The following is a 55,611-nucleotide window of genomic DNA, read 5'->3' as shown; positions in this document are numbered from 1 at the left end:
TGCCGGTACGCAGCTTGGGCAGACGCGCGAACACGCTGGCACGGCCGCCCGGATCGTCGTGGCTGACGATTTCGCCGGAGGGCTTGTGATACAGGATCACGCGCGGGGGCTTCTTGGTGTTGGTCCGCATGATGGGCTTGCCATTGACGCGGACCTGGTCGTTCGGGGCCACGCGCTGGCCGATATGGGCGGGCTCGCCATTGACCGATACGCGGCCGGCAACGATCAGCTCTTCCATTTCGCGGCGCGAGCCGATGCCGGCGTCGGCCAGCACCTTGTGCAGCTTGGGCATGACCACGTCGCTGTTCAGGTACTTGCCCAGCCGCTGCTCCATGCGGTCGGCGGTATCCAGGTACGACAACGCCTGCTCGGCTTCCTGCTCGCCGCCACGGGTATCGGCCGTATCGGCGACGCTGGCCGCGGGGGCCTGCGCATCGGCAGCGGCGGGCGCCTGCTCGGCGGCAGGGGCATCGCCACGACGGCGGCGAAACGGCGTGCGCAGCTTGCGGCCACGGCCGCGGGCTTCGCCTTCGGCGGCCGGCTCGCGGGTGGCGGAGGCGTCCGGCTGACCGTTGGAAACGGCGTCATCCGGACGGGGATTGTCGTCCTGCATTGCTGTATTCGTTGTCACTGGGACAGCTCCGAATTTCAAACTTGGGTAGGCCTGCCGGTGGCAGGCGCATCATCATCTGGGGACGCCGGTTCGCGCTCAGCCTCGGGCTGATCGGAATCCGGCTCGGCAGGCTCCGCCGTGGCGGAGCCGGTATCAGGCTCGAACGCGTCGGCGCCAGGCGCCAGGGGTTCGGCCTTGTCTATCGGTTCGGTCGGTTTCGCGCTTTCCGCGTGGTCGACAAGCTCATTCTCGGCGCCTGAGTCGGCAGCCGCGTTGGAACTGTCAGTATCAGCAGGATTTTCGGACAACCCGCCATGCGCCTCTTGGGCGGCATCCACGCCCGGCGCCTCGGCTTGATCGAAGCGCCCGGCATCCTCGATGCCCACGGATGGCGCATCGGGCAAGCTTTCGGCTTGCGCCCGGACGGTGGAATCGTCTGCGGGAATCGCGTTTTCTTCTGGGCGCGAAAGCGGGGATTCTACGCTATCGCCCGTGCCTGTGGTTGCATCGTCGTCCGAAACAGACAATTCCGCAACCGGGATACTCCCTTGTGCGTCGGTATCGACCGCGTCGCCCCCTGCCGCCGCTTCGCCTTCCACGGCAGCCATTTCACCCTGCGCCTCGGCCTCGGCGGCTTCAGCCAATTGCTGCACTTCGCCCAGGTCCAGGCCGGCCAGGGCCGCCGCCGCATGGGCGGACTCCAGCGCAGGCAGTTCATCCAGGGCGCGCAGGCCCAGATCATCGAGAAATTGTCGGGTGGTGCCGAACAAAGCCGGCCGGCCCGGCGCGTCGCGATGGCCGATCACTTCGATCCAGCCACGGTCTTCCAGCGCCTTGACGATGTTGGACGACACCGTGACGCCGCGAATGTCTTCGATGTCGCCGCGGGTGACCGGCTGGCGCCAGGCCACGATGGCCAGCGTTTCCATCACCGCGCGTGAATACTTGGGCGGCTTTTCAGGATTCAGCCGTTCCAGGTAGCGCTGCATGTGCGGACGGCTCTGGAACCGCCAGCCCGTGGCCAGCTGCACGAGTTCCAGGCCGCCATCGGCCCAATTGGCCTGCAGGGTTTCCAGCAACGTGCGCAGCGCACTGTTGTCGAATTGTTCATCGTCACCGAACAGCTTGCGCATTTCGGACAGTTGCATCGGCTGCACCGCGCATAGCAGCGCGGTTTCCAGCACGAGTATCGCCTCGCTATCGTTCATCGACATTCAAATTCAATAAAAAGGGGCTAACTTGCGTTAGGGTGAAAATAAGGTTAATATTCTTTTCTCAGACGCGGGGTGGAGCAGTCTGGCAGCTCGTCGGGCTCATAACCCGAAGGTCGTAGGTTCAAATCCTGCCCCCGCAACCAAATTGATCAAGGCCTGGCGATTGCGCCGGGCCTTTTTCATTTGTGCTTGCGCCAAATTCAAATTCGCGACGTCCGATACTCGCAACGTCCAATACGCGGACTCGCGCAGCCGCCCGAACCAACCGATGGGCGGTACGGCAACAGACTGCGCTGGTTTGCGAATTTCTCACGAGAATCCTGTGTTTACTGACAACCGCCGCGGGCTCGGGCCGCAGGGTTCGCACCATGCAAGATGGGCTGCACGCCTACCCCGGCAATCCGCGGGGCAATGTTTTAAGCACAATCCGGAAAAGCTGGCATAGCAAGCCAACAAGCCTGCGAACCGCGCCGTATCTGGCACTATTTCCGAGGCAATCGATATTGCGGCAATCGAGATCAAGGACCTGAATCGTCAGGCACCGGATGTCGGCGCGGCATATTGGCCGCCGCCTGCCGAAGACCCGGGTGCGCCTCCCCTCGTGCATCCGGAGCCCCTGCCCCACGATGCCGCGGCCTGTTAAGCCGGAATTACGATTCTTAGATGTTTTTCTAAGACTACATGCTTGCGGCGATTGGCAAAAGCCCTGCAGTTCAGCGCCCTGCCGACCGGGAAAGCACCCAAATTATACCGTTATATACCCGCCCCTCAACCGGCAGCGCCTGCAAGAACGCCCCACCCAACGCACCCAAGCCCCGGCCCACCCCGCGCGCTACGGCGTATCCCAGGGCGTGGACTCCAGCCGTTCGACCAGGAAATCCAGCATCGAACGCAGGATCAGCGGCATCTGGCGACGCGACACATAGACCCCATAGATCCCCAGCTCCTGCGGCTTGGCGTGGGGCAGAATGACCTTCAGCCGGCCTTCGGCCACATATTCGGTGGCGTAGTACGTGGGCAACATGGCCACCCCCGCCCCCTCCAGCGCCGCCTGCACCAACACGGAAACCTCGTTGGCGCTGATATTGCCGCTGACCGGCACATCCACCGGCACGCCGTCGCGCTCGAAGCGCCACAGGCTTTTGCCGAAGTAGGAGTGGGTCAGGCAGTTGCGCAGGGACAGGTCTTCGATCCGGGCGGGTTCGCCCTCGCGCTGCAGGTATTCGGGCGACGCGCACACCACCGAGCGGCACACCGCCAGCTTGCGGGCAATCAGGTTGGGGTCCAGGTCATTGGTGATGCGCACGGCCAGGTCGACCCGTTCCTCGACCAGATTGACGGCGCGATCGACCAGCATCAGATCGACCGAGGTGCCCGGGTGCAACTTGACGTATTCGGTGATGAGGCGGGCGAGATGGCGGGAGCCGAACGACATGCTGGTGGTCATGCGCAACAGACCGCGCGGCGTGTCTTCGGGCGTGGACACGGCACTGCGCAGATCGCCCACCATGTCGAGCATCTGCCGACAGCGCGGCAGGGTTTCGGCGCCGGCCGGCGTCAGGCTCAGGCGCCGGGTCGTGCGATGCAACAGGCGCACCCCGACCCATTGTTCCATTTCTGCCAGGTAGCGCGACACCATGGCCCGGGACATATCCAGATGAACCGCCGCCGCCGACAAACTCCCCCTGTCGGCGACCTCCACGAACACCTGCATCGCTTTCAAACGGTCCATGATTGTCTCGATTTTTGCACCAGACTTTACGGGTTATACCGTATTTCCGTGCATTTTCAGCATCTGAAATGACACCAAGGGTGGGGGCGAGCCGCCCCGGACCTGAGATCGAAACGTTCGCTAGGCAGGGAACTGGCCCAAAGCGGCGCACGCCGCCGCCCGCACGTCGGCGGGATCCGCCCCCCTGACGATATAGACCAATTGCGACAACCGATCATCGTCCGGCCACTGGACCAAGGGACGGATGGGATACAGCTCGCCATGCACGCCATGCACCTCGCAAGGCAGGGCATCGCCCTCGAAACAGACCAGGCCCTTCATCCGCAGCAGCGCGGGCCCGAACCGCTCTTGCACACGAGAGACGCCCGCCAGGAAGGCGGCGCGACCGATCGGGACGACCAGCGTGATGGAAAAACTGGCGACCTGCGCATGCCGCGCCGCCATCGGCTTTGAAAACGCGCGCAACCAACCTGCCAGTTCGACGCCGTCGCGCCGCGATTGCGGATCCGGGCCTTCCAGCAGTGCCCCCACCAAGGGCGCGTCGCCCCGCTGCACACAGCGCCGGGCGCCAGGATTGATCTGGGCCACGGCCCGCTCCACCTCGCGCAGTTGCGCCGCATCGGCCAGGTCGGATTTGCTGAACACCACCGTGTCGGCCAGCGCCAATTGACGCAGCGCTTCCGGCTGCGACTCCAACTGCTGCGGACCATGTCGCACGTCCACCACCACCAGGGCGCCCTGATACACATAGCGCTCGGCAAGAAAGCGGTCATGCTTGAGCGTGAAAAGCACCGGTGCCGGGTCTGCCAACCCGCTGGTCTCGATCAGCACCCGCCGAAACGGCTTGATGCGCCGGCTGAGCGCCAGCATGAAAAGCTCGCGCAGGGTATCGGCAACCGCCCCGCTTACCACGCAGCACAGGCAGCCGCCTTCGATCAATACGATATTGTCCGGCGCCAGGCGCACCAGATGATGGTCCACGCCGATATCGCCGTACTCGTTGACGATGACGACCGCATCGGCATAGGCCGGCTCGCGCAGCAGGCGGTTGAGCAAGGTGGTCTTGCCACTGCCCAGGAAGCCCGAAATTACCGTTACGCCAATGCGTTTGTCGTCTTGCGCGCCCATCACTTCGCGAGGCCCTGCCCCGCCCTCCCTAATGCGCCGCACCCCAGACGGGGAACGGATCAGGGATCGTAGCCAATTCCGTCGCCGGCCGGGTCATTTCTTCCTGCGTCATCAGGCACGCCGTCAACCGCGCGCGCAAGGCAGGTTCGTCCATGCCGATGCCGATCAGCACCAATTCCTGGCAACGGTCACCGTAGACGGGATCCCACTCGGCGACGATGCGCGCGCGCGATTCGGCGTCTTCGGGCCAACGCTCGGCCGGCAGCGCCGCCCACCAATAGCCGGCCGCACCATAACGCGTCGCCGGCCCGGCTTGCGACCACGACGCGGCGATCGCCGGGCGCGTCGCCAGCCAGAAATAGCCCTTGGATCGCACCACGCCCGGCCATTCTTCGTGCATCCAATCCCATAGCCGCTGCGGATGAAACGGCCGGCGGGCGCGAAACACGAAACTGCCGATGCCGTATTCCTCGCTTTCGGACACGTGCTCGCCGCGCAGCGCCGTGAGCCAGGCGGGCGCCTGCGCCGCCGCGTGGAAATCGAAGCGTCCGGTGTCGAGCACGCGCGACAGGGGCACACGGCCGAATTCGCCGCGCACGATATCGGCGCGCGGGTTCAGTTTGCGCAGGATGGCTTCAAGCCGCGCCAGGTCGGGCGCGCCCACCAGGTCGGTCTTGTTCAGCACCATGACGTCGCAGAATTCCACCTGCTCGATCAGCAGGTCGACCACCGTGCGCCCATCATCCTCACCCAGCGCCTGCCCTCGCGCGGCCAGATCGTCACGACTCGCGTAGTCACGCAGGAAGTTGAACGCATCCACGACCGTCACCATCGTATCCAGCCGGGCGACATCGGACAGGCTGACCCCATCTTCATCGCGAAACGTGAAGGTCTCGGCAACCGGTAGCGGCTCGGAGATACCGGTGGACTCGATCAGCAGATAGTCGAAGCGCCCTTCCGCGGCGAGCCTCCGTATTTCGATCAGCAGGTCTTCCCGCAACGTACAGCAGATGCAGCCATTGCTCATTTCAACCAGCTTCTCGTCGGCCCGCGACAGCGCGGCACCGCCGTCGCGCACCAGCCTGGCGTCAATGTTGACCTCGGACATGTCGTTGACGATGACCGCAACGCGCCGCCCCTCGCGATTGTTCAGGACATGATTGAGCAAGGTGGTCTTGCCGGCGCCCAGGAATCCGGACAACACCGTCACGGGCAAGCGCCCGTCTTGCGGCCGCGCCGCGCTGATCAACTGGCCTGCTGTCTGGCCTTCCGCCTGGCGCTTTGTCTGCATGATGACCCACCCGATGAAAAATAGAATGTTATTACATAACACAAAACTTTCACCAGGCTGCCAAAATCCGAACCGAAAACCCAAACCAAAAGGGCCATTCACTTACGTGAATGGCCCTGAATTCTTTGGCTCCCCGAGCTGGGCTCGAACCAGCGACCTGCGGATTAACAGTCCGTCGCTCTACCGACTGAGCTATCGGGGAACTGCTAAGAAACGAGATTATGAACGAAAATTTTGAAGTGTGCAAATCGTGAAGTTTTTGTGGAAACTTTCGCAGCAAGTTTCCCATCACCAAAAAACTCTGATATGATTTCGGTCTTTCCAGATCAGGCCCCATAAAAAGGCGCTGAATTGGGAAGAAAAAGATGTTTTGCTTGTCTCTTCTGGCTTGTCCGGAAACGAAGCAAATGGTCTTGCCGGCATAGCTCAGTTGGTAGAGCAGCGCATTCGTAATGCGAAGGTCGTAGGTTCGACTCCTATTGCCGGCACCAGCATTCAAAAAGCAGCCCTTTCGGGCTGCTTTTTTCATTTCCGCTCACCGCAGACCCCGCGCATCGACGTCACCGGGGAACTCCCGCCCCGCCCTACGCATCCAACCTGCTGGAACCTCCCTCAGGCTGGAACAACCATGCGCATCCTTCTTGTCGAAGACGACATCATGATCGGTGAAAGCGTGTTGGATTGCCTGCGCGCCGAGCATTACGCCGTCGACTGGGTCAAGGACGGCCACTCCGCCGAACTGGCGCTGCGCACCGACCCCTATGACCTCGTCCTGCTGGACCTCGGCCTGCCCAAGCGCGATGGCCTGGCCCTGCTGCGCGACCTGCGCGGCCGCAAGGACCGCACCCCCGTCCTGATCGCCACCGCGCGCGATGCCGTCAGCGACCGCATCGCGGGCCTGGACGCCGGTGCCGATGACTACATCGTCAAGCCTTACGACGTCGATGAACTGCTGGCCCGCATGCGCGCGCTGATCCGCCGCAGCGCGGGGCGCGCCGAACCGATCTTCGAGCACGATGGCGTCACCATCGACCCGCAATCGCATGCCGCAACGGTCAATGGCATGCCGGTGCCGCTGACCGCGCGCGAATGGGCCGTGCTGGAACCGCTGATCGCCCGCCCCGGCATGATCTTTTCGCGCGCCCAGCTGGAAGAGAAGCTCTACAGCTGGAAGGACAGCGTGAGCAGCAACGCGGTTGAGGTTTATATTCATGGCCTGCGCAAGAAACTGGGTCAGGACCTGATCCAGAACGTCAGGGGCGTCGGCTATGTCATTCCCAAAACATGAGCATTCCGCTTAGCTATTCGCTGCGGGCCCGCTTGCTGTTCTTCCTGCTCGCCGCCATTGCGGTGGGCGCGCTGGTGCAAGGCGCCATCGCCTATCGCAGCACGTTGCAGCAGGCCGACGACATCTTCGATTCGCTGCTGCAGCGCACCGCGCTGTCGCTGGGCACCGGCGACGGGCTGCTGCGGATGGGCCCGGCCCACGCCCAAGGCACCGCCACGCCCATGGCCGATGACCTGATCATCCAGATCTGGACGCCGGACGGCGTGCGCGTCTTCAATTCGCGTTCGCGCCGCCCCCTGCCCGACCAGATCGTCCTGGGCTTTGCCGATGCCCAGGTCGAAGGCACCACCTACCGCGTCTATTCGCTGGCCACGCCTTTCCAGGTCATCCAGGTGGCGCAGGACATGAATGTGCGCAAACGCATGGCCGGCGCCCTGGCCTGGCGCACCATCGCGCCGATTGCGGCGGCCGCGCCGCTGCTGATGCTGATCGTGTGGTGCGTGGTCAGCTGGTCGCTGCGGCCGGTCAAGCGCGCACGCGCCCAGGTCGCCGACCGGCGCCCGGAAGACCTGTCGCCCATCGACGTGCCCGACTTGCCCGACGAGATCCGGCCCTTGATGCAGGAACTGAATCTGCTGCTGGAACGCATGCGCGGGGCGTTCGCGCTGCAAAAGCAGTTTGTCGGCGACGCGGCGCACGAGTTGCGCTCGCCCCTGGCAGCGTTGAACTTGCAACTGCAGTCCCTGCGCCGCGCGAGCGACGAAGACAGCCGGCGCGTGGCCGAACAGCGCCTGGCAGCCGGCATCGAACGCGCCACGCGGCTGGTGGAGCAATTGCTGTCCATGGCGCGCCACGAAGACACGGCCGAGCAGCCGCCCGTCGCCGCGGTGGACCTGGGCGAAGTGCTGCGCCTGGCCTTGTCCGAGACCCTGGCGGCCGCCAATGCCAAACGGATCGAGGTGGACCGGCAAGGCGCCCCCGAAGCCTGGGTCACCGGTCATCGTGACGCGCTGGTCCTGCTGGCGCGCAATCTGCTGGACAACGCCATCAAGTACACGCCCGCCGGCGGCCACATCGACATTCGCCTGGATGCGCAGGATGGCCGCGCCGTGCTGGCGATCGACGACAACGGCCCCGGCCTCGCGCCCGAGGAACGCGAACGCGTGTTCGACCGCTTCTATCGCGTGCAAGGCAATACCCAGCACGGCAGCGGCCTGGGCCTGGCGATTGCGCGCGCCATCGCCGACCGCCACGGCGCCGCCATTACCCTGGAGCAAGCCCCTGGCGGCCAGGGCTTGCGAGCCAAGGTCGATTTTCCGCAGGGCAATCCGCCCGCTTAAGTTTCACCTAAGTGTCAGGCCCGAAGATAGCGCCATGTCCTCAAACATGAACGCAGGAGCCGACATGAAAACCTCGCAATTGAACCCCTCGCGCCTGGTGCTGGCGCTGCTGGCTGCCGGCGCGATTGGCGGCGCGGGCGCCACCGCCGCGTTTGGCGGCATTTCGATGGCCGCCAATGCGCCGTCGCCCGTGGCCGCTGCCGCCCCCGCGATCAGCCCGACCGGCGCCCCCAACTTCGTCCAGATCACGCATGATTACGGCCCCGCCGTCGTCAACATCAGCATCAGCGGCACGCGCAAGGTGTCCGATGACGACGACGATCCCTTCGCGCAGTTCTTCGGCCAGATTCCAGGCGCACGCGGCGGCATGCCGTCGCGTGAGGTGCCGATCCGCGGCGAGGGCTCCGGCTTCATCGTCAGCAGCGACGGCATCATCCTGACCAATGCCCACGTCGTGCAAGGCGCCAAGGAAGTGACCGTCAAGCTGACCGACCGCCGCGAGTACCGCGCCAAGGTGCTGGGCGCCGACACGCAGACCGATGTGGCCGTCATCAAGATCGACGCCAAGAACCTGCCGGTGGTGAAGGTGGGCGACGTGAACCAGCTGCAGGTCGGCGAATGGGTGCTGGCCATCGGCTCGCCCTACGGCCTGGAAAACACCGCCACGGCCGGCATCGTCAGCGCCAAGGGCCGTTCGCTGCCGGACGACACCTCGGTGCCGTTCATCCAGACCGACGTGGCCGTGAACCCCGGCAACTCCGGCGGACCGCTGTTCAATGACCGCGGCGAAGTGGTCGGCATCAACTCGCAGATCTACAGCCGCACCGGCGGTTTCCAGGGCCTGTCGTTCTCGATTCCCATCGACGTGGCCTACAAGATCAAGGACCAGATCCTGGAGCATGGCAAGGTGCAGCATGCGCGCCTGGGCGTGACGGTGCAGGAAGTGAACCAGGACCTGGCCAATTCCTTCAAGCTGGATACGCCGTCCGGTGCGCTGGTGTCCAGCGTGGAAAAAGGCAGCGCCGCCGAAAAAGCCGGCCTGCAACCGGGCGACGTGGTGCGCAAGATCAACGGCAAGACCATCGTGTCGTCCGGCGACCTGGCCTCGCTGATCACGCTGGCCACGCCGGGCGAAAAGATCACGCTGGACCTGTGGCGCAACGGCAGCGCCAAGGAAGTGGTGGCCACCCTGGGCGGCATTCCCAAGGACCGCGCGCAGGCGTCCGGCGAAAGCCGCGACGTCCAGAAGGGTCAGCTTGGCCTGGCACTGCGCCCGCTGTCACCGCAAGAGCAGCAAGCGTCGGGCACGCAAGGGCTGTTGATCGAGCAATCCGCCGGGCCCGCCGCCAAGGCAGGCATCCAGCCGGGTGACGTACTGCTGTCGTTGAACGGCGTGCCGGTGCACAACGTCGCCCAGGTCAAGGACGCCCTGTCCAAGGCCGGCAAGACCGTCGCGCTGCTGGTGCAGCGCGGAGAAGACAAGATCTTCGTACCGGTGCAATTGGGCTGAACCGCGGGCTGAACGGCGCGACCACACCGACCGGCCGGGACCTCACAGGAGGGCCCGGCCGGCTCGGCATCATTCTGCGTCGGGCTGCTTGCCCGGCGCGGCCGCATCGAAGGCGGCCAATTCGCGGCAGGCGGCGTCGATGCGCACGACCGTGGGCATGGCGCTCAGGTCGCATTCCAGGCGGCGCGCATTGGCCACCTGCGGCACCAGGCAAAGATCGGCGATGGTGGGCGTGTCGCCATGGCAGAACTTGCCGGTGGCCCTCGAGCCGGTCAATTGCGCCTCCAGGGCTTGCAGGCCCTGGTCGACCCAGTGCCGATACCAGGCATTCTTGGCGGCTTCGTCCACCCCCAGCGTGTGCTTCAGGTACTTCAGCACGCGCAGGTTGTTCAAGGGGTGCGTGTCGCAGGCAATGCCCAGCGCCAGGTCGCGCACCCGGGCGCGGCCGATCGGGTCGGCCGGCAGCAGCGGCACCTGCGGATGGGTTTCTTCCAGGTACTCGATGATGGCGAGCGACTGGCCGATGACGGCATCGCCATCGATCAGCGTGGGCACCAGGCCTGTCGGATTGACCTTGCGGTAATCGGGCGACAGCTGCTGCCCGCCATCTTTCAAGAGATGCACAGCCAGGTATTCGTACGGCAGGCCTTTCAGGTTCAGGGCGATGCGCACCCGGTACGCGGCCGAGCTGCGGAAATAGCTGTACAACTGCATGAAGTCTCCTTGGATGTTGTCGCGCGCACCGCCCGCCGGGCGCTGCGCCTATTGCGGGGCGCCGGAACGCCGCGCGCCTATTCCAGCGATTCGGTCTGCGCAGCCTTGCGCGAGAGGCCCTTGGGCAGCGGGAACGCCACGTTCTCTTCCAGACCCGGCATGGTGCGCACCGACACCGCGCCCAATTCCTTGACCCGCGCGATCACCTGCTGCACCAGGATCTCGGGCGCCGAGGCGCCGGCGGTGACGCCGATGCGCTTGCGGCCGACCAGCCAGGCCGGGTCGATGGATTGCGCGCCGTCGATCAGGTACGAGGCCACGCCCATGCGGTCGGCGACTTCGCGCAGACGGTTGGAATTGGAGCTGTTGGGGCTGCCCACCACCAGCACCAGATCGCACTCGGGCGACAGCATCTTGACCGCGTCCTGGCGATTCTGCGTGGCGTAGCAGATGTCGCTTTTCTTGGGCTCGACAATGCTCGGAAAGCGCGCCTTGAGCGCCTTGGACACCGCCGCAGCGTCGTCCACCGACAGCGTCGTCTGGGTCACGTAGGCGAGGTTGTCGGGGTTGGTGACCTCCAGGCCGGCGACGTCCTCGACGGTTTCGACCAGGTACATGCCGCCCTGGGCCTGGCCCAGCGTGCCCTCGACTTCCGGGTGGCCCTTGTGGCCGATCATGATGATCTCGCGGCCGGCGGCGCGCATGCGGGCGACCTCGATGTGGACCTTGGTGACCAGCGGGCAGGTGGCATCGAACACCTGCAGGCCGCGGGCCTCGGCCTCGGCCCGGACCGCCTTGGACACGCCATGGGCCGAAAACACGACGATGGCGCCGGTAGGCGCATCATCGAGTTCGTCGATGAAGATGGCCCCTTTGGCGCGCAGGTCTTCGACCACATAGCGGTTATGGACGATCTCGTGGCGCACGTAGATGGGCGCGCCGTGCAGTTCGAGTGCGCGCTCGACGATGTCGATGGCGCGATCGACGCCGGCACAGAAGCCGCGCGGCTGCGCCAGCAGGACTTCGGCGTCGGCGGCGGTGACAACCTGGCTCATCAGAGAACTCCCAGCAGCGCCACGTCGACCCGCAACCGGACGCCCGCAAGCGGGTGATTGAAATCGAACAGCGCCGATTCCTCGTTGATTTCCTTGAGCACGCCCGAATAGCGTCCGCCATTGGGCGCGGCGAATTCGACCAGGTCGCCCGGTTCGAAGGTGGCGTCGGCGCCCGCATGTTCGGCCAGCATCTTGCGGGTGACGCGCTGGATCAGTTCGGGGTTGCGGTCGCCGTAGGCGTCGGCGGGCTCGATGGTGACGCTGAAGCGGTCGCCCTCGGCCTTGCCCAGCAAGGCGTTTTCCAGGCCGGGGGCCCATTGGCCGCTGCCCATCTGCAACGTGGCCGGACGGCCGTCGAAGGTGTCGGTGAACACCGAATCCTGGCCCGGCCCGGAGGCCAGCGTGATGCGGTAGTGCAGCGTCAGGTAGGAGTCCGGACGGACCAAAACGTTCACTTCATTAGAGGCGATGCTCACGATCTGCCACCGTGTTTAAACAGTAAGTAAACCCTGATTTTAGAGCCTCTTATGAAATTGTCTGTGCGGGTGTCCAAACACGAGCGTCCCCGAGAGCGCCTGCTGCGTCATGGCGCGGCCGCGTTACAAAATGCCGAATTGCTCGCCATCGGCCTGCGCACCGGGGTGCCCGGCCTGAACGTGCTGGACCTGTCCGGCCGGCTGCTGGAACGATTTTCCGGGCTGCGGGGGCTGTTGGGGGCCACCCCGGAGGAGCTGCTGGCGGTGCCGGGCCTGGGCATCGCCAAGGCGTGCCTGCTGGCCGCGATACTGGAACTGGCCAAGCGCGCCGTCGAGGAAGAACTCACCCGCGACAGCACGCTGGACCATCCCGCCCGGGTGAAACAGTATTGCAAGGTCACGCTGGCGCACCGCCGGGTGGAACATTGCATCGCCCTGTACCTGGACAGCCAGTTGCGGCTGATCGCCAGCGGCGAATTGGCACGCGGCACGCTGTCGCAGGCGTCCGTCTACCCCCGCGAGGTCGTGCGCGAGGCGCTGCGGCACCACGCGGCGGCCCTGATCGTGGCACACAACCACCCCTCGGGCCTGGCCGAACCCAGCGCGGCGGACCAGGCCTTCACCCGGCACCTCAAGCAGGCGCTGGCGCTGGTGGACGTTTCGCTGGTGGACCACCTGATCGTCGCGGGCGACGAAGTCGCGTCCATGGCGGAACTGGGCCGCTTGTGATTGCAGCGCCGGGGGCTGCATGAGGGCCGGGATTTCGTTAGACTACGGCCCGATATTGTTTTAGGCTTAACCTAATTTCCGCTTTCGCGACCCTGCGACTTCCATGAAACGCCTGTGGGACATTTCCCCGCCCGTCTCCACGGCTTCGCCCGTGTTTCCGGGCGACACGCCGTACCGCCAGCAATGGAAGTGGTCGCTCGCGCCCGGCTGTCCGGTCAACGTCAGTGAAATCACGCTGTCGCCGCACGTGGGCGCGCACGCCGATGCGCCGCTGCACTACCAGAACGGCGCCGCCGCCATCGGCGCGGTGTCGCTTGAGCCTTTCCTGGGCCCCTGCCGCGTCATCCATGCGATCGACTGCGGCCCGCTCATCACGCCCGGGCACCTGCTGCACGCAGCCGCCAACCTGCCCCCGCGCATCCTGGTGCGTACCGCCAAGCACGCCGCCCAGGAATGGTGGACCGACGACTTCTCGGCCTACGCCCCCCAAACCATCGAATGGCTGGCCGAACGCGGCGTCATGCTGATCGGGCTGGACACCCCCAGCATCGACCCCGCGTCCAGCAAGACCCTGGACAGCCATCACACCATCTTGCGCCACGACATGCGGGTTCTGGAGAACCTGGTGCTCGATGACGTGCCGGAAGGCGATTACGAACTGATCGCCTTGCCGCTGGCGCTGGTCCAGGCTGACGCCAGTCCGGTGCGCGCCGTCTTGCGCGAACTGGGCTGAAACCCCGGCCATCGGGCGGGCCGGGTGCAGGAAGCATTGCGGCGCAACCACTGCGCCCATGCCTTGCGCCGGCCGCCCGCTTTGTGAAAGAAGCACGACCATGACACACCTGACCGACCCGCGCATGGCGCTCGCCTGCGCCTGCCTGCCGTTCACCGGCTGGCGCAGCCTGCCCGCGTCCGCCCGCCGCGCCGCCCCGCCCTGCGGAGACCAGGCATGAGCCGCCCCGAACGCCCCGAGGACATCGTCCACGAAGAAAAAGCGCAGCTGGACTTCACGCGCGACATGACCTACGGCGACTACCTGCACCTGGACGCGCTGCTGGGCGCCCAGCATCCGCTGTCGCCCGAGCACAACGAGATGCTGTTCATCGTGCAGCACCAGACCAGCGAGCTCTGGATGAAGCTGATGCTGCACGAGCTGCGCGCCGCCATCGCCAACCTGGCCGCGGACCGCTTGCAGCCCGCCTTCAAGATGCTGGCCCGCGTCAGCAAGATCATGGAACAGCTGGTGCACGCCTGGGACGTGCTGGCGACGATGACCCCGCCCGAGTATTCCGCCCTGCGCCCCTACCTGGCGCGATCCAGCGGTTTCCAGAGTTATCAGTACCGCCAGATCGAATTCCTGCTGGGCAACAAGAATGCCGCCATGCTCAAGCCGCACGCGCATCGCGAAGACCTGCTTGCCCAGGTGCGCCAGGCGTACGAGGCGCCGTCGCTGTATGACGAATCGCTGCGTCTGCTGGCGCGCCACGGCGTCACGGTGCCCGCCGACCACCTGGAGCGCGATTGGACGCAGCCTTACCAGGCGTCGGACGGCGTCGAACAGGCCTGGCTGACGGTCTACCGCGATACGGACCGCTACTGGGACCTGTACCAGCTGGGCGAAAAGCTGACCGACCTGGAAGACGCGTTCCGCCTGTGGCGTTTCCGCCACGTCACCACGGTGGAACGCGTCATCGGTTTCAAGCGGGGCACCGGCGGCACCTCGGGGGTGGATTACCTGCGGCGCATGCTGGAAGTGGTGCTCTTCCCCGAGATCTGGAAACTGCGCACGGAGCTCTGATCGCTGCCGAATCCGTCCCCCTATAAAGGGATTTGGGCGGCGCTGCCTCGCGCCGCCCGCCACACCTGGCCGATCAAGCCGATCCCATGCTAGAATTCGCAGTTACTTTTCGGATACGTGGCAAGAACAGCGGCAACCCACAGTGGCAACCCGCGCGATCCTGCTGGCGACCCTAACTTTTGAACGGCTCTTGTCTGAGCCCTAGGAAAGCACCATGAAAGAAGGCATTCACCCCGAATACCGCGAAGTCGTCTTCGCCGACCTGCAAACGGGCAACAAGTTCATCACCCGTTCGACGGTCCACACGCGCGAAACCATCGAACTCGATGGCAAGACGTACCCGCTCTTCAAGTGCGACGTGACCTCCGAATCGCACCCGTTCTACACGGGCGCCCAGACGCGTATCGTCGAAACCGGCCGCGTGGAAAAGTTCCGCGCCCGTTTCGCCCGTACGGCCGGCACGGTCAAGTCCGCTTCCTGATCCTGTCGCTCCTGCGGGAGTCACAGCAAAAAGGCAGCCTTCGGGCTGCTTTTTTTTCCCCGGGCCCTGCTCATCATCACATCAGGGGCTGGCGCTTCCCGATCACTCGGTTACATTAACGCCCGTGTCCCCACTTTCCATTTCCACTCCGGCCCGACTCACGTCGGTTGCCACCGCAAAGCTGCCCAGGCTGATTCTGCTTGGGCTGGCGCTGGCCTACATCGTGGCAGGCCTGTTCATGCGCGACCCGTGGAAAACGGATGACGCGGTCGGCCTCGCCACGATGATCACCGCCATCCGCGAAGGCGGCATCACCTGGCTGTTGCCGCAAGTGGGGCACCTGGCCCATGCCGAAGAAGGCCCGCTGATCACCTGGGTGGGCGCGGTGTCGATCTGGCTGTTCGGCCCCTTCATCGGCGACATCACGGCCGGCCGCCTGCCCAACCTGCTGTGGTTCGGCATTACGGCCATGAGCGTCTGGTATGGCACCTATCTGCTGGGCCGTCGCAGCGAAGCCCAGCCGCTGGCCCTGCCCTTCGGCGGCGAGCCGGAACCGCGCGACTACGGCCGCATGCTGGCCGACGCCGCGCTGCTGCTGCTGCTGGCGACCGTCGGCATCCTGCAGCGCACCCACGAAACCACCGTCGTGCCGGCCATCATGGCGTGCCAGGCCCTGGCGTTCTATTCGATGGCGCGCACGGTGGATCGTCCCGTCACGGGCGCCACCACGCTGGGCATTGCGGTCGCCGCCAGTTTCCTCACGCGGGGCTGGGTCGGCGCGTTGCCGATCATGGTCGCCGCCCTGCTCGCCTTCTATCCGCGCGGCCCGCTGTGGAAGCACAAGCGTTGGCTGCCCTGGGCCGCGTTGATCGCGGCGGCGCTGATCCTGGCCTGGTGGATACCGGCAAGCCAAAGCAGCGAATACTGGATCCGCAACTGGAAGAGCTGGAACCTGTCGTCGTTTGCAGTGCCCTCGTGGCGTGACGTGGGCCGCACCCTGCGGGACCTGCCGTGGTACCTGTGGCCCACCTGGCCGCTGGCGCTCCTGGCCATCTGGCGCTGGCGCGCCTGGATCTACGCCCCGCACATCTGGCTGCCGCTGATGCTGCTGATCTGCGCGGCGCTGGTGCTGTTCGGGCTGGACGAAGCCAGCGACTCCGAATACGTGCTGATGGCCGTGCCGTGCGCGGTGCTGGGCGCGTTCTCGCTGCCGACCCTGCGGCGCGGCGTGGTCAATACGCTGGACTGGTTCGCGGTGATGTGTTTTTCGCTGACGGCCGCCACCGCCTGGCTGGGCTGGATCGCCCTGCATTTTCAGTGGCCCGCCCAGATTTCGCGCAACATCGGCCGCCAGACGACCGGCTACGAGCCGGTGATTTCCTGGGGCGCCTTCGCCCTGGCGGTCGTCTTCACCCTCAGCTGGATCGCGCTGGTGGTCTGGCGCCTGCGCGTCAAGCCGCAGGCCCTGTGGCGCGGCACGGTGCTGTCGGCCGGCGGCCTGACCGTGACCTGGATCCTGCTGGTGCTGCTGTGGCAGCCCGCGGTCGACTACGCCCGCAGCTACCGCACGGTATCGGGTGAACTTGCCCAGGCCGTGGCGCAGAACACTCGCCCCGGTGAATGCGTGCGCGGACTCAGCCTGGGCAGCGGCCAGCGCGCCTCGTTCCTGATTTTCAATAATCTGACGTTCACCTTCGACTCCAAGTGCACGCTGGTGCTGCAGCAGACCACCAACCAGAGCCTGCGCGACAACACCGCCGCCTATAGCGACAGCGCCGACGTGCTGTGGCAGGGCGGGCGTCGCGCCGACCGCCAGGAGGTGTTCCGCCTGCTGCGCGTCGGCCCCAACCGATGACCCCTCCCCTCGCGGCGCCGATCTCGTTCGGCGCCACCCTGCGCGGCATCGCCAAACAGGCCTGGCCGGTGCTGATCAGCCAATGGGCCGGCATTTCGTTCGGCGTGCTGGACACCGCCATGACCGGCCACGCCAGCGCTACCGACCTGGCGGCGATGGCGCTGTCCGCCTCCATCTACATCACCATCTTCGTAGGCCTGATGGGCGTGGTCCACGCGCTCATCCCCATCCTGGCGCAGCACTTTGGCGCCGGCAACAACCTGGAAGTCGGGCGCAGCTGGGGCCAGGGAGTCTGGCTGGCGCTGGGCCTGTCGGCAGTGGGCGCCATCCTGATGCTGTTCCCGGATCTGTGGCTGTCCATGTCGGGCAATGTCGACCCCGCCGTGCGCGACCGCATCGCATCGTACCTGCGCGCGCTGGTGCTGGCGCTGCCCGCCGCCCTGGTGTTTCGCACCATCTACGCGCTGGGCACGTCGGTGTCGCGCCCCAAGCTGGTCATGGCGATCAACCTGACCGCCATCGGCTTCAAGGCCTTCTTCAATTGGCTGTTCATCTACGGCAACCTGGGCCTGCCCGCCATGGGCGCAACCGGCGCCGGGCTGGCCACGGCGGTCGTCTCCTGGATGAGCCTGGGGCTGGGCCTGTGGGTGGTGACGCATGACCGCTATTACCGCCGCTTCCACCTGCACGTGGGCCGGCCCGACTGGAAGTCGCTGAAGGAACTGCTGCGCCTGGGCATTCCGATGGGCGGCTCGTACCTGGTGGAAGTGTCCGCCTTCACCTTCATGGCGCTGCTGGTGGCGCGCGAGGGCACGTACGTCACCGGCGGCCACCAGATCATGTCGAACCTGGCGGCGCTGTGCTACATGATGCCGATGGCGCTGGGCGTGGCGACTGCCGCGTTGACGGCGCAGGCGATCGGCGCCGGCAACCTGGCGCATGCCCACCGCACCGGCATGGCCGGTCTGGTGCTGGGGCTGATGGGGGCGCTGTTGACCGCGGTGGTGCTGCTGGCGGGGCGGCCGCTGATCCTGGCCGCCTACACGGGTGATCCGCAGGTCGCCGCGGTGGCGACCACGCTGCTGGCGGTGCTGCCGCTGTTCCACCTGTTCGACTCGATGCAATGCATCAACTCGTACCTGCTGCGAGCCTACAAGGTGGCCGTGGTGCCCTTGCTGCTGCAGACGGTGGCGCTGGCCGGGGTCGGCCTCGTCGGCGGCTGGTGGTTTGGCTTCGGCCCGGGACGTGGCGGCCTGGACGGGCTGCGCAACGTCCTGGTGCCCGGCTCCCCCCAAGGCGCCGGCAGCATGTGGCTGATGGCAATGGTGGGGTTGGCGTTGTCGGCCGCGCTGCTGCACTTCTGGTACCGGCACATCGTGCGCGCCGTCGCGAAATAGACGGGACCCATCATGGAAAAAGGCAGCCGACGGCTGCCTTTTTTGCTGCGACTGAGCGCCGTTGCACCGCCTGTGCGCGGCGCCCGCCTCAGCCCTTGGGCCGCTTGTCGATCACACGACGCGCCTTGCCCGTCAAGGTGCGTTCGACGTGGCCCGATTCCGACACCTGGATGCGGGCGCTGACGCCGATGTGCGTCTTGACCGCATGCTGCAATTGCTTGCCCAGGGCGGCGCGTTCCGCGTCCGACAGGCTGGAGAACTCGGCGCGTACTTCGGTCAGGATCTCGAGTTCATCCATATTGCCGGTGCGCGACAGCACCAACTGGTAGTGCGGCGCCAGTTGCGCGATCTTCAGGACCAGTTCCTCGACTTGCGTCGGGAACATGTTCACGCCGCGCACGATCAGCATGTCGTCGCTGCGGCCGGTGATCTTGCCGATGCGGCGCATGCTGCGCGCGGTCGGCGGCAACAGGCGGGTCAGGTCGCGGGTACGGTAGCGGATGATGGGCATCGCTTCCTTGGTGAGCGAGGTGAACACCAGTTCGCCCGGCTCGCCGTCCGCCACGGGCTCGCCCGTGTCCGGATTGATGATCTCGGCGTAGAAATGGTCTTCCCAGACGACCGGGCCGTCCTTGGTCTCGACGCACTCGCTGGCCACGCCGGGGCCCATCACTTCGGACAGGCCGTAGATGTCGACGGCGTCGATGCCCGCTTCGGCTTCGATGTCGGCACGCATCTGGCCGGTCCAGGGTTCGGCGCCGAAGATGCCGATGCGCAGCGAGCTTTGACGCGGATCAATGCCCTGGCGGCGCTGTTCTTCGAGAATATTGCAGAAATAGGAGGGCGTGACCATGATGATGTCCGGACGGAAATCGTTGATCAGCTGCACCTGCTTTTCCGTCTGTCCGCCGGACATCGGGATGACCGTGCACCCCAGGCGCTCGGCCCCGTAATGCGCCCCCAGGCCGCCCGTGAACAGGCCGTAGCCGTAGGCCACGTGCACCGTGTCGCCGGGCTTGCCGCCGGCCGCGCGGATCGAGCGCGCCACCAGGTTGGCCCAGTTGTCCAGGTCGCCCTTGGTGTAGCCGACCACCGTGGGCTTGCCCGTCGTGCCGCTGGACGCGTGGATGCGCGAGATGCGCTCGCGCGGCACCGCGAACATGCCGAACGGATAGTTCTCGCGAAGTTCCTTCTTGGTGGTGAAGGGGAACTTGGCGATGTCGGACAATTGCTTCAGATCGTCCGGGTGCACGCCGGCCTCGTCGAAGGCCTTCTTGTAGTGCGGCACATTGTCGTAGGCATGCTTGACCGACCACTTCAGGCGCTGCAGCTGCAGCGCCCGCAGTTCGTCCTGGCTGGCATGCTCGATGGGGTCCAGCCCCGGCTTGCTCATGGTGTTGGACATGGTTATCTCTCTCCTGGAATTCTCTTTACGCCGGTCCGGGCGACGCGGATTCCGTCCGCGCGCGCCTCGTCCGGCGGCCTTGTATTGGGTGGATGGGCGGGTTCAGCCTTCGGCGGGCGTGCCGACGATCTGCCCCTTGATCCGGTACGAACGGCCGCGGAACAACGCGACGTTGCGGCCATCCTGGTTGGTCACGGTGACGTCGTAGACGCCGGTGCGCCCGGCCAGCGAACGCTCTTGTGCCACCGCCGTCAGCAGATCGCCTTCGAAGCCCGGCGCCAGGTAGTCGATGGTGCAGCCCGAGGCCACGGTGCTGACGTTGCGCGAATTGCAGGAAAAGGCAAAGGCGCTGTCGGCCAGGGCGAAAATGAAACCGCCATGGCAGGTCTTGTGACCGTTGAGCATGTCGGGACGCACCCGCATGGTCAGGCGGGCGTAGCCCGGCGCCATTTCCTCGACCTTCATGTCCAGGCCTTGCGACGCGGCGTCGCCGGCGTACATCACCGTGCCCACGGCCTGCGCCAGTTCCTGGGGATCGGCCGGCACCTCGACAGGCGGAACGTGCGTGCTCATCATTGCCCCTTGAACTGCGGTTCGCGTTTGCCCAGGAAGGCCGCCACGCCTTCGGCGTAGTCGGCGCTGCGGCCCAGTTCGCGCATCATGTCGCGTTCCAGGTCCAGCTGGGTCGCCAGGTCGTTGTCCAGACTGGCCTGCAGGGCCCGCTTGGTGAAGGCCAGACCCTTGGTCGGGGCGCGCGAGAAATGCTGCGCCAGCTGATCAAGCGTGGCATCGAACGCGTCGTCGGCGACGCACTGCCAGATCAGCCCCCAGGCTTCGGCCTGGCGCGCACTGAGCTTGTCGCCCAGCATCGCCAGCCCCATGGCGCGCGCACGGCCCACCAGGCGCGGCAGGACGAACGTGCCGCCCGTGTCGGGGATCAGGCCCAGCTTGCAGAACGACTGGATGAAGTTGGCCGATTCCTTGGCGATGACGATGTCACCGGCGAACGCCAGGTTGGCGCCCGCCCCCGCCGCCACGCCATTGACGCCCACCACCACGGGTAGCGGCAAGGCGTTCAGGCGGCGCACCAGCGGGCCATAGAACTTCTCGACGGTCTCGCCCAGGTCAGGGGGCGTGCCGTCCGGGGCGGGCTTGCGCTCGCTCAGGTCCTGGCCGGCGCAAAAACCCCGGCCGGCGCCGGTCAGCACCAGCACGCGCGCGCCTTCCGTTTCGACGCGCGTCAGGGCGTGGGCGACTTCGCCGTGCATGTTGGCGGTGAAGCTGTTGAGCTTGTCCGGGCGGTTCAGCGTCAGGCGCGCAATGCCGTTGGCAAGTTCGAACTGAATGTCTTGATAGTTCATGTCCGGGTCCGCCGCTTAGATGTGACGGCGGGTCTGCACCACGCGGAAGCGGTTCGAGACGAAGGCCGTGTCGGACAGCGCCGCGTTGGCCGCCGGGTTGGCGCCGGTGCCGTGGAAATCGCTGAAGGCGGCCGTCTGGTTGACGAAGACCGCGCCCGTCAGGTTCAACGACAGCGACACGCCGGATTCTTCGGCGGCGTCCTGCACCTGCTCAGCCACCTCGTTGTTGGTGGTGTAGGCCGACAGCGACAAGGCGCCGTGCTGGATCACGCTGTCGCGCGCCAGCTGGATGCTGTGCGCGGTGGAATCGGTGGCCACCACGAAGGCGATCGGGCCGAACCATTCCTGGCTGATGGCGGCGTTGCCGGCTTCGGTGCGCAGCACCAGCGGCGTGCGCACGCGGGCGTTCTCGAACTGGGGATGGACCAGCGCGCGGCTGTCGGCCACCACCGGCATGCCCAGGGCGCGGGCCTTTTCGATGCGTTCCACGATGCCTTCGTTCTGGATCGCGCCCGTCAGTTCCACGGCCTTGGCGGCGTCGGCGCCCAGCTTGTCGACCGCGGCGCCCAGGGCGGCGGCGACCTCATCGAAGCTGACCCGGCCTTCGGGCGTCTGGATGCCGTCGCGCGGCACGTAGATATTTTGCGGCGCGGTGCACATCTGGCCCGAATACAGGGCCAGCGAGAACGCCAGGTTGCGCGCCACGCCCTTCAGGTCGGCGGCGGAATCGATGATGACCTGGTTGACGCCGGCCTTCTCGGTGTAGACCAGCGCCTGGCGGGCGTTGTTCTCGAGCCAGTCGCCATTGGCGGTGCTGCCGGTGAAGTCGATGATCTTGACGGCCGGGTCCAGCGCCAGCTGGCGGGCGGTATCTTCGTCGGCAGCATGCGCGGCCAGTTGCACCACGTCCGGATCGAAACCGGCTTCCTGCAGCACTTCGCGCGCCACTTTCACGGTGAGTGCCAGCGGCAGGATCGCGCCCGGGTGCGGCTTGACGATGACGGTGTTGCCGGTGGCCAGGCTGGCGAACAGGCCCGGATAGCCGTTCCAGGTCGGGAAGGTCGAGCAGCCGATCACCAGGGCCACGCCGCGCGGCACCACGGTGAAGTGCTTTTCCATGCGGATCGGCTCGTTCTTGCCTTGCGGCTTTTCCCAGATGGCCACGCCCGGAATGCGCGACATTTCCTGCCAGGCATACGCCACGGCTTCAAAGCCGCGATCCTGCGCGTGCGGGCCGCCGGCCTGGAAGGCCATCATGAAGCCCTGGCCGGTGGTGTGCTGCACCGCGTAGGCCATCTCGAAGCTGAGCTTGTTCAGGCGGGCCAGGATCTCGAGCGACACGCCCACCCAGGCCTGCGGGCCGGCGCGGCGCCAGTCGGCCAGCGCGCGCTTGGCGGCAGCGACCAGCTTGGGGGCCGGCACGTGGGGATAGGTGATGCCCAGGTCGAAACCGTAGGGGGACTTTTCGCCGCCCACGGTGCCGTCGGCATCGTGCTGCGTCAGCGGAAACGGCTTGCCCTGCAACGCTTCGAAGGCGGCGCGGCCGTCATCGTTGGCGGTTTCGCCGTAGTTGCGGGGGCTGGGGGATTCGGCGAACGGGCTCCAGTAGCCGCGCAGCGAGGCGGCGGCCAGGGCCTGTTCCAGCAGGGCTTGATGGCGTTCGAAGAATTTCTGGGACACTGCGTCTCTCCAAATATTGAATATTCTCTGCCCGGCCAGACCGGCCGGAACCGATGACTTGTCTCGCGGCGGTCAGGTTTCCTGGTCGAAATCGATGACCAGGCGGTCGCTGACCGGAAAGCTCTGGCAGCTCAGGATGAAACCCCGGGCCACCTCGTAATCTTCGAGGGCGAAGTTGGCATCCATGTCGACTTCGCCTTCCACCACCTTGCAACGGCAGGTGGAACACACCCCCCCCTTGCACGAATACGGCAGCTCGATGCCTTGCGCCAGCGCCGAATCCAGCACGCTGTCCTTGTTCTTGTCGATGACGAACTTGCGGCTGTGGCCGTCCTGCACCACGGTCACCTCGCACTGCCCCTTGCCGGGGGCCTGGCGGGCTTCCTGCCCGGTGCGCAACGCCCGCGGGCCCTTGGGCGCGCCGAACAGTTCGAACTTGATGTTCGCCTTCGGGATGCCGCGAGCCTGCAGGCGCTCGACCACGCTTTCGGTCATGGTCTGCGGACCGCACACAAAAGCGTAATCGATATCCTCGGGGCTCATCCAGGCCGACATCAGCTGGTCGACCTTGTCGCCATCCAGGCGGCCGTTGAAGAGCTCGATGTCCTGGGTTTCGCGGCTCATCACGTAGACCAGCGAGAACCGTTCCATGTACAGGTTCTTCAGGTCTTCGATTTCTTCGCGAAACAGCACGGCCGACGAGGCGCGGTTGCCGAAGAACAGCGTGAACTTGCTGTGGGGTTCGGTCGACAGCGCGGTCTTGACCAGCGAGAACACCGGCGTGATGCCGCTGCCCACCGCGAATGCCACGTAGTGCCGTGCGTTCTCGGGCGAGAAGTCGACGGTGAAGTTGCCGGCCGGCGCCATCACTTCCAGCGTCTGGCCCGGTTGCAGTTCATGGTTGGCCCAGCTCGAAAACGCGCCTTCGTCGACTTTCTTGATGGCCACGCGCAAGAGCTTGTCGCGCGGCGCCGAACAGATCGAATACGAACGACGCAGTTCTTCACCGTTCAACTGCGTACGCAGCGTCAGGTATTGCCCGGGCAGGAAGGCGAACTCATCGGCCAGCGTGTCGGGCAGGTCAAAGGTGACGACCACCGCATCGCGCGTGTTGCGCGCCACCGAGGCCACCTTCAGGGAATGGAATTGGTTCAGGCTCATGGGAAACCACGCTCAGTGAGTCTTGAAATAATCGAAGGGCTCGCGGCAGGCGACGCAGCGATACAGCGCCTTGCACGACGTCGAGCCGAAATTGCTGACCAGGCGCGTATCGCGCGAACCGCAGCGCGGGCACTCGATGGCCGGGCCGGCGGCGCGCCGGCTGATGCCCGAGATGTCGATGGCCTGCTGCGCGGGCGCGGCGATGCCGTAGCCCTTGAGCGCGGCACGCCCTTTTTCGCTCATCCAGTCGGTGGTCCAGGCGGGCGACAGGCGGGTCTGCACGCGGACCTCGCCGATGCCGTGGCGCGCCAGCACCTGGCGGATGTCTTCGGTAATCTCGCGCATCGCGGGGCAGCCGGAATAGGTGGGCGTGATGACGACCACACAGGCCTGCCCGTCCCAGGACACCTCGCGCACCACGCCCAGGTCGACCACCGACAGCACGGGAATCTCCGGGTCGGGGACCTCCTGCAGCCAGGCGTAGACCTGGTCGATGGACATGGGCGCCAGCGCGTTCACCAGGAGGCTCCCGGATAGGCACGCGGCAGGAACTGCATTTCGGCCAGCAGGTAGCCCAGTTCTTCGGTGTGCTTGCCTTGCCGGCCGCCCCGGTAGGCCAGGTGGTCCGCGGCCGCAGCATCGGGCACCGTCAGGGTGGCCTCTTGCAGCACTTCGCGCACATGCTGTTCCCAGGGGGCGCGCAGGGCCGCCAGTTCACAGCCGATGCCGCGCGCCGCCATGTCCTGGTCGATGGCATCGTCGGCGAACAGTTCACCGGTGAAGCGCCAGGCGTCGTCGATGGCCGCCTGCATGCGGGCATGGCTGACGTCGGTGCCGTCGCCCAGGCGCACCACCATGTCGGACGAACGCCGCACGTGATAGGTGACCTCTTTGAGCGACTTGGCGGCGATGGCGGCCACGCGCTCGTCGGCCGACTCGGCCAGGCGCTGCAGCAGGAAGTAGTGCCACACGTCGAACAGGAACTGGCGCGCCATGGTGTCGGCGTAGTTGCCATTGGGCCGCTCGACCAGCAGCGGATTGTGGAACTGGTGGGCGTCGCGCAGATACGCCAGCGCGTCTTCGTCGCGGCCGGCGCCTTCGACTTCGCCGGCCAGCGTCAGCCACATGCGGGCCTGGCCCAGCAAGTCCAGCGCCGTGTTGGTCAGCGCCAGGTCTTCTTCCAGGATGGGGCCGTGCCCGGTCCAGGCGCCCAGCCGCTGCGACAGGATCAGCGAGCTGTCGCCCAGGCGCAGCAGGTATTCAAAGAAAGTCTTGTCCATGTCTCCCCCGCCGCCTTACATGTGCTTGATTTCTTCGGGCATCGGGAAAAACGTGGGATGCCGGTAGACCTTGCTGTTGGCCGGTTCGAACAGGGGGTCCTTGTCGCCGGGGCTGCTGGCCGAGATATCGGCGGCGCGCACGACCCAGATGCTCAGGCCTTCGTTGCGGCGGGTGTAGACGTCGCGGGCGTGGTTGATCGCCATTTCCGCATCGGGGGCGTGCAGGCTGCCCACGTGCTTGTGCGCCAGGCCGTGCTGGCTGCGGATGAACACTTCCCACAGAGGCCAGTCTTTGCTCATGATGGATATCCTCGAATGCCGGGCGCGCGGCGCCCGGGTATGAATGGGTGACGGGGTGGAGACGCCGGGGCGGGCCCGGCCGGGTTCAGGCGGCCTTGCGTTCGGCCTGCTTGTCGGCGTAGGCGACCAGGGCGTCGCGCACCCAGGCACCCTCTTCGTGCGCCTTGACGCGCGCGGCCAGGCGCTCGCGGTTGCAGGGGCCATTACCCTTGAGCACCGCATAGAACTCGGACCAGTCGATTTCGCCGAAGTCGTAGTGGCCGCGTTCGGCGTTCCACTTCAGTTCGGGATCCGGCACGGTCAGGCCCAGGAATTCGGCTTGCGGCACGGTCTGGTCGACCATCTTCTGGCGCAGTTCGTCGTTGGAGAAGAGCTTGATCTTCCAGGCCATCGACTGGGCGCTGTTGGGCGAGTCGGCATCAGAGGGGCCGAACATCATCAGCGCCGGCCACCACCAGCGGTTCAGGGAGTCCTGCACCATCGCTTTCTGTTCGGGCGTGCCGTGCAGGCACATCTGCATCAGCAGGTCGTAGCCCTGGCGCTGGTGGAAGGACTCTTCCTTACAGACGCGCACCATGGCCCGCGCGTACGGGCCATAGGAACAGCGGCACAGCGGAATCTGGTTGATGATGGCCGAGCCATCGACCAGCCAGCCGATCATGCCGATGTCAGCCCAGCTGAGCGTGGGGTAATTGAAGATGCTGGAGTACTTGGCGCGGCCGGCGTGCAGGTCGTCGATCAGGTCGTCGCGCGACACGCCCAGGGTTTCGGCGGCGCTGTACAGGTAGAGCCCGTGGCCGGCTTCGTCCTGCACCTTGGCCAGGAGGATGGCCTTGCGCTTGAGCGATGGCGCGCGGGTGATCCAGTTGCCTTCGGGCAGCATGCCGACGATTTCAGAGTGCGCGTGCTGCGAGATCTGGCGCACCAGCGTCTTGCGGTAGGCCTCAGGCATCCAGTCCTTGGCCTCGATCCGCACGCCATCGTCGATGCGGCGCTGGAACGTCTGTTCCGGGCCTTCGAGCTGGTCCGCGGTCTTGACCTGCTTGACGCCGGTTTCGACGAGTTGAGCGTACATGGTTGTCTCCTTGAGACGGTTTGCGCAAACGCAAAGCAAACGTCGCGCAGTGCCGTCATGTCATAGGTGGATTATTTAATACAAAAAAACCATTGTCAAACTCAAATCTGTATCACATTGGATTTATGTATCATATCGAGGATCCCGATACCGGCCGTCCCTGGCCCCCCTTATGGCAAACCCTCAGTCGCCCCTGGACCGCTACCTGTCACGCTTGATCAAGAACGATCCGCCGCGGGCCAAATCCCTGTGCGTGAGCCTCTTGGGAGACGCCCTGACGCTGCATGGCGGCGCCATCTGGCTGGGCGACCTGATCGAGCTGCTGGCCCCCCTGGGCATCAACGAACGCCTGCTGCGCACCAGCGTTTTCCGGCTGGTGGCGCAGAACTGGCTGCAGTCCGAACGCCACGGCCGGCGCAGCCTCTACCTGATTTCCGAACACGGCGCACGCCATACCGCGCACGCCTCGCAGCGCATCTACGAGGGCGCTCCGCGTGACTGGAACGGGGAATGGACGCTGGTGGCCCTGCCCCGCACCGGCAACGGCCTGGCCGAGCGCGCCGAGCTGCGCCGCGAATTGGTCTGGGAAGGCTTCGGCATGATCGCGCCGGGCCTGTTCGCCCATCCGCATACCGAGGCCCGCGCGGCGCACGAAATCCTGGAAAAGCTGGGTATCCCCGACCGCGCCCTGGTGCTGTCCGCACGCGACCTGGCCGGGGCGGGCGGCCTGCCCATCGCCAGCCTGGCCTCGCAATGCTGGAACCTGGACGACGTGGCCGAGCAATACCGGCAATTCATCAAGAATTTCGGTCCGCTGGAAAAGCTGCTGGAAGACGCCCCGGCGCCCGCCGAGGCATTCATTGCACGCGTGCTGCTGCTGCACAGCTGGCGCCGGATCGTGCTGCATGACCCCCAACTGCCCACGCCCATGCTGCCGGACAACTGGCCGGGCCACGCGGCGCGCGAGTTGTGCGGGCGCATCTATTGGCGGGTCTTCGATGCCTCGGAAGCCCACCTGGATGCCCTGGCGGGCAAGGACAACGCGCGCTACACGCCCCTGAAGGCCGAAGGCGAGTCGCGCTTCGGCGGACGACCGCAAGCCGCCTGACCGGCGCACGCGAGCGGCAACGGTTCAGCCCGTGGCCGCGGGCGGCGGCATTGCCACGCCCAGATCATGCACGTGGCATTCACCCGCCGCATCACGGCCCTCTCCCGGCGCCTCCAACCCGCGCGCCATGGCAATGAAGCACAGCGTCCAGCGGGCGCGCACGGGCCGGCCCAGCGCCCGGCCGGTATCCGCATCGATGCCGCTGGGCACATCCAGCGCCAGCACCGGCGCAGCGCCCGCATTGACGCGGTCGATCAGGACCTGCCAGGAGGTTTCCAGGGGACGGTTCAGGCCAATGCCGAACAGACCGTCGATGATGACGGCGTAACGGTTGAGGTCGGGGTCGGGGTCGGGCAAGACGGCGAGCGCCGCGCCGCCGGCATCGCACCACTGTTGCCAGGCGCGGGCGGCATCAGGCGGCAAGGCGCCCGATCCGGCCGGCATGACCACATCCACCGCGAAGCCGAGCGCCTTGAGCCGCGTGGCCGCGGTCAGCGCATCGCCGCCGTTGTTGCCGGGGCCGGCCAGCGCCAGCACCCGATCGGGCGGGGCAAACCGCGAGGCGATGAAGTCGGCCGCGGCGGCGCCCGCAATGGGCATCAGTTCCCGCCCCTGCGCCAAGGCCAGCTGTTCGGCCTGGCGTATCTGGGCAACGGGAAAGGACGCCATGAGGCTTACACCTTGAGGAAATGCTCGCGGTAGTACTTGAGTTCGTCGATGGATTCGTAGATGTCGGCCAGCGCTTCGTGGCGGCTTTTCTTCTCGAACCCCTTGTATACCGCGGGGGCCCAGCGGCGCGCCAATTCCTTCAGCGTGCTGACGTCCAGGTTGCGGTAATGGAAGAACTGTTCCAGGCGCGGCATGTAAGCAAACATGAAACGGCGGTCCTGGCTGATGGTGTTGCCGCACAGGGGCGACTTGCCGGCCGGCACGTGCTGCGCAAGAAACGCCAACAGCGTATCCTCTGCTTGGTATTCGGAAATCGTCGACGCGCGCACCTTGTCGATCAGGCCGCTCTTGCCGTGGGTGGACTTGTTCCAGTTGTCCATGGCGTCGAGCAGGCTGTCGGGCTGGTGCACCACCAGCACGGGGCCTTCGGCGACCACGGTCAGGTCGGCTTCGGTCACCACCACGGCGACCTCGATGATGCGTTCTTTTTCAGGGTCCAGGCCCGTCATTTCCATGTCGAGCCAGACCAGGCGGTTTTCGTTCACAGCCATATAATTTGCCTATAAAACACGCGATTTTCGCACATACCTACTTGAGCCTGCCGCATTGCCCATGTTCACACTGCTGTTCGTTGCCTTCCTGCTGACCGATATCGCCGTGCGCATGTGGCTGGCCACCCGGCAGATCCGCCACGTGGCGCGCAACCGCGACCAGGTGCCGCCTGAATTCTCGCACCGTATCGGCCTGGCCAGCCACCAGCGGGCGGCGGACTACACGGTGGCCCGGGTCAAGCTGGGCATGCTCGAACGCACCTACGACGCCATCCTGCTGGTGTGCCTGACGCTGATGGGCGGGCTGCAGGCGATTGATCTCCTGGTGGGCCAGCTTACCAGCAATGATTTCCTGCGCCAGATGCTGTTGCTGGTCGCCGTGGCGCTGCTGCTCGGCCTGCTGGGCCTGCCCTTCACGCTGTGGCGCCAGTTCAAGCTCGAAGCCCGCTTCGGCTTCAACCGCATGACGCCCGAACTGTTCCTGTCCGACGCCTTCAAGGGCTTGCTCGTCGCCGCCGTGCTGGGCCTGCCGCTGGCCGCCGCGGTGCTCTGGCTGATGGGCAGCGCCGGGCAGTACTGGTGGGTATGGGCCTGGGCCCTCTGGACCGCCTTCAACCTGGCACTGCTCATCATCTACCCGATGTTCATCGCGCCGCTGTTCAACAAATTCACGCCGCTGTCCGACCCTGAACTGGCCGGCCGCATCCAGCGCCTGGCGCAGCGCTGCGGCTTTGCGCTCAATGGCCTGTTCGTCATGGACGGCTCACGCCGCTCGGCGCATGGCAACGCCTATTTCACAGGTTTTGGCCGCTCGCGCCGCATCGTGTTCTTCGACACCTTGCTGGCCCGCCTGAACGCCGACGAAATCGAAGCCGTGCTGGCCCACGAACTGGGCCATTTCGCCAAGCGCCACATCATCAAGCGCATCCTGTTCAGCTTTGCCGCCGCCCTGGGCTTTTTCGCCATCCTGGGCTGGGTGTCGCAACAGCCCTGGTTCTATGAAGGGCTGGGCGTGCTGCCGCAATTGGGCGGGCGCAACGATGCCATGGCGCTGCTGCTGTTCTTTTTGGCCATTCCCGTTTTCACCTTCATCTTCACCCCGCTGGCCAGTTGGTATTCGCGCCGCGACGAATTCGAAGCCGACCGCTATGCGGCCGAGCAAAGCTCGCCCGACCGCCTGGTATCCGCCCTGGTCAAGCTCTACGACGACAACGCCGCCACCCTGACACCCGATCCCGTGCACTCCGCCTTCTACGATAGCCATCCCCCCGCCGCCGTGCGCATCCGCCACCTGACGGCGCACGCGGCATGAGCCTGTCCGACCGCTCCAAAGCCACCTTCGCCAGCGCGCCGCAAGACAGCGCACCGGCCAACACGGCCAACGAAGGCCGCATCATTGCCGCCCACGGCCGCCACTACACCGTCGAACTCGCCGACGGCAGCCTGCGCAAGTGCTTCCCGCGGGGCAAGAAGGCCGGCGCCGCCGTCGGCGACCGGGTCCGCATCACGCCCCAGGGCCAGGACGAAGGCGCCATCGACGCCATCCTGCCGCGGCGCAACCTGCTGTACCGGTCAGACGAAATGCGCTCCAAGCAATTTGCGTCCAACGTCGACCAGTTGCTGATCGTCGTCGCGGTACAACCCACGTTTTCCGACGACCTGACCGGCCGCGCGCTGGCCGGCGCCTGGAGCGCCGGCATCGCCCCGCTGATCATCCTGAACAAGACCGACCTCGTCGACGCCCTGCCCGCCGCCCGCGCGCGCCTGGCGCCCATCGCCGCGCTGGGCGTGGACATCGTCGAGCTGAGCGCGCTCGAACCCGAAAAAGTGCATACCGTGCTGGCCCCGCGCCTGGCGGGCCGCACCAACCTGCTGCTGGGGCAAAGCGGCATGGGCAAATCCACGCTGCTGAACGCGCTGATCCCCGACGCCCTGGCCGCCACGCGCGAACACTCCACGGCGCTGGACATGGGCAAGCACACCACCACCAGCACGCGCCTGTATCATCTGCCGGCCCCCGGTGGCGACCTGATCGATTCGCCCGGGTTCCAGGCCTTCGGCCTGCAGCACCTGACGCGCGAAGACATCATCCGGGGCTTTCCGGAATTCACCCAACCGATCGAATCCTGCCGCTTCTACAACTGCACCCACCGCCACGAGCCAGGCTGCGGCGTGGTCGCGGCGCTGCAAGCGGGCAAGATCGACCCGGCCCGCTATGCGCTGTACCAGCGCATCCTGGAAGAAAACCTGGCGGGTCAGCAACGCTACTAAGCCGTCGCCGGCGGCTGCCGGGGTACATCGACGCCTTGGCACGTCGATCCCGGCTGAGTTCTGCCTGCCACGCTGGCGGCAGGCCGCGCAGTCCTTCAGCGCGGCTGAAAGCCGTTGCGCAGCAGGTGGTAAAGGTTGCGCAACATGCCGGCCGTGGCCCCCCAGATGAAGTGCCGGCCATAGGGCATGCCGTAGTAATGGCGTACCCGGCCATCGTCCAGCCGCGCCTCGTACAGGCGGTGGTTGGCCGGGTCCATCAGAAATGCCAGCGGCACTTCGAACACCTCGGCCACCTCGAACGCATCAGGCGCCAACTGGAAACCGGGTGTCACGAGCGACACCACCGGAATGATCGAAAACCCCGTCGCCGTCAGATAGGGCGGCATGCTGCCGAGCACTTCGACGTGATTGGCGGGCAAACCGGTTTCTTCCTGCGCCTCGCGCAGCGCCGCGGCAATCGGGGTGGCGTCGCTGGTTTCGATGCGTCCGCCCGGAAAGCTGACCTGCCCCGCATGGTCATGCAGGTGCGCAGCGCGCTGGGTCAGCATGATGTGCACACCGTTGGTACGCGTGACCAGCGGGATCAGCACGGCCGCCGGCACAGGCACGCCTTCGCGGCCGGGATAGCGCAGATCGTTGTCGCGTGACAGCTCCAGGGTCCAGGTGGACGGCTGGCTGAGCGTGCCGCGCAGCAGATCAGGGGTCAGCAGGTTGGCGGGCACCGCCGGCAGGGAATCGTTGGCGACGACCCATGGCTGCGACGCCGGATCGAATCCGGGACGCGCCAGCGGCCGCCTGGGCCGAGCAGAAGACGAGGAATCAGACATTCGGCTTTTCAATAAGAAAAAGGCACCCTCGCAGGTGCCTTTTTAACCCGGAAACCCGTGCCGAACGAAAACGCTGGATGGCGTGTGCGTCCGACACTGGTAGGGCCGTGTGCCGATAAGCGATCAAGCCGCCGAGGCTTGCTTGCTGACCAGCTTTTCCTTGATACGCGCCGACTTGCCCGAGCGGTTGCGCAGGTAGTACAGCTTGGCGCGGCGCACGTCGCCGCGGCGCTTGACTTCGATGCCGGCGATTTGCGGCGAGTACAGCTGGAACGTACGTTCCACGGCTTCACCCGACGAAATCTTGCGCACGGTGAACGCGGAGTTCAGGCCGCGGTTGCGCTTGGCGATCACGACGCCTTCGAAGGCCTGCACGCGCTTGCGGGTGCCTTCAACGACGTTCACGCTCACGATGACGGTGTCACCAGGAGCAAATTCAGGCTTGGCTTGGCCGCCGGTCAGGCGGGCAATCTCTTCCTGTTCCAGGATAGCGATAAGGTTCATGAGAACTCCTAGATCATCGTGCCTTTGCGGACTAAAACGCTTTGCCGTTCGATGTTGGTTAGGCCGTTAAAACCCATTGGCCTTGTACCGCAAGCAGAGGATGAGATTTGGCAAACCAATGATTCTACACCAAAATTTGCCCGGGGCGTCAGGTAACATGGAGGCCTGCCTATCGCTTTGCGGTACCCTAGCGGTTCCTGTAACAAACACGTCACAAGACGCTGTCTTTCCCCATGTCGTATTCGTCCCTGATATTGGTCGTCCTGGCGGCGATGGCCCACGCAACGTGGAATCTACTCGCCAAGCGCGCGGCCATGGTGGGCGCCCCCTTCGTGTTTGCCTACGGGCTATGCGCCTCGGTGCTGTACGCACCCTGGGTGGTGTGGGTGCTGCTGCACGACGGCATGACATGGACCTGGCCTGTGGTGGGGGCCATTTTGACGTCCAGCCTGTTGCATCTGGGCTACAGCCTGTGCCTGCAGCGCGGCTACCAGGTGGCGGACCTGTCGGTGGTGTACCCGATCGCCCGGGGCACCGGCCCGTTGCTCTCGACCACCGGCGCCTTTTTGCTGCTGCGCGAACCCGCCACGGGCACCGGCATCGCGGGCATGCTGTGCGTGGTGATCGGCGTGCTGTTGATCGCCACGCAAGGTCGGCTGTCGATTTTCCGCAACCCCCAGGCCTGGGTGGGCGTGCGCTGGGGCATGGTGATCGGACTGTTCATTGCCGCCTACACCGTCGTGGACGCCTATGGCGTGAAGGTGCTGTTGATCAGCCCGGTGCTGTTCGACTGGTTTACCTGCGTGACCCGCACCACCATGATGACTCCCCACATGCTGCGCCGACGCGCCCAGGCCTGGGAATCCATGCGCGGCCACTGGCACCTGGCGCTGGCCGTGGGCCTGCTGTCGCCGCTAGGCTACATCCTGGTGCTGTATGCCCTGCGCAATGGCGCGCCACTGAGCCTGGTGGCCCCCGCGCGGGAAATGTCGATGATGCTGGGCACCCTGGCCGGCATGTTCCTCTTGCGCGAGAAAGTGGGCCCGGGCCGGCTGGCAGGTTGCCTGGCGATTCTGGCCGGCGTGGTGCTGCTGGGGTCGACCTGACCCCGGCGAGGGTCAGAATCCGCCGGCGGCGCCCAGCCACATCAGCGCGGGGATCATTGCGCCCCACGCCAGCACCAGCACCACATCCACCACCATGCTCTTGATGCTGACCTGATCGGACACCGGCTCGACCGTGGCGTTGCCCAGGCTGCGTTCGCGCGGGCCGCGCACGACGTTGCCGGCAGCGGGCACCGCCACATCGGTCGCGGCCGGCGGAAACGGCCACTTGCCCGGCAGGGTGCCGGAACGGCTGCCCTTGCCGGTATCGGCCGCGGCCGTCCCGGACGACGCTACGCCGCCCACCCCCAACGTCAGGTCCATCGCCTGCCCCCGTGCCCCGGGCGCGGCCGTCCAGGGCATGTCCAGTTCGCTGAAACGGGCGCCAAACGTCCGAACGCGTTGCACGGCGCGGCGCAGCGGGGTCAGCGATACGGCGGCAAGATCGTCCGGCAGGACGGAAAGTTGAGCGGTGTTCATAGGAACTCCTTGGTAGCGCGGTAAAAACGACAGTCAGGATCGACGGGTAATAACAGCGGCCCAGCCAGACGGACGACAGCGGCCGTCCGACACCCAGGCGTCAGTCAAATAAGGACAGCTGCCCGGCAGCCACGGCGCGCCATTGGCGCTCGCCGCGCACCAAGGCGCCGCCCGCAGGCGGGACGCTGGAAAAAGGGACCCCTGAAGACGCTTTCGCGCCAACCGGGGATAGGAAAACGGGGGAATCGGGCACACCGGCGGCCGCCGAAAACAAGGAGTCGGCGCCACCCGCCGCCAAGGGCGGCTGGAAACGGTCGGTATCCAGCGCCAGGCGATGGCGGTTCAGGCCCAGCTTGCGGGTGGCCACGGCAAACCGCTGGCGCAGCAGGTCGGCCCAGATGCCGGTGCCGCGCATGCGCGAGCCGAAGTTGGGATCGTTGCGACGGCCATTGCGCAGGTCTTCGATGCGGTGCAGCACGCGCTGGGCGCGATCCGGGTAGTGTGCGTTGAGCCAGTCTTCGAACAGGGTTTTGACTTCCCAGGGCAGCCGGATGACGGTGTAGCTGGCGTAATGCGCGCCGGCCGCCTTGGATTCCTGCAGGATGTGTTCCATGGCGTCGTCGTTGATGAACGGGATAACGGGCGCCACCAGCACCCCGACCGGCACGCCGGCGTCCGTGAGGTTGCGCACGGCTTCCAGGCGGCGCCAGGGCGCGGCGGCGCGCGGTTCCAGCGTGCGGGCCATGCCGGCGTCCAGCGTGGTGATGCTCATGTAGACCACCACCAGCTTCTGTTCGGCCAGCGCAGCCAGGAGGTCCAGGTCACGGGCGACCAGCGCGTTCTTGGTGACGATGGTGACCGGGTGCCGGGTTTCCAGCATCAGTTCGAGCATGCCGCGCGTCAGGCGCCAATCGCGCTCGATGGGCTGGTAGGCGTCGGTAGCCGACCCGATATTGATGGGCGACGGCTTGTACCCCGGCCGGCTGATTTCGGCCCGCAGCGCCTGGACCGCATTGGCCTTGGCCACGAGGCGGGTTTCGAAGTCCAGCCCGGGGGAATAGCCCAGGTAGGAATGGGTGGGCCGGGCATAGCAGTAGACGCAGCCGTGTTCGCACCCGCGGTACGGGTTGACTGCCACGTCGAAGGGAATGTCGGGCGAATCATTGCGCGACAGGATCTTGCGGGCTTCTTCGGCAGTGACGGTCGTCTTGGGGGCCGCGGGCGCCAGTCGGGCGTCGGGCAGGATGGGAATGACTTTGGGGGAAATATCGGGGACAGCATCGACGAAATCAGCCGGAAGACCCGAAGCGGACCAGCCGTCGTCGACCTGCACGCGGTCATCGCGCTGAAAGCGATGCCGAACATTAGTAACCGCACCCCGACCGCGCAAGGCGGCGGGGGCGGCAGCCGGGGACCCAGAACCGGCGGGAAAAGAATGATCGGTGCGTGCCATGAAAACTACTGTACAAAAACACAGTGGTTTTGACAAGCACCAAAAGCCTTTTCGTAAGACAGCCCCACTTTACCGCAAGACGAAGACGCCGTCCGGAGAATTCGATTTCATCTTGCGATATCGCCCGGAAACCCGCACCAGCATTAGGTTTGGAATAAAAACAACACCCCATTTCACGACCCATGGGACGCTGTTTTCCGGCCCGCCTGCGGTTTACCGAAGCATGCCCGCCGCCGCCGTCTGATGCGTGGCCTCGTCGATCAAAATGAAGGCGCCGGTCGCCGCCACATCGTCGTATCGATCGACCGCCAACGCTTCACGCGTGGTGAACGTGACGCGACCGATGTCGTTCATGCGCAGCGTGCCTTCCGTGTTCTGCACTTCCTGCAGTTCGTGGATATCGCGATGAGACAGCACCGCGCGAATCTTCGCCGATGTCAGTCGCGTGCCATGCTTGAGCAAATACTTGCGCGCAGGATTCAGCGGCTGCGTGTCGAGCCAGCACAGCTCGGCTTCGAACTCGCGCGCGACTTGCGCTTGCGCCTGCGCGTGCACGATCACGTCGCCGCGCGACACGTCGACATCACGGTCCAGCACCAAGGTGACCGAATCGCCGGCCACCGCTTCATCGAGCACGCGGTCGAACACGCGCACCTCGCGCACGCGCGCCGTCACACCCGACGGCTGCACGGCGATCTCGTCGCCCGGACGCAGTACGCCGCTGGCGATGCGGCCCGCATAGCCGCGGAAGTCGTCCTTGCGATCGCCATCGTGGCGCGCCACCCATTGCACCGGAAAACGCAGCGGGCCGCTGCGGCCATCGCCGGACAGGTCCAGCGATTCCAGCAGCGTCAGCAGCGGCTGCCCCGTGTACCAGGGCGTCTTGTCCGACAGCGTCACCACGTTGTCGCCATTCAGCGCTGACAGCGGCAGCGCATCGAAGTGCGCGATGCCGAGTTTGCCCGCCAGGTCGGCATAGGCGTCGCGGATGCGCTCGAACACCGCGCGGTCCCAGTCCACCAGATCCATCTTGTTGACCGCCACCACGATGTGGCGGATGCCCAGCAGGCGAGCGATGGTGCTGTGGCGCTTGGTCTGCGGCAAGAGCTTGCCATCGGCTGCGCGGGTGGCGTCGATCAGGATCACCGCCACGTCCGCCGTGGATGCGCCCGTCACCATGTTGCGGGTGTACTGCTCGTGGCCCGGCGCGTCGGCGATGATGAACTTGCGGGCGGGCGTCGAGAAGTAGCGGTAGGCCACGTCGATCGTGATGCCCTGCTCGCGCTCGGCCTCCAGGCCATCGGTCAGCAGCGAGAAGTCGATGCCGCCTTCGGCCACGCGCTTGTACTTGGCGCGCGAGATCGCATCCAGCTGGTCGGCGAACACGCCCTTGCTGTCATACAGCAGGCGGCCGATCAGCGTGGATTTGCCGTCGTCGACCGAACCGGCCGTGATCAGGCGCAGCACGCCCGTGCCGGCGCCCGAAAGAAAAGAATCGTTTACTGCATTCATGTGCGTCCCCTGTGGCCGGCGCTGCGCCGGCCGCTCGTGCAATCAGAAATAGCCTTCTTTCTTGCGGCGCTCCATCGAGGCCTCGGAAGTCTGGTCGTCCATGCGCGTGGCGCCGCGCTCGGTGATATCGGTCACGGCCGTCTCGGCGATGATGGCGGCGGTGTCGGCGGCGCCGGACGCCACCGGGCAGGTGCAGGAGATATCGCCCACCGTGCGGAACCGCACCGGCAGGCGCTCGACCGTCTCGCCGTCCTGCGGCGGCGTCAGGCGCGTCACGGGCACGAGCAAGCCCTTGCGCCGGATCACCTCGCGCTCATGGCTGAAATAGATGGGCGGCAGGGCCAGCTGCTCGCGCTGGATGTATTGCCAGACGTCCAGTTCGGTCCAGTTCGAGATCGGGAACACCCGCATGTTCTCGCCGCGATGCACCCGCGTGTTGAACAGGCTCCACAGTTCCGGGCGCTGGGCCTTCGGGTCCCATTGGCCGAACTCGTCACGAAACGAGAAGATGCGCTCCTTGGCACGCGCCTTTTCCTCGTCGCGGCGGGCGCCGCCGATGCAGGCGTCAAAGCCGAATTCCTCGATCGCCTCCAGCAGCGTCACGGCCTGGGCCGCGTTGCGCGAATCGGTCTCGCGGCGCAGCACCACGCTGCCACGCTTGATCGAGTCTTCCACGCTGCGCACGATCAGCGTCTCGCCCAGCTCGGCGGCGCGGGCATCGCGAAAGGCGATGACCTCGTCGAAGTTGTGGCCGGTGTCGATGTGCATCAACGGAAACGGGAAGCGCCCGGGGCGAAAGGCCTTCTCGGCCAGGCGCAGCAGCACCACCGAGTCCTTGCCGCCCGAAAACAGCAGCACGGGCTTTTCGCTCTCGGCGGCCACCTCGCGCATGATGAATATGGCTTCCGATTCCAGCCAGTCCAGGTGGCTGCGTTGGATCACTGCGGACATAGGTATTCCCCTAAAACAGATTTCTGATGGGTGGCGAGCGTCACGCGCGTTCCGGCACGACGCTGATGACCCGGTTGCCTGCGTGCAGGCCGCATTCCTTGGAGTCCGACGACTCCCACCACCACCGCCCCGCCCTCAGGTCTTCGCCCGGACGGATCGCGCGGGTACAGGGTTCGCAGCCGATGGACGGATAGCCCTGGTCGTGCAACGGGTTGTAGGGAATGCCCAGGGCGCGGATGACGCCCCAGACATCCGCTTCGCTCCAGTCGGCCAGCGGGTTGAACTTGTAGAGACCGAAGGTCTTGTCGTCTTCTTCCAGGTGCAGTTCGCCGCGCGTGGTCGACTGCGCCCGCCGCTGACCCGTGATCCAGGCGCCCCGGCCGGCCAGCGCACGCTTGAGCGGCTCGACCTTGCGAATCTGGCAACAGGCTTTGCGCAGGTCCACGCTTTCGTAGAAGGCAAAGGCGCCGTGCTCGGCCACGTGCTGCTCGACGGCGGCCGCCACCGGCCGATACACGGTGACGTCGCGCCCATAGCGCTGGCGCACGGCGTCCAGCACCCCCAGCGTTTCGGCGTGCAGGCGGCCGGTGTCCAGCGTGAAGACCTCCAGGTCCAGCCCCGATTCATAGATGGCGTGCGTCAGCACCATGTCCTCGGCCGCCAGGGACGAGGCCAGCGCAGCGTCGGGATAGCGCTGTGGGATAGCCGCAAGGCGGGACGTCAGTTCAGCCCAGCGCGCCGCCAGCACCGGATCGGCATCCAGCCCGGCCTGCGAAGACAGTTCGGTCGTGGTCATGATTGCACCGCAAAAATGCGTGCCCGCCGCGGACGGGCCAACAAGGTTTCGCCATCTTTCAGGCCCAATTCCCGGTACAGGTGCTCGGGCACCTCGGCCTCGATGATGGCGTCGGAGTCCTGGCGCGTCAGTTCCAGATAGGCGCTGGGACCGGCCAGATAGGCATGGGCCAGGCGTACCGGGATGCCGGCACCGCCGGCCTGATAGCGTTCGATATCCAGTTCATGCGGCCGCACATAGGCGGTGGCACGCTGGTTTTCGGCCTGCGCCAGCTCGGGCGCCGGCAGCGACAGGCCCGCGCCTTCCCACACGCCCCGGCTGGCCACGCCTTGAAGCTGATTGACGTCGCCCAGAAAGCCGTAGACGAACGGCGTGGCCGGCTCTTCCCAGACTTCGCGCGGCGTGCCCACCTGTTCGATCTTGCCCGCATTCATCAGCACCACCCGGTCGGCCACCTCCAGCGCCTCTTCCTGGTCGTGCGTGACGAACACGCTGGCCACATTCAGTTCGTCGTGCAGCCGGCGCAACCAGCGACGCAGCTCCTTGCGCACCTTGGCGTCGAGCGCGCCGAACGGCTCGTCCAGCAGCAGCACGCGGGGTTCCACCGCCAAGGCGCGCGCCAGGGCGATGCGTTGGCGCTGGCCGCCCGACAGCTGGGCCGGGTAGCGGTCCGCCAGCCAATCCAGTTGCACCAGCCCCAGCAGGTCATGCACCTTGCGCCGGATCTGGTCTTCCGCGGGCCGTTGCGAACGATGCTTGACCCGCAGTCCAAAGGCCACGTTCTCGAACACGGTCATGTGCTTGAACAACGCGTAGTGCTGGAATACGAATCCCACCTGGCGCTGGCGCACGTCCACGGACGTCGCGTCCTCGCCGGCAAACAGCACGCTGCCGCTGTCGGCCGATTCCAGCCCCGCAATGATGCGCAGCAGCGTGGTCTTGCCGCAGCCCGAAGGCCCCAGCAGCGCCACCAGCTCGCCCGTCTCGATGTGCAGGGATACGTCGTTCAGCGCCCGGAACTGGCCGAAACGCTTGGATAGGTTGCGAACTTCGATGCTCATGCTTGTCTCCGTCTGGCCGGCCGCGTCAGGCGGCGGCCGGCTTGATGGCCGTCGCGGGCCCGGGATACTCGACCGGCAGTTCGGCGGCCCGCAGGTAGCGCGCATTGCGCCACTCGACCACGTTCTTGGCCACCAGCGTCACCAGCGCCAGCAGCGCCAGCAGCGAGGCCACGGCAAATGCCGCCGAGTACTGGTATTCGTTGTAGAGAATCTCCACGTGCAGGGTCATGGTGTTGGTCAGGCCGCGGATCTGGCCGGACACGACCGACACCGCGCCGAACTCGCCCATGGCGCGCGCATTGCAGAGAATCGCGCCATACAACAGGCCCCACTTGATGTTGGGCAGGGTCACCCGCCAGAAGATCTGCCACCCGCTGGCGCCCAGCGTCAACGCGGCCTGCTCCTCTTCGCTGCCCTGCGCCTGCATCAGCGGAATCAGCTCACGCGCCACGAACGGAAAGGTTACGAACAGCGTGGCCAGGATGATGCCCGGCACGGCATAGACGATCTTGATGTCGTTGTCCTGCAACCAGCTGCCGAACCAGCCCTGCGTGCCGAACAGCAGCACGAACACCAGCCCCGCCACCACGGGCGACACCGAGAATGGCAGGTCGATCAGGGTGATCAGGAACTGCTTGCCGCGGAACTGGAATTTGGTGATGGCCCAGGCGGCGGCCACGCCGAACACCAGGTTCACCGGCAGCGCGATGGCGGCCACCAGCAACGTCAGCCGGATGGCCGACCAGGCGTCGGGCTCGACGATGGCATCGAGATACAGCTGCCAGCCCTTGCGGAAGGCTTCGACGAACACGGCGGCCAGCGGCACCAGCAGGAACAGCGTCAGGAAACCCAGCGCCAGGAACAGCAGGATGCCGCGCACCCAGCGCGGCTCGGTCAGGTGGGCGGGACGGTCCGCAACGCTCATGCCTGTCTCCCTTGGCCGCGGCGGGCCTGCCAGCCCTGCAGCAGATTGATGACAAAGAGCAGCACGAAGGACAACACCAGCATCACGGTCGCGATCGCCGCGGCGCCCGCGTAGTCGAACTGCTCCAACTTCGCGATGATCAGCAGCGGCGTGATCTCGGACACCATCGGCATATTGCCGGCGATGAACACCACCGATCCGTATTCCCCCACCGCGCGGGCAAACGCCAGCGCGAACCCGGTCATCAGCGCCGGCAGGATGGTCGGCAGCAGCACGCGCCGGATGGTCTGCCAGCGGTCGGCGCCCAGGCTGGCCGCCGCCTCTTCGATCTCGCGTTCGACGTCTTCCAGCACCGGCTGCACCGTGCGCACCACGAACGGCACGCCGATGAAGATCAGCGCAATGACGATGCCCAGCGGCGTGAACGCCACCTTCAGGCCGAACCACTCGGCCAGCGGCGCGCCCAGCCAGCCTTTCTCGGAATACAGCGCCGTCAGCGCGATGCCGGCTACCGCCGTGGGCAGCGCGAACGGCAAGTCGACCAGTGCGTCCAGGATCTTCTTGCCCGGAAAGCGGTAGCGCACCAGCACCCAGGCCACGATCGTGCCGAACACCAGGTTCACCAACGCGGCCAGCAGCGACGCGCCGAAGGTCAGCTGATAAGACGCCACCACGCGTGGCGCCGTCACGGCGTCCCAAAAGCCCTGCCAGCCGAGCGAGGCGCTCTTGATCGGCAATGCTGCCAGGGGAATCAGCACGAGCACGCTCAGGTACAGCACCGCGTAGCCCATGGAAATGCCGAAACCGGGCAGCACGCCCGGGCTGTTGCGCCGAACGGCAAAAGGCGCCTGCGCGCCCTTTGCCGTCGGAATCGAGGCTGAAGTCATGGCCGTCGTCCGCTGGTGGTCCGCTTACTTCTTCTGCGGCTGGTAGATCTGGTCAAACGTGCCGCCGTCGCTGAAGTGGTCCTTCTGCGCCTTGCGCCAGCCGCCGAAGATCTTGTCGTCGATGGTCACGAGCTTGACCTTCGGGAACTTGCTCTCGTACTTGGCGGCCACGGTCTTGTCGATCGGGCGGTAGTAGTTCTTGGCGATGATTTCCTGCGCGGCAGGGGTGTACAGGAATTCAAGATAGGCCTGGGCCGCGGCGCGCGTGCCCTTCTTGTCGACGATCTTGTCGACGATGGCCACGGGCGGTTCGGCCAGGATGGACAGCGACGGCACCACGATGTCGAACTTGTCCGGCCCCAGTTCCTCGAGCGCCAGGAAGGCCTCGTTTTCCCAGGCCAGCAGCACGTCGCCCACGCCACGCTCGACGAAGGTGGTGGTGGCGCCCCGGGCGCCGGTATCCAGCACCGGCACGTGCTTGAGCAGGTCGCCGACATAGGCGCGCGCCTTCTCTTCGCTGCCACCGTTCTTTTCCAGCGCGTAGGCCCACGCCGCCAGGTAGTTCCAGCGCGCGCCACCCGAAGTCTTCGGATTGGGCGTGATCACCTGCACGCCGTCCTTGACCAGGTCGTCCCAGTCCTTGATCTGCTTGGGGTTGCCCTTGCGCACCAGGAACACGATGGTCGAGGTGTACGGCGAGCTGTTCTGCGGCAGGCGCGCCTGCCAGTTCTCGGGCACAAGGCCGCGGTCGGCGATGGCATCGATGTCGTAGGCCAGCGCCAGCGTCACCACATCGGCTTCCAGCCCGTCGATGACCGAGCGCGCCTGGCGGCCCGAACCGCCGTGCGACTGGCGGATCGTCAGGTCGACGTTGGCTTTTTCCCTGTATTGCTTGATGAAGGCGTCATCGATGGCGCGGTACAGTTCGCGCGTCGGATCGTAGGACACGTTCAACAGGGTCTGCTTCTGCTGTGCCTGGGCCGGCGCGATCGCGGCAAAGGACACCGTCACTGCGGCCAAGGCGGCCAACCAACCCGCTTTCCTGAAAGACATTCCTTGCTCCCTTCCCATGTTTGGCAATGTGGAAGCAAGTTTGCCGGGCGCCTGATCTGAACGGAACGAATCATTCTTTGATTGCTCATCGCTCCCAGGCATATAGCGCGGCGGTCGGCGGCGCCCCCGGAACGCAAAAAAGCCGCGCCTTCCCAGGGGAAAACGCGGCTGTACGGGCACTGCCCGCCGAAATCGGGCAAGGCGGCACGCGCCGCCTTGCGCACGATTTCCTTATTTACTTATTCGGTTGCGGCGTAATGCGCAGGTACGGACGCACGGCCTTGTAACCCTTCGGGAACTTCTGCTTGATCACCGCTTCGTCCTGCAGGGACGGCACGATGATCACGTCGTCGCCGTCTTCCCAGTTGACCGGCGTGGCCACGCTGTGGCTGTCGGTCAGCTGCAGCGAGTCGATGACGCGCAGGATCTCATTGAAGTTGCGCCCCGTGCTGGCGGGGTACGTGATGGTCAGGCGGACCTTCTTGTTCGGATCAATGATGAAGACCGAACGCACCGTCAGCGTGGCGTTGGCGTTCGGGTGGATCATGTCGTACAACTCGGACACCTTGCGGTCCTTGTCGGCCAGGATCGGGAAATTGACCTTGGTGGACTGCGTGTCGTTGATGTCTTCGATCCACTTGCTGTGCGAATCGGCGCCGTCCACGGACAGGGCCAGCACCTTCACGTTGCGCTTGGCGAATTCATCGGCCAGCTTGGCGGTGTAGCCCAGCTCGGTCGTGCAGACCGGCGTGAAGTCGGCCGGATGCGAAAAAAGGACACCCCAGCTATTGCCCAGATACTCATGGAAGCGGATCGGGCCGGCCGAGGATTCCTGTTCGAAATCGGGGGCGGTATCGCCCAGGCGTAGATGACTCATGGTGTCTCCTCTCGTGCGCATTCAGGTTTACGGAACCGGCTGGCCTCCAGGCCCGGTGACCAGCCGGGTAATCGTTCCGGCGGCGGCAGGAGCCGCCCGTGAAAACGATTCTTCCATCAAACCTGTTGCAGGGGAAATACGCAAGGCATATAACCTTATGCAATATTCGCAGCGGCCCCGCAGGCATCGGCCACTACCCCGGCACGCACCGCGGCCGACAGGGCCAGGGCACGCGGCAGGATGTGCGCCGCGTAGAACAATCCGGTGGCGAGCTTCTCGCGGTGGAACGGATCGGTCGACCCCGCGGCCAGGCGCCGGCGGCACACCAGCACGGCGCGCGCCATCTGCCAGCCGCCATGCACCACGCCAGCCAGCATCAGATAAGGCACGCTGCTGGAATAGACGGCCCGGATGTTCGCGGCCGATTGCTCCAGGATGAACTCCACGCCGGCCTCGTAGGCCTGGATGGCGCTGTCCAGGTTGTCGCGCAGCAGGCGCAGCCCGTCACGCTCGGGCGCCGAGGCGCGCGAGGATTCGGCCTCGACGGCCCGCAACGTCTCGCGCATGGCAGAGATGGCGGCGAAGGCAGTGGCGCCCGCATCGCGTTGCGTCTTGCGGCTGACCAGGTCGTTGGCCTGGATCGCGGTCGTGCCTTCATAGATGGGCAGGATGCGGGCATCGCGGTAATACTGCGCCGCGCCGGTCTCTTCGATGTAGCCCATGCCGCCGTGCACCTGGATACCCAGCGACGCCACTTCGACGGCGGATTCGGTCGAAAAGCCCTTCACGATGGGCACCATGTATTCATAGAACGCCCGGTTGCGGGCGCGCTGCTCGGGATCGGGATGATGCGTGCCCTTGTCGTGCGCCGCCGCTGTCACGTAGGACACGGCCCGCGCGGCCTCGGTCAGCGCCTTCATGGTCAGCAGCATGCGCTGCACGTCCGGATGGCGCGCGATGGCGACCGGTGCGGCCGAGCCTTCCACCGCCCGCCCCTGCACCCGCTCGCGCGCATAGGCCAGCGCGTGCTGGTAGGCACGCTCGGACACGCCGATGCCCTGCTGCCCCACCGAATACCGGGCGGCGTTCATCATGATGAACATGTATTCCAGCCCGCGGTTCAGCTCGCCTACCAGGTAACCGACCGCGCCCTCGCCCGCCTCGCCCTTGCCCGAGCCATACAGCAGCACCGCGGTGGGGCTGCCGTGTATGCCCAGCTTGTGCTCCAGCGACGCACACCAGACATCGTTGCGCGCCCCCAGGCTGCCGTCGGCCCCCACCAGGAACTTGGGCACGATGAACAACGAAATGCCCTTCACCCCCGGCGGGGCGTCCGGCGTGCGTGCCAGCACCAGGTGGATGATGTTTTCAGCCAGGTCGTGCTCGCCATAGGTAATGAAGATCTTCTGGCCGGACAGCCGGTACGTACCGTCTTCCTGGCGCACGGCGCGGGTGGCCACCTGGGCCAGGTCCGAACCGGCCTGCGGCTCGGTCAGGTTCATGGTGCCCGTCCACTTGCCGCCGATCAAATTGGGGACAAACTTTTTGCGCTGCTCCTCGGAGCCCACGGTCAGGATGGCCTCGATCACACCATCGGTCAGCATGGGGCACAACGAGAACGCCAGGCTGGCCGCCTGGATGTTTTCGCCGGGCGCGGCGGCGACCAGCTTGGGCAGCCCCTGTCCGCCCCAGGCCTGCGGATGCTGCAGGCCCTGCCAGCCCCCGGCGGCATAGTCCTTGAATCCTTGCGCATAGCCGGGCGTTGCCGTCACGTGGCCGTCGTTCCAGACGGGCGGCCGGGTGTCGCCCGGCACGTTCAGCGGGGCGATCGCCTGCTCGACGAAGCGGCCGTTTTCTTCCAGGATGGCATCCACCAGATCGGGCGTCACCTCTTCGAAGCCGGGCAGCTTCAGGACGTCGTCCAGGCCGGCCAGTTCTTTCAGCGCAAAGCGGAAGTCCTGCAGCGGGGTAAGGTAGGGCATCGTGTCTCCATGAGCCTCTCGTCCGTGACGGCGGGCGGGGCGGTGTGCGGGGGGGCGCCGCCTTCGGTGACACGCATGGCGCGGGTCGATGGGCGGTCTTGGTGGTTTCCCTAACCGATCTTAAACCCTCAGCCGCGCTTTGCGGGCGTGCAGCCCGCAAAGTCGCCGGCGCCTCAACGCAGGTGATGGGCCAGCGACACGATGATCGGCCCCAGCACCGGCAGCATCACGTTGGCGATGGCGTAGGTGACGGTATAGCCCAGCAGCGGCACGGCGCTGCCGCTCGCCCCCAGGATCGCACTGATGGCCGGCGTGCTGACGTGCTGGCCGGCAATGGCCCCCACCAGCAACGGCCCTTCAATCTTGAGCAGCTTGTGGCCGACCCATAGTGACAGGCAGGCCGGCCCCAGCGAGACCAGCAGCCCGATCAGGGGCAGCACGGCACCGTGCTCGCGGATCAGCGACACCGCCTCGGGCCCCGCCGACAAGCCGACGCAGGCCACGAAAATCGCCAACCCCAGGTCCTTGAGCAACTGGACGGCATGATCGGGCATATGCCCCACCGCGGGCCGTTTGGCGTTGATCCAGCCGCACACCAGGCCGCTGACCAGGGCGCCACCGCCACTGCCCAGCGACACCGGAATGTCCCAGAGCCGGGCGCTCAGGCTCCCCACCAGCAGCCCCGCCAGGATGCCGAATGCCAGGAACACCAGATCGGTCACGCCGCTGCGGCGCAGCTCGTTGCCCAGCGCCGCCCCCGCCACGGACAGTTCCGGTTCGGCGCCCACCAGCGTCACCAGGTCGCCGTACTGAAGCACCGTGGCGGGCGTGACGGGCAACAGGTGGCCGGACCGCTGGATCGATTGCAGGAACACGCCACGAGCCCGTTTGGCTCCCGGCCGCTGCGCCAGTTCACCCAAGGTGTGGCCGTTGACGGACTTCTTGCTGACGATCACCACCCGTTCGCTCAACTGCAGATCGTCGGCATGCGCCTCGGGCAGCTGGATTTCCGGGCCGATCACCGAGCCGGCGCGCAACGCGAATCGCCTCAGTCCCAGCACCACCACGATGTCGCCGGTTGCCAGCGCGTCATCGGGCACAGGTTCGACCGCTTCGCCATTGCGCAGGATGCGGCTGATGGCCGTGCGCCCGCCCAGGGCCGCCTCGACCTCGGCCACCGTCTTGCCGTCAGCGTCCTTGACCACGTGCGAACGCCCCACCAGACGCGGCAACGTCGGCAGATTGCTGTCTTCGCTTTCGCCCGAAGCCACGCCCAGTTTTTCCTCCAGCGCCTTGGATGCCTCGCGCAGGTTGATGCGCAGCAGGGCCGGCGCCACCTGGCTGGTAAAGAAAACGATGCTGATCAGCCCCACCAGATACGTCAGCGTGTAGGCCGTGGCGATATTGGCTTCCATGCGCTGCACGTCGGCATCGGGCAGGCCCAGGTGCTTGAGCGCCTCGGCGGCGGTGCCCACCACCGCCGATTCGGTCGCCGCCCCCGCCGCCAGGCCGGCCGCGGTGCCCGCGTCCAGCCCGAACAGCGGCACGGCCGCCAGCACGATGGTCAGCACCAGCAAGGCTTCGATCACCGGCAGCAGGATGTAGCGCAGGCTGGAGCGGTTCAGGTTGGCAAAGAACTGCGGCCCGCCCGAGTAGCCCATGGCGAAGATGAACAGGGCAAACGCGACCTCTTTCAGGTCGCCGCGCATCTGGCAGCCGGTCTGGCCGATCAACAGGGCGACGATCAGCGTGCCGCACACGCCGCCCAGTTGAATCGGCCCGACCTTGAGCTTGCCGATCAGGTATCCCAACCCCACCGTCAGGAACAGCACCGCGATGGGAACGCTATTGAAAAACCCGACTGAGCACGTCATAAGGTCATGTCGCCCTGGTGGTTGCCGCTGCCTGCTACTTGCCTGCCGTGGCCTTCTTGGCGGAACGTTCCGCCTTGGCGGCCTGCTTCACCGCCTTTTTCACGGCCTTCTTGGCGGCGTTCTTGCCACCGGCCTTGCGCTTGGCGGCCGATGCCTTGACCGTCTGGCCCTTGCCCGCGGTGGGACCCGAACGCACCAGTTGACCGGCCTTCCAGGCCTCGACGTATTCCGTGGCGGCCTCGACCATGTGTTTGCCGATCTTGGAATAATCGCCGTCGTCCAGGTTGGCCAGCGAGATGCGGATGGACCACGGCGGGCCGCCAAAGCCGCCGCCATCCATCAGCACCACGCCCGACTTCTCGGCCAGGCGGAACAGGAAGTCCACCGGTTCGTAGTTCGTCGTCATGTACTTGCAGAAGGCGTCGCCATAGGTGTTCTTGGCCCACACCATGAAGTCCAGCTCGACGTAGTACCAGCCGCGCATCGGGTCTTCCGGCGGCAGCGGCGCGCCCAGGCCGCGCCACAGCGCGTCGCGGCGAGCCCGCACGATCTGCATCGTCAGGTGCTTGTACGCATCCTTCAGGTCCAGCAGGTGCGACAACGCGAAAAAGCCCATCTGCACCTGCTGCGGCAGCGACAGGCCGGCGGTGTGGTTCAGCGCCACGTTGCGGCTGTCGGCCACCATCCGGTCGATGAACTTGAGCTTTTCGGGTTCCATCGTCATGGCGCCATAGCGCTTGTTCAGACGCTGCTTCCATGACGCGGGCAGCTCGGCGATGCGGCGGTCCATCGTGTTCTTCTCGTGGGTGGCGATCACGCCCAGGCGCCAGCCCGTGCAACCGAAATTCTTCGAGAACGAATAGACGCAGATGGTGTTGTGCGGCACCTCGGCCATCAGCGAACGGAAGTTCGGCACGAACGTGCCATACACGTCATCGGTCACCAGCACCAGGTCCGGATTCTTGCGGATCAGGCCGACGATCTGCTTCATCTCGACCGGGCTGAAGGCGACGGAAGGCGGATTGCTGGGGTTCACCGTCACCGCCAGCTTGATCTTGGGGTTCTCCAGCTTGGCGATCTCCGACGCCGGATAGTGCCAATCATGCGTGCCGTCAGCGCGCACGCTGCTGGCATTGATGGCCACGATCTTGAACTGGAAGCGCTCCAGGTGCGCGATCTCGATGTAAGGCGTGAAGGTGGGCAGGAACAGCGCAATGGTGTCGCCCTGCTTGAGCAGGCCGTTCTGCATCAGCGAGTCGAAGATGTAGCACATGGCCGCCGTGCCGCCTTCGACCGGGAACAGATCGAACTTGCCCTTGGGCGGGCGGCCGTCGCACATTTCCTTGATCAGGTAGTCGTGCACCACCTGCTCCAGGTGCACCAGCGAGCGCGGCGGCACGGGGTAGTTGTCGCCGATGATGCTGTCGGTCAGTTCATGGATCCATTCATCCGGCACGAAGTTCTTGATCTTGACGCCGTATTCCAGCACCCCGGCCAGGAAATCCGCGCCGGCGGCGCCCTTGTTCTTGGACAGGAACTTGCGCAACCGGTCGGCGCAACCCTTCTTGGGCGGCATGCCCGCCAGAATTCCGTCGTCGCGCACCCGGCGCGCTTCCTTCATGGCGAACTGGCCCAGCAGGAAGAACGCGTCGCGCGGTTCGGTGGCGATCCAGTTTGGGTTGCCGCGACCGGCATTCAACATGGTCAGCGCGGCGGTCTGCTGACTGTCCTTGGCCAGGGTGATCAGGTAATCCTTCAGTTCGAACGGCGACAGTTGCTCCAGGTCGCGCTGGCGGGAACGGGTGGTTTTCAGGGCCGAGGCCAGGCTGACGGTGAGAGGCGCGGTGGAAGCCATTATTCAGTACTCCTGGTTTGCGATTTGACAGGCGCTTGCCGGGGATTTTCCCCGTATCCGCTTGATGCCCCGCCCGCGCTGCGCGGGCGGGACGTTCCCGCTAGGTCATCAACATGACGATGACGATGCCCCAGATGATGAGCAAGGTATTGCCGATGGCATAAGGCACGGTGTAGCCCAACGCCGGCACCTGGCTCTTGGCGGTCTCGGTGATCTGCCCGATAGCCGCCGTGGTGGTGCGGGCGCCGGCGCAGACACCCAGCACGATGGCGGGGTGGAACTTGAAGATGTAGCGGGCGATGAACACCCCCAGAATCATCGGCACGCTGGTCGCGATGATGCCGGCGACGAACAGCTTGGCCCCCAATTGCTGGAAGCCCAGCACGAAGCCCGGCCCCGAACTGATGCCGACCACCGCCACGAAGGCCGTCAGGCCGACCGATGTCAGGAACCAATGCACGGGCTCCGGCACCCGCCCGAAAGTCGGATGCACCGACCGCAGGTAACCGAAGATGAGGCCGGCGATCAGCGAGCCGCCCGAGGTCGACAAGGTGATGGGGATACCGCTCACGGTCAGCACCAGCGAGCCGAACAGGCCGCCCAGCAGGATGCCGAAGCCGACGAACACCATGTCGGTCTGCTCGGTGGGACGGTCGACGTAGCCCACCTTGTCGACCACCCGCTCCACGTCGCGCTTGGCGCCCAGGATGAACAGGTGATCGCCGCGGTCCAGCTTCAAGCCCCAGTTGATCGGCATCTCGTGCCCGCCGCGCACCACTTTGCGCAGGAACACGCCGCGGCCCAGCTGGCGCACGGCTTCGAGTTCCGAGATTTCCTTGACGGTCTTGCCCGCGAGGTTCTTGTTGGTGAGCACCACCTCGATGACTTCGGCTGGCAGGCTCAGCAGGTCGCGATCCTCGACTTCGGTGCCGATGATGCCCGCCGCCTGCAACACCAGCGCGTCGTGCCGGCCCGTCACGCCCAGCACGTCGCCCGCCTGCAGCACGGTGGTGGAATCGTTGTCGATGATCTGGTGGCCGCGGCGTATGCGCTCGACGAATACGCGCGCCTCCACAAATCGCGACTCCAGATCACCGACGGTCTTGCCGACGAACTCCATGTGCTCGAGCTTGTAGGCCCGCGCAATGAACTTGCGGTAGCCGGACAGTTCCATCGAATCAGACCCGCCGGACATCTTGGCCTCGTACTCCTTGCACTCCTTGACGATGTCCACCCGCATCAGCTTGGGGCCCAGCGATGCCAGCAGCCAGGCGCTGCCGACCGTGCCGAAGATGTAGCAGACGGCATAGGCCACCGGAATGCTGTCGATCCATTTCTTCTTGGTCGCCGCGTCGATACCCAGGCCGTTGATCGTGTCGGTAGCCACGCCCATCACGGCCGAAATCGTTTGCGCGCCAGCCAGCAGGCCCGCGCCCGTGCCGGCATCGAAGCCGAAACCCACGGCGGTCGCCCAGGTGACCAACAAGCAGATGACGCAGATGACGACGGCGAAGATGACCTGGGGCAGGCCATCGCTTTTCATGCCGCGAAAGAACTGTGGTCCGACGCCATAACCCAGGCCGAACAGGAACAACAGGAAAAAGACTTGCTTGACGATGGGGGCGATGGTGATGTCGAGCTGGCCGACCAGCACACCGACCAGCAAGGTGCCGGTCACCGCCCCCAGGTTGAATCCGAATATTTTCTTGGCCCCTATCCAATACCCCAGACCCAGGGTAAGGAAGATTGCAAGCTCCGGATACTTTCGCAGAGTGTCAAAGAACCAATCCATCCCGAATCTCCTTCGTTATGTACAGGCCAAGCACTTGCGCGAATCTAGCTGCGCGCGGAACACATTATCAGAATCTTTCCAAAGATCAAAAGTTTTAGTAGGTAAATATCAAATAGTTGCGATTGTCAGCCGGGCATGAAAAAACCCGCGGACATAATGCCCGCGGGTTTCGGTACCCCTGGATTATCGAGGCTTACAGCGCGCCCGTCAGTTCGGGCACGACCTGGAACAAGTCACCGACCAGGCCATAATCGGCCACGCCGAAAATCGGCGCTTCGGGGTCTTTGTTGATGGCGACGATGACCTTCGAATCCTTCATGCCGGCCAAGTGCTGGATGGCGCCCGAGATGCCCACCGCCACATACAGCTGCGGCGCAACAATCTTGCCGGTCTGGCCGACCTGCCAGTCGTTGGGGGCGTAGCCGGCGTCGACGGCAGCGCGCGAGGCGCCCAGTGCGGCGCCCAGCTTGTCAGCCAGCGGATCCAGGATCTTGAAGTTCTCGGCGCTGCCCAGGCCACGGCCGCCGGACACGACGACGCGGGCGCCGGCCAGTTCCGGACGGTCGCTCTTGGCGACTTCGCGGCCGACGAAGCTCGACAGGCCCGAATCGGCCACGGCGGCGACGTCTTCCACGGTGGCCGAGCCACCCTGCGCAGCCACGGCGTCAAAGCCGGTGGTACGCACGGTGATGACCTTGACCGAGTCGGCCGATTGCACGGTGGCAATGGCGTTGCCGGCGTAGATCGGGCGCTGGAAGGTATCGGCGGATTCCACGCCGATGATGTCCGAGATCTGGGCGACGTCGAGCTTGGCGGCCACGCGCGGCGCCACGTTCTTGCCCGAGGCGGTGGCCGGGAACAGGATGTGGCTGTAGTTCGAGGCCACGGCCAGCACCTGGGCCGCGACGTTTTCGGCCAGGCCGTCGGCCAGTTGCGGGGCATCGGCCAGCAGCACCTTGGCCACGCCGGCCGCTTGCGCGGCCTGGTCGGCCACGGCACGGGCGTTGGCGCCGGCGACCAGCACATGGACGTCGCCTCCGATCTTGGCGGCGGCGGCGACGGCGTTCAGGGTTGCGCCCTTGAGCTGGGCGTTATCGTGTTCGGCAATAACCAGCGTCGTCATCTCAGACCACCTTCGCTTCGTTCTTGAGTTTGTCCACCAGGGCCGCGACATCGGCCACCTTGATGCCGGCCTTGCGGGCGGGCGGCTCGCTGACCTTGAGGGTCTTCAGGCGCGGCGCGGGGTCCACGCCCAGGTCTTGCGGCGTGACGGTGTCCAGTTGCTTCTTCTTGGCCTTCATGATGTTGGGTAGCGTGACGTAACGCGGCTCGTTCAGGCGCAAGTCGGTGGTGATGATGGCGGGCAGCTTGAGCGTCAGGGTTTCCAGGCCGCCGTCGACTTCACGGGTGACCGTGACCTTGCCGTCGGCCAGCTCGACCTTGCTGGCGAACGTGGCTTGCGGCCAGTCCAGCAGCGCGGCCAGCATCTGGCCGGTCTGGTTGGCGTCGTCGTCGATGGCTTGCTTGCCCAGGATCACCAGTTGCGGTTGTTCCTTGTCGACCAGGGCCTTGAGCAGCTTGGCCACGGCCAGCGGCTGCAGTTCGGCGTCGGTCTGCACCAGCAGGCCGCGGTCGGCACCGATTGCCATGGCGGTGCGCAGGGTTTCCTGGCATTGCGCAACGCCGCAAGAAACCGCCACGACTTCGGCCACGGCGCCCTTTTCCTTCAGGCGGGTGGCTTCTTCGACGGCGATTTCGTCAAAGGGGTTCATGGACATCTTCACATTGGCGATATCCACGCCAGTCTGATCAGACTTGACGCGCACCTTGACGTTGTAGTCAACGACGCGCTTGACAGGTACCAACACCTTCATCCCGCTGCCTCCAAATGGAAATTAATTACCCGGCGATGCGCCGGGATCGCATTGCACAATTTTTTCCTGATTCTACAGCTTCGCCAGCGCCCGTATATGCGCCACGACGCTGCGGCCCAGGGCGGACAGGTTGTAACCGCCCTCGAGCGTGCTGACGATCCGGCCCTGGCAGTGGCGTTCGGCCACATCCACGAGCTGCTCGGTGATCCAGGCATAGTCGGCCTCCACCAGCCCCATCTGCCCCATATCGTCCTCGCGATGGGCATCGAAGCCGGCTGATATCAAGATGAGTTCCGGGCGGTGCGCTTCCAGGCGCGGCAGCCAGGTATCGGTGACGATGGGGCGCACGGCCGCGCCCGTCGTATAGGCGGCCACCGGCACGTTCAGCATGTTGGCGGCCGGGTCGGCGGTGCCGCTGTTGGGAAAGAACGGGTGCTGGAAAAAGCTGCACATCAGCACGCGGTCGTCGCCTGCGAAGACATCTTCGGTGCCATTGCCGTGGTGCACGTCGAAATCGACGATGGCCACCCGCGACAGGCCGTGGAAATCCAGCGCATGGCGGGCCGCGATGGCCACGTTGTTCAGGAAGCAGAAGCCCATGGCCTGCGAGCGGCAGGCGTGGTGCCCCGGCGGACGCACCGCACAAAAGGCCGTGCGGGCCTCGCCGCCCATCACCGCGTCGACCGCCGCCACCCCCGCGCCGGCGGCGTGCAGCGCGGCTTCGTAGGTATGCAGGTTCATGAGGGTGTCGGGATCTATCGGGTAATACCCGTGGTCCGGCGTATGTTCGCGCAAACTGTCCAGATACTGGACAGTGTGCACGCGCAGCAGGTCGTGGCGGGACGCCTGGGGCGCCTGCCGGTCGTCCAGATAAGGCATCAAGCCGCTGGCGAGCAATTGGTCGGAAATGGCATCCAGCCTCTGTGGGCTCTCCGGATGCCAACTGCCCATTTCATGCAAGCGGCATGCCGGGTGGGTAAGATACATGGTCTCCATAAGGAAGATTATGTTCATCTGTCGGCGAATACTGCAACTCGGAACCCTGACGGCCCTCCTGGCCGGGTGTTCCACCACCGCTCCCACCGCCCCGAATTCGACCGCCGCCCTGGCGCCGGCGGCCACTGGCACTACCCCCATCCGCATCGGACCCACTGCGCCGACACCCGGCTCCGATGTGGCGGATGACGGCCCGGCCACCCTGACGCCCTCGGGCGCCCTGCGCCCCGAGGTGCGCGCTTTCGTCGAGTCGCTGGCGGCCGAACGCAACCTGCCGCTCAAGCCGATGGTGTCGGCGCTGGAAGGCGCGCGCTACAACGCCACGGTGGCACGCCTGATCGCGCCGTCGCCCCCGGGCAAGAAAATCTGGCGCAGCTGGCTGACCTACCGTTCGCGCTTCGTGGAACCCAAGCGCATCGGCTGGGGCGTGGAGTTCTACAACGAGCATCGCGACCAGCTCAACCAGGCGGCGCAGCGCTTCGGCGTGCCGGCCCCGATCATCGCGTCGATCATCGGCGTTGAAACGCTGTATGGCCGCAACATGGGCAACTTCCGGGTGCTCGACGCGCTGGCCACGCTGGCCTTCGACTACCCGGACCCGGCCAAGCCCGAACGCGCCACCATGTTCCGCGGCCAGCTGGCCGACTTCCTGACGCTGGTCATGAACGGCAAGCTGGATCTCGAAACCCGCGGCTCGTACGCGGGCGCCATCGGCATGCCGCAGTTCATGCCCACCAGCATCAAGCACTACGCGGTGGATGGCGACGACAGCGGCCATATCGACCTGACCAACAACACCCGCGACGCGATCATGTCGGTGGGCAGCTTCCTGGCGCAGCATGGCTGGCAGCGCGGCCTGCCGGTGTTCGCACCGGTAACCCTGCCCGCGGACCCCACGGCGCTGGTCGATGGCGGCCTGGAACCCAAGCAAAGCTGGACCAGCCTGACCACCGCGGGCGCGCGCCTGCAGCCCGGGGCCTCAAGCACCGGCTGGGGCAACCAGCCGCTGGGCGTCGTGGACCTGGTCGAAGAAGCCCGCGGCACCGCGCAATACCGCGTCGGCACGCCCAACTTCTTCGCGCTGACCAAGTACAACCGCAGCTACTTCTACGCCACCTCGGTGGCCGACCTGGCCAGCGAAATCGAGGCCCGGGTCGGACGCTGATGGCAACACGCCAGGACAGGCGCGGCGCCGGCGGCATTCCGGTACCGCGCAGGTCGGCATGACGACCTGAACGGCCGGCGGGCGGCGGTCGGCGCGCAGCGCGTCGGAATAGTTGTGCGGCAGCTGGGTCAGCAGCAACGACACCAGGTAGTCGGAAAAGCC

The 55,611-nt window shown here is 65.8% G+C and carries 52 protein-coding genes and 3 tRNA genes (1 of these 55 only partly in view); 16 read left to right on the top strand and 39 right to left on the bottom strand.

Annotated features, from left to right (window positions below; translation table 11 throughout):
- Together rluB and scpB are read right to left on the bottom strand one after the other, a co-directional pair.
- A protein-coding gene (gene rluB / locus AC6LJ2_RS14235) for a 23S rRNA pseudouridine(2605) synthase RluB (RefSeq protein ID WP_263910761.1) crosses the window boundary here: on the bottom strand, nt 1-613 show its beginning. It extends 1,178 nt beyond the left edge of the window; the window shows 613 of its 1,791 coding nt (coding positions 1-613); the start codon lies at nt 611-613; its stop codon lies beyond the left edge, outside the window.
- Between the two features lie 35 nt (nt 614-648).
- Complete coding sequence (gene scpB / locus AC6LJ2_RS14230; protein WP_498151590.1) at nt 649-1,827, bottom strand: SMC-Scp complex subunit ScpB; 1,179 nt, start codon at nt 1,825-1,827, stop codon at nt 649-651.
- 66 nt (nt 1,828-1,893) lie between these two features.
- Between scpB and AC6LJ2_RS14225 the strand changes: the two genes are divergently transcribed.
- Nucleotides 1,894-1,970, top strand: a tRNA-Met gene (locus AC6LJ2_RS14225).
- Between the two features lie 689 nt (nt 1,971-2,659).
- On the opposite strand, the gene AC6LJ2_RS14220 is transcribed toward AC6LJ2_RS14225, so the two are convergent.
- The 4 genes from AC6LJ2_RS14220 to AC6LJ2_RS14205 all read right to left on the bottom strand — a co-directional run bounded on the left by AC6LJ2_RS14220 (nt 2,660) and on the right by AC6LJ2_RS14205 (nt 6,180).
- On the bottom strand, nt 2,660-3,559 hold the full coding sequence (locus AC6LJ2_RS14220; RefSeq protein ID WP_263910758.1) for a LysR family transcriptional regulator: 900 nt from the start codon (nt 3,557-3,559) through the stop codon (nt 2,660-2,662).
- A 120-nt stretch (nt 3,560-3,679) separates the two neighbouring features.
- Nucleotides 3,680-4,687, bottom strand: coding sequence for a CobW family GTP-binding protein (locus tag AC6LJ2_RS14215; RefSeq protein ID WP_263910757.1), 1,008 nt, complete (start codon nt 4,685-4,687; stop codon nt 3,680-3,682).
- A gap of 28 nt (nt 4,688-4,715) precedes the next feature.
- Nucleotides 4,716-5,978, bottom strand: a complete 1,263-nt coding sequence (gene zigA, locus AC6LJ2_RS14210; protein ID WP_498151594.1) for a zinc metallochaperone GTPase ZigA — start codon at nt 5,976-5,978, stop codon at nt 4,716-4,718.
- A 126-nt stretch (nt 5,979-6,104) separates the two neighbouring features.
- Nucleotides 6,105-6,180: transfer RNA gene (locus tag AC6LJ2_RS14205), tRNA-Asn, on the bottom strand.
- Nucleotides 6,181-6,393: 213 nt separating this feature from the next.
- Here AC6LJ2_RS14205 and AC6LJ2_RS14200 point away from each other — a divergent pair.
- The 4 genes from AC6LJ2_RS14200 (at nt 6,394) to AC6LJ2_RS14185 (ending at nt 10,116) form a co-directional block, all read left to right on the top strand.
- Nucleotides 6,394-6,469 (top strand) — tRNA-Thr (locus AC6LJ2_RS14200).
- 137 nt (nt 6,470-6,606) lie between these two features.
- Complete coding sequence (locus tag AC6LJ2_RS14195; RefSeq protein ID WP_263910755.1) at nt 6,607-7,266, top strand: response regulator; 660 nt, start codon at nt 6,607-6,609, stop codon at nt 7,264-7,266.
- Nucleotides 7,263-8,606, top strand: coding sequence for an ATP-binding protein (locus AC6LJ2_RS14190; RefSeq protein WP_263910754.1), 1,344 nt, complete (start codon nt 7,263-7,265; stop codon nt 8,604-8,606). The genes AC6LJ2_RS14195 and AC6LJ2_RS14190 overlap by 4 nt, the downstream gene beginning before the upstream one ends.
- Before the next feature lie 64 nt (nt 8,607-8,670).
- A complete protein-coding gene (locus tag AC6LJ2_RS14185; RefSeq protein ID WP_263910753.1) occupies nt 8,671-10,116 on the top strand; it encodes a DegQ family serine endoprotease in 1,446 nt (481 codons plus the stop codon).
- A gap of 69 nt (nt 10,117-10,185) precedes the next feature.
- On the opposite strand, the gene maiA is transcribed toward AC6LJ2_RS14185, so the two are convergent.
- The 3 genes from maiA to AC6LJ2_RS14170 all read right to left on the bottom strand — a co-directional run bounded on the left by maiA (nt 10,186) and on the right by AC6LJ2_RS14170 (nt 12,361).
- Entirely contained in the window at nt 10,186-10,830 is a 645-nt protein-coding gene (gene maiA, locus AC6LJ2_RS14180; protein WP_263910752.1) for a maleylacetoacetate isomerase, read from the bottom strand.
- Between the two features lie 77 nt (nt 10,831-10,907).
- Nucleotides 10,908-11,885, bottom strand: coding sequence for a 4-hydroxy-3-methylbut-2-enyl diphosphate reductase (gene ispH / locus AC6LJ2_RS14175; protein WP_263910750.1), 978 nt, complete (start codon nt 11,883-11,885; stop codon nt 10,908-10,910).
- Nucleotides 11,885-12,361, bottom strand: a complete 477-nt coding sequence (locus AC6LJ2_RS14170; protein WP_263910748.1) for an FKBP-type peptidyl-prolyl cis-trans isomerase — start codon at nt 12,359-12,361, stop codon at nt 11,885-11,887. The genes ispH and AC6LJ2_RS14170 overlap by 1 nt, the downstream gene beginning before the upstream one ends.
- Nucleotides 12,362-12,412: 51 nt before the next feature.
- Here AC6LJ2_RS14170 and radC point away from each other — a divergent pair, with 51 nt between their 5' ends.
- The 6 genes from radC (at nt 12,413) to AC6LJ2_RS14140 (ending at nt 18,621) form a co-directional block, all read left to right on the top strand.
- Complete coding sequence (radC, locus tag AC6LJ2_RS14165; protein WP_263910747.1) at nt 12,413-13,090, top strand: RadC family protein; 678 nt, start codon at nt 12,413-12,415, stop codon at nt 13,088-13,090.
- A 103-nt stretch (nt 13,091-13,193) separates the two neighbouring features.
- Nucleotides 13,194-13,823 (top strand): arylformamidase, encoded by a 630-nt coding sequence (gene kynB / locus AC6LJ2_RS14160; protein ID WP_263910746.1) that lies wholly within the window; start codon nt 13,194-13,196, stop codon nt 13,821-13,823.
- A gap of 216 nt (nt 13,824-14,039) precedes the next feature.
- Nucleotides 14,040-14,888 carry a tryptophan 2,3-dioxygenase gene (kynA, locus tag AC6LJ2_RS14155; protein ID WP_263910745.1) on the top strand — a complete coding sequence of 283 codons (849 nt, stop codon included), beginning with the start codon at nt 14,040-14,042 and terminating at the stop codon, nt 14,886-14,888.
- A gap of 214 nt (nt 14,889-15,102) precedes the next feature.
- Nucleotides 15,103-15,369, top strand: a complete 267-nt coding sequence (locus AC6LJ2_RS14150; protein WP_263910744.1) for a type B 50S ribosomal protein L31 — start codon at nt 15,103-15,105, stop codon at nt 15,367-15,369.
- 124 nt (nt 15,370-15,493) lie between these two features.
- Nucleotides 15,494-17,224: an ArnT family glycosyltransferase gene (locus tag AC6LJ2_RS14145; protein ID WP_263910743.1), complete on the top strand. Its 1,731-nt coding sequence runs from the start codon at nt 15,494-15,496 to the stop codon at nt 17,222-17,224.
- Nucleotides 17,221-18,621, top strand: coding sequence for an MATE family efflux transporter (locus AC6LJ2_RS14140; RefSeq protein ID WP_263910742.1), 1,401 nt, complete (start codon nt 17,221-17,223; stop codon nt 18,619-18,621). Before AC6LJ2_RS14145 ends, AC6LJ2_RS14140 begins: the two co-directional genes overlap by 4 nt.
- Before the next feature lie 88 nt (nt 18,622-18,709).
- On the opposite strand, the gene paaK is transcribed toward AC6LJ2_RS14140, so the two are convergent.
- The 9 genes from paaK to paaA all read right to left on the bottom strand — a co-directional run bounded on the left by paaK (nt 18,710) and on the right by paaA (nt 26,883).
- The gene (paaK, locus tag AC6LJ2_RS14135; RefSeq protein ID WP_263910741.1) at nt 18,710-20,026 is read right to left on the bottom strand and encodes a phenylacetate--CoA ligase PaaK; all 1,317 of its coding nucleotides are present in this window, start codon (nt 20,024-20,026) and stop codon (nt 18,710-18,712) included.
- 102 nt (nt 20,027-20,128) lie between these two features.
- Nucleotides 20,129-20,599 carry a hydroxyphenylacetyl-CoA thioesterase PaaI gene (gene paaI / locus AC6LJ2_RS14130; protein ID WP_263910740.1) on the bottom strand — a complete coding sequence of 157 codons (471 nt, stop codon included), beginning with the start codon at nt 20,597-20,599 and terminating at the stop codon, nt 20,129-20,131.
- A complete protein-coding gene (paaG, locus tag AC6LJ2_RS14125; protein WP_263910738.1) occupies nt 20,599-21,387 on the bottom strand; it encodes a 2-(1,2-epoxy-1,2-dihydrophenyl)acetyl-CoA isomerase PaaG in 789 nt (262 codons plus the stop codon). Before paaG ends, paaI begins: the two co-directional genes overlap by 1 nt.
- Nucleotides 21,388-21,402: 15 nt before the next feature.
- A complete protein-coding gene (paaN, locus tag AC6LJ2_RS14120; protein WP_263910737.1) occupies nt 21,403-23,067 on the bottom strand; it encodes a phenylacetic acid degradation protein PaaN in 1,665 nt (554 codons plus the stop codon).
- Nucleotides 23,068-23,139: 72 nt separating this feature from the next.
- On the bottom strand, nt 23,140-24,228 hold the full coding sequence (gene paaE, locus AC6LJ2_RS14115) for a 1,2-phenylacetyl-CoA epoxidase subunit PaaE (RefSeq protein WP_263910736.1): 1,089 nt from the start codon (nt 24,226-24,228) through the stop codon (nt 23,140-23,142).
- 12 nt (nt 24,229-24,240) lie between these two features.
- Nucleotides 24,241-24,729 carry a 1,2-phenylacetyl-CoA epoxidase subunit PaaD gene (gene paaD / locus AC6LJ2_RS14110; RefSeq protein ID WP_263910785.1) on the bottom strand — a complete coding sequence of 163 codons (489 nt, stop codon included), beginning with the start codon at nt 24,727-24,729 and terminating at the stop codon, nt 24,241-24,243.
- Between the two features lie 14 nt (nt 24,730-24,743).
- Nucleotides 24,744-25,508 carry a 1,2-phenylacetyl-CoA epoxidase subunit PaaC gene (gene paaC, locus AC6LJ2_RS14105; RefSeq protein ID WP_263910734.1) on the bottom strand — a complete coding sequence of 255 codons (765 nt, stop codon included), beginning with the start codon at nt 25,506-25,508 and terminating at the stop codon, nt 24,744-24,746.
- A gap of 15 nt (nt 25,509-25,523) precedes the next feature.
- The gene (gene paaB, locus AC6LJ2_RS14100) at nt 25,524-25,808 is read right to left on the bottom strand and encodes a 1,2-phenylacetyl-CoA epoxidase subunit PaaB (RefSeq protein ID WP_175195307.1); all 285 of its coding nucleotides are present in this window, start codon (nt 25,806-25,808) and stop codon (nt 25,524-25,526) included.
- An 85-nt stretch (nt 25,809-25,893) separates the two neighbouring features.
- On the bottom strand, nt 25,894-26,883 hold the full coding sequence (gene paaA / locus AC6LJ2_RS14095) for a 1,2-phenylacetyl-CoA epoxidase subunit PaaA (RefSeq protein WP_263910732.1): 990 nt from the start codon (nt 26,881-26,883) through the stop codon (nt 25,894-25,896).
- A gap of 172 nt (nt 26,884-27,055) precedes the next feature.
- On the opposite strand from paaA, the gene paaX reads away from it, so the two are divergent.
- The gene (gene paaX / locus AC6LJ2_RS14090; protein ID WP_263910731.1) at nt 27,056-27,991 is read left to right on the top strand and encodes a phenylacetic acid degradation operon negative regulatory protein PaaX; all 936 of its coding nucleotides are present in this window, start codon (nt 27,056-27,058) and stop codon (nt 27,989-27,991) included.
- A 24-nt stretch (nt 27,992-28,015) separates the two neighbouring features.
- On the opposite strand, the gene AC6LJ2_RS14085 is transcribed toward paaX, so the two are convergent.
- The gene (locus AC6LJ2_RS14085; RefSeq protein ID WP_498151589.1) at nt 28,016-28,660 is read right to left on the bottom strand and encodes an NAD(P)H-hydrate epimerase; all 645 of its coding nucleotides are present in this window, start codon (nt 28,658-28,660) and stop codon (nt 28,016-28,018) included.
- A 5-nt stretch (nt 28,661-28,665) separates the two neighbouring features.
- On the bottom strand, nt 28,666-29,211 hold the full coding sequence (gene orn, locus AC6LJ2_RS14080) for an oligoribonuclease (protein ID WP_263910728.1): 546 nt from the start codon (nt 29,209-29,211) through the stop codon (nt 28,666-28,668).
- Nucleotides 29,212-29,272: 61 nt separating this feature from the next.
- Between orn and AC6LJ2_RS14075 the strand changes: the two genes are divergently transcribed.
- Together AC6LJ2_RS14075 and rsgA are read left to right on the top strand one after the other, a co-directional pair.
- Nucleotides 29,273-30,523 carry a M48 family metallopeptidase gene (locus AC6LJ2_RS14075; protein WP_498151588.1) on the top strand — a complete coding sequence of 417 codons (1,251 nt, stop codon included), beginning with the start codon at nt 29,273-29,275 and terminating at the stop codon, nt 30,521-30,523.
- Nucleotides 30,520-31,482 (top strand): ribosome small subunit-dependent GTPase A, encoded by a 963-nt coding sequence (gene rsgA, locus AC6LJ2_RS14070; RefSeq protein WP_263910725.1) that lies wholly within the window; start codon nt 30,520-30,522, stop codon nt 31,480-31,482. The genes AC6LJ2_RS14075 and rsgA overlap by 4 nt, the downstream gene beginning before the upstream one ends.
- A gap of 95 nt (nt 31,483-31,577) precedes the next feature.
- Here rsgA and AC6LJ2_RS14065 read toward each other — a convergent pair whose 3' ends face one another.
- Nucleotides 31,578-32,309 (bottom strand): CoA pyrophosphatase, encoded by a 732-nt coding sequence (locus AC6LJ2_RS14065; RefSeq protein WP_445658478.1) that lies wholly within the window; start codon nt 32,307-32,309, stop codon nt 31,578-31,580.
- Nucleotides 32,310-32,432: 123 nt separating this feature from the next.
- Nucleotides 32,433-32,813, bottom strand: a complete 381-nt coding sequence (rplS, locus tag AC6LJ2_RS14060) for a 50S ribosomal protein L19 (protein ID WP_006218237.1) — start codon at nt 32,811-32,813, stop codon at nt 32,433-32,435.
- A 233-nt stretch (nt 32,814-33,046) separates the two neighbouring features.
- Between rplS and AC6LJ2_RS14055 the strand changes: the two genes are divergently transcribed.
- The gene (locus AC6LJ2_RS14055; protein ID WP_263910722.1) at nt 33,047-33,919 is read left to right on the top strand and encodes an EamA family transporter; all 873 of its coding nucleotides are present in this window, start codon (nt 33,047-33,049) and stop codon (nt 33,917-33,919) included.
- 12 nt (nt 33,920-33,931) lie between these two features.
- Here the strand turns inward: AC6LJ2_RS14055 and AC6LJ2_RS14050 are convergent, their stop codons facing one another.
- The 17 genes from AC6LJ2_RS14050 to AC6LJ2_RS13970 form a co-directional block, all read right to left on the bottom strand.
- On the bottom strand, nt 33,932-34,396 hold the full coding sequence (locus tag AC6LJ2_RS14050; protein ID WP_498151587.1) for a hypothetical protein: 465 nt from the start codon (nt 34,394-34,396) through the stop codon (nt 33,932-33,934).
- Between the two features lie 100 nt (nt 34,397-34,496).
- On the bottom strand, nt 34,497-35,849 hold the full coding sequence (locus AC6LJ2_RS14045; protein ID WP_445658475.1) for a PA0069 family radical SAM protein: 1,353 nt from the start codon (nt 35,847-35,849) through the stop codon (nt 34,497-34,499).
- 213 nt (nt 35,850-36,062) lie between these two features.
- Nucleotides 36,063-37,361, bottom strand: a complete 1,299-nt coding sequence (locus AC6LJ2_RS14040; protein ID WP_263910718.1) for a sulfate adenylyltransferase subunit 1 — start codon at nt 37,359-37,361, stop codon at nt 36,063-36,065.
- A 42-nt stretch (nt 37,362-37,403) separates the two neighbouring features.
- Nucleotides 37,404-38,312: a sulfate adenylyltransferase subunit CysD gene (gene cysD, locus AC6LJ2_RS14035; RefSeq protein WP_498151586.1), complete on the bottom strand. Its 909-nt coding sequence runs from the start codon at nt 38,310-38,312 to the stop codon at nt 37,404-37,406.
- 40 nt (nt 38,313-38,352) lie between these two features.
- Nucleotides 38,353-39,108, bottom strand: a complete 756-nt coding sequence (locus AC6LJ2_RS14030; RefSeq protein WP_263910714.1) for a phosphoadenylyl-sulfate reductase — start codon at nt 39,106-39,108, stop codon at nt 38,353-38,355.
- Entirely contained in the window at nt 39,105-40,169 is a 1,065-nt protein-coding gene (locus AC6LJ2_RS14025) for a sulfate/molybdate ABC transporter ATP-binding protein (RefSeq protein WP_263910712.1), read from the bottom strand. Before AC6LJ2_RS14025 ends, AC6LJ2_RS14030 begins: the two co-directional genes overlap by 4 nt.
- Before the next feature lie 25 nt (nt 40,170-40,194).
- The gene (gene cysW, locus AC6LJ2_RS14020; protein WP_263910711.1) at nt 40,195-41,094 is read right to left on the bottom strand and encodes a sulfate ABC transporter permease subunit CysW; all 900 of its coding nucleotides are present in this window, start codon (nt 41,092-41,094) and stop codon (nt 40,195-40,197) included.
- Nucleotides 41,091-41,981 (bottom strand): sulfate ABC transporter permease subunit CysT, encoded by an 891-nt coding sequence (gene cysT / locus AC6LJ2_RS14015; protein ID WP_263910710.1) that lies wholly within the window; start codon nt 41,979-41,981, stop codon nt 41,091-41,093. The genes cysW and cysT overlap by 4 nt, the downstream gene beginning before the upstream one ends.
- Nucleotides 41,982-42,005: 24 nt before the next feature.
- Nucleotides 42,006-43,034: a sulfate ABC transporter substrate-binding protein gene (locus AC6LJ2_RS14010; protein ID WP_498151585.1), complete on the bottom strand. Its 1,029-nt coding sequence runs from the start codon at nt 43,032-43,034 to the stop codon at nt 42,006-42,008.
- Nucleotides 43,035-43,269: 235 nt separating this feature from the next.
- Nucleotides 43,270-43,911, bottom strand: coding sequence for a peroxiredoxin (locus AC6LJ2_RS14005; RefSeq protein ID WP_025140182.1), 642 nt, complete (start codon nt 43,909-43,911; stop codon nt 43,270-43,272).
- A gap of 155 nt (nt 43,912-44,066) precedes the next feature.
- The gene (locus AC6LJ2_RS14000) at nt 44,067-45,893 is read right to left on the bottom strand and encodes an acyl-CoA dehydrogenase family protein (RefSeq protein WP_263910707.1); all 1,827 of its coding nucleotides are present in this window, start codon (nt 45,891-45,893) and stop codon (nt 44,067-44,069) included.
- Between the two features lie 173 nt (nt 45,894-46,066).
- Nucleotides 46,067-47,767: an aspartate-alanine antiporter gene (gene aspT, locus AC6LJ2_RS13995; protein WP_263910705.1), complete on the bottom strand. Its 1,701-nt coding sequence runs from the start codon at nt 47,765-47,767 to the stop codon at nt 46,067-46,069.
- 34 nt (nt 47,768-47,801) lie between these two features.
- Nucleotides 47,802-49,622 (bottom strand): bifunctional aspartate transaminase/aspartate 4-decarboxylase, encoded by a 1,821-nt coding sequence (locus tag AC6LJ2_RS13990; RefSeq protein ID WP_263910704.1) that lies wholly within the window; start codon nt 49,620-49,622, stop codon nt 47,802-47,804.
- A 100-nt stretch (nt 49,623-49,722) separates the two neighbouring features.
- Entirely contained in the window at nt 49,723-51,414 is a 1,692-nt protein-coding gene (aspT, locus tag AC6LJ2_RS13985) for an aspartate-alanine antiporter (protein ID WP_498151584.1), read from the bottom strand.
- Between the two features lie 193 nt (nt 51,415-51,607).
- Entirely contained in the window at nt 51,608-52,537 is a 930-nt protein-coding gene (locus AC6LJ2_RS13980; RefSeq protein ID WP_263910702.1) for an electron transfer flavoprotein subunit alpha/FixB family protein, read from the bottom strand.
- Nucleotide 52,538: 1 nt separating this feature from the next.
- A complete protein-coding gene (locus tag AC6LJ2_RS13975; RefSeq protein ID WP_263910701.1) occupies nt 52,539-53,288 on the bottom strand; it encodes an electron transfer flavoprotein subunit beta/FixA family protein in 750 nt (249 codons plus the stop codon).
- Nucleotides 53,289-53,360: 72 nt separating this feature from the next.
- Complete coding sequence (locus AC6LJ2_RS13970; RefSeq protein ID WP_498151583.1) at nt 53,361-54,284, bottom strand: histone deacetylase family protein; 924 nt, start codon at nt 54,282-54,284, stop codon at nt 53,361-53,363.
- Between the two features lie 10 nt (nt 54,285-54,294).
- Between AC6LJ2_RS13970 and mltB the strand changes: the two genes are divergently transcribed.
- Nucleotides 54,295-55,449: a lytic murein transglycosylase B gene (gene mltB, locus AC6LJ2_RS13965; RefSeq protein WP_263910698.1), complete on the top strand. Its 1,155-nt coding sequence runs from the start codon at nt 54,295-54,297 to the stop codon at nt 55,447-55,449.
- Nucleotides 55,450-55,611: the final 162 nt, after the last annotated feature.

This window comes from Achromobacter sp. 1014246743, from assembly GCF_059760725.1.
This window is presented reverse-complemented; position numbering and strand designations above follow the sequence as displayed.

What these genes read in the sequence shown, in the direction of transcription:
- aspT (WP_498151584.1), bottom strand. Translation starts at nt 51,414, where the DNA reads ATGGATTGGTTCTTTGACACTCTGCGAAAGTATCCGGAGCTTGCAATC.
- AC6LJ2_RS14075 (WP_498151588.1), top strand. Translation starts at nt 29,273, where the DNA reads ATGTTCACACTGCTGTTCGTTGCCTTCCTGCTGACCGATATCGCCGTG.
- AC6LJ2_RS14000 (WP_263910707.1), bottom strand. Translation starts at nt 45,893, where the DNA reads ATGCCCTACCTTACCCCGCTGCAGGACTTCCGCTTTGCGCTGAAAGAA.
- cysD (WP_498151586.1), bottom strand. Translation starts at nt 38,312, where the DNA reads ATGTCCGCAGTGATCCAACGCAGCCACCTGGACTGGCTGGAATCGGAA.
- kynB (WP_263910746.1), top strand. Translation starts at nt 13,194, where the DNA reads ATGAAACGCCTGTGGGACATTTCCCCGCCCGTCTCCACGGCTTCGCCC.
- paaD (WP_263910785.1), bottom strand. Translation starts at nt 24,729, where the DNA reads ATGTCCATCGACCAGGTCTACGCCTGGCTGCAGGAGGTCCCCGACCCG.
- AC6LJ2_RS14190 (WP_263910754.1), top strand. Translation starts at nt 7,263, where the DNA reads ATGAGCATTCCGCTTAGCTATTCGCTGCGGGCCCGCTTGCTGTTCTTC.
- AC6LJ2_RS14005 (WP_025140182.1), bottom strand. Translation starts at nt 43,911, where the DNA reads ATGAGTCATCTACGCCTGGGCGATACCGCCCCCGATTTCGAACAGGAA.
- maiA (WP_263910752.1), bottom strand. Translation starts at nt 10,830, where the DNA reads ATGCAGTTGTACAGCTATTTCCGCAGCTCGGCCGCGTACCGGGTGCGC.
- rsgA (WP_263910725.1), top strand. Translation starts at nt 30,520, where the DNA reads ATGAGCCTGTCCGACCGCTCCAAAGCCACCTTCGCCAGCGCGCCGCAA.
- AC6LJ2_RS14215 (WP_263910757.1), bottom strand. Translation starts at nt 4,687, where the DNA reads ATGGGCGCGCAAGACGACAAACGCATTGGCGTAACGGTAATTTCGGGC.
- AC6LJ2_RS13975 (WP_263910701.1), bottom strand. Translation starts at nt 53,288, where the DNA reads ATGAAGGTGTTGGTACCTGTCAAGCGCGTCGTTGACTACAACGTCAAG.
- aspT (WP_263910705.1), bottom strand. Translation starts at nt 47,767, where the DNA reads ATGACGTGCTCAGTCGGGTTTTTCAATAGCGTTCCCATCGCGGTGCTG.
- ispH (WP_263910750.1), bottom strand. Translation starts at nt 11,885, where the DNA reads ATGAGCCAGGTTGTCACCGCCGCCGACGCCGAAGTCCTGCTGGCGCAG.
- cysW (WP_263910711.1), bottom strand. Translation starts at nt 41,094, where the DNA reads ATGAGCGTTGCGGACCGTCCCGCCCACCTGACCGAGCCGCGCTGGGTG.
- kynA (WP_263910745.1), top strand. Translation starts at nt 14,040, where the DNA reads ATGAGCCGCCCCGAACGCCCCGAGGACATCGTCCACGAAGAAAAAGCG.
- orn (WP_263910728.1), bottom strand. Translation starts at nt 29,211, where the DNA reads ATGGCTGTGAACGAAAACCGCCTGGTCTGGCTCGACATGGAAATGACG.
- paaB (WP_175195307.1), bottom strand. Translation starts at nt 25,808, where the DNA reads ATGAGCAAAGACTGGCCTCTGTGGGAAGTGTTCATCCGCAGCCAGCAC.
- paaC (WP_263910734.1), bottom strand. Translation starts at nt 25,508, where the DNA reads ATGGACAAGACTTTCTTTGAATACCTGCTGCGCCTGGGCGACAGCTCG.
- AC6LJ2_RS14195 (WP_263910755.1), top strand. Translation starts at nt 6,607, where the DNA reads ATGCGCATCCTTCTTGTCGAAGACGACATCATGATCGGTGAAAGCGTG.
- AC6LJ2_RS14150 (WP_263910744.1), top strand. Translation starts at nt 15,103, where the DNA reads ATGAAAGAAGGCATTCACCCCGAATACCGCGAAGTCGTCTTCGCCGAC.
- zigA (WP_498151594.1), bottom strand. Translation starts at nt 5,978, where the DNA reads ATGCAGACAAAGCGCCAGGCGGAAGGCCAGACAGCAGGCCAGTTGATC.
- AC6LJ2_RS13980 (WP_263910702.1), bottom strand. Translation starts at nt 52,537, where the DNA reads ATGACGACGCTGGTTATTGCCGAACACGATAACGCCCAGCTCAAGGGC.
- AC6LJ2_RS14085 (WP_498151589.1), bottom strand. Translation starts at nt 28,660, where the DNA reads ATGGCGTCCTTTCCCGTTGCCCAGATACGCCAGGCCGAACAGCTGGCC.
- mltB (WP_263910698.1), top strand. Translation starts at nt 54,295, where the DNA reads ATGTTCATCTGTCGGCGAATACTGCAACTCGGAACCCTGACGGCCCTC.
- paaX (WP_263910731.1), top strand. Translation starts at nt 27,056, where the DNA reads ATGGCAAACCCTCAGTCGCCCCTGGACCGCTACCTGTCACGCTTGATC.
- AC6LJ2_RS14140 (WP_263910742.1), top strand. Translation starts at nt 17,221, where the DNA reads ATGACCCCTCCCCTCGCGGCGCCGATCTCGTTCGGCGCCACCCTGCGC.
- AC6LJ2_RS14055 (WP_263910722.1), top strand. Translation starts at nt 33,047, where the DNA reads ATGTCGTATTCGTCCCTGATATTGGTCGTCCTGGCGGCGATGGCCCAC.
- AC6LJ2_RS14010 (WP_498151585.1), bottom strand. Translation starts at nt 43,034, where the DNA reads ATGTCTTTCAGGAAAGCGGGTTGGTTGGCCGCCTTGGCCGCAGTGACG.
- AC6LJ2_RS14045 (WP_445658475.1), bottom strand. Translation starts at nt 35,849, where the DNA reads ATGGCACGCACCGATCATTCTTTTCCCGCCGGTTCTGGGTCCCCGGCT.
- AC6LJ2_RS13990 (WP_263910704.1), bottom strand. Translation starts at nt 49,622, where the DNA reads ATGGCTTCCACCGCGCCTCTCACCGTCAGCCTGGCCTCGGCCCTGAAA.
- AC6LJ2_RS14065 (WP_445658478.1), bottom strand. Translation starts at nt 32,309, where the DNA reads ATGTCTGATTCCTCGTCTTCTGCTCGGCCCAGGCGGCCGCTGGCGCGT.
- AC6LJ2_RS14030 (WP_263910714.1), bottom strand. Translation starts at nt 39,108, where the DNA reads ATGACCACGACCGAACTGTCTTCGCAGGCCGGGCTGGATGCCGATCCG.
- AC6LJ2_RS14220 (WP_263910758.1), bottom strand. Translation starts at nt 3,559, where the DNA reads ATGGACCGTTTGAAAGCGATGCAGGTGTTCGTGGAGGTCGCCGACAGG.
- paaE (WP_263910736.1), bottom strand. Translation starts at nt 24,228, where the DNA reads ATGAGCCTGAACCAATTCCATTCCCTGAAGGTGGCCTCGGTGGCGCGC.
- AC6LJ2_RS14185 (WP_263910753.1), top strand. Translation starts at nt 8,671, where the DNA reads ATGAAAACCTCGCAATTGAACCCCTCGCGCCTGGTGCTGGCGCTGCTG.
- scpB (WP_498151590.1), bottom strand. Translation starts at nt 1,827, where the DNA reads ATGTCGATGAACGATAGCGAGGCGATACTCGTGCTGGAAACCGCGCTG.
- cysT (WP_263910710.1), bottom strand. Translation starts at nt 41,981, where the DNA reads ATGACTTCAGCCTCGATTCCGACGGCAAAGGGCGCGCAGGCGCCTTTT.
- AC6LJ2_RS14025 (WP_263910712.1), bottom strand. Translation starts at nt 40,169, where the DNA reads ATGAGCATCGAAGTTCGCAACCTATCCAAGCGTTTCGGCCAGTTCCGG.
- AC6LJ2_RS13970 (WP_498151583.1), bottom strand. Translation starts at nt 54,284, where the DNA reads ATGGAGACCATGTATCTTACCCACCCGGCATGCCGCTTGCATGAAATG.
- radC (WP_263910747.1), top strand. Translation starts at nt 12,413, where the DNA reads ATGAAATTGTCTGTGCGGGTGTCCAAACACGAGCGTCCCCGAGAGCGC.
- paaK (WP_263910741.1), bottom strand. Translation starts at nt 20,026, where the DNA reads ATGTCCAACACCATGAGCAAGCCGGGGCTGGACCCCATCGAGCATGCC.
- AC6LJ2_RS14050 (WP_498151587.1), bottom strand. Translation starts at nt 34,396, where the DNA reads ATGAACACCGCTCAACTTTCCGTCCTGCCGGACGATCTTGCCGCCGTA.
- paaI (WP_263910740.1), bottom strand. Translation starts at nt 20,599, where the DNA reads ATGAGCACGCACGTTCCGCCTGTCGAGGTGCCGGCCGATCCCCAGGAA.
- AC6LJ2_RS14040 (WP_263910718.1), bottom strand. Translation starts at nt 37,361, where the DNA reads ATGAATGCAGTAAACGATTCTTTTCTTTCGGGCGCCGGCACGGGCGTG.
- rplS (WP_006218237.1), bottom strand. Translation starts at nt 32,813, where the DNA reads ATGAACCTTATCGCTATCCTGGAACAGGAAGAGATTGCCCGCCTGACC.
- paaA (WP_263910732.1), bottom strand. Translation starts at nt 26,883, where the DNA reads ATGTACGCTCAACTCGTCGAAACCGGCGTCAAGCAGGTCAAGACCGCG.
- paaG (WP_263910738.1), bottom strand. Translation starts at nt 21,387, where the DNA reads ATGAACTATCAAGACATTCAGTTCGAACTTGCCAACGGCATTGCGCGC.